Origin of the sequence: Rathayibacter sp. AY1B8, from assembly GCF_002932775.1 — a bacterium.
Classification (GTDB): Bacteria; Actinomycetota; Actinomycetes; order Actinomycetales; family Microbacteriaceae; genus Rathayibacter.
In genome coordinates this window covers 1-54424 of record NZ_PSWJ01000017.1, presented here as the reverse complement: position 1 = coordinate 54424, position 54424 = coordinate 1, and the positions used below count along the sequence as shown (strand labels likewise).

Sequence of the window (54424 nt, the reverse complement as noted above, 5' to 3'; positions counted from 1 at the left end):
CGACAGGCTCGTCCTCCGCCGTCTCAGACGACGGCCCCGCGCACCCCTCGGCCGGTGAGCCACCAGACCGCCGCGACGGCGACCGCGGCCGCCGCGCCGCCGCCCACGAGCAGGATCGCCGCCCGCACCACGTGGGCCCGGTAGGCGGCGTCGAGCGGATCGATGCCCGCCCCCGCCAGCACGATCCCGGCGGGCACCACCGCGGCCGCGAGCACCACGGCCGCGGCCGCGATGCGCACCGGCTGCCGGCCGTCGGAGCGGAGCTTCCGGGGACGGCGGCCGACGTACCAGACCACCGCGCCGATCCCGAGCCCGAGCAGCCCGAGCACGCCGCTCGCGTACTGCGCCCATCGGAAGCCGGGGAAGGGCCCGAGCTCCTGCTGCAGCAGCGGGATCGCCGAGACGAAGAGGCCGCCCCGGTGGGTGAAGCCGTCCCACATCACGTGGCTGGCGGCTCCGATGGCGATGCCGGCGGCCGCGAAGACGAGCACGCGGATCCATGCGGCGGCCCCGTGGGGCGGCGAGCGCCGGGGACGCAGGCGCGAGCGGACCAGCGCGGGCGCGAGGTCGCGCCAGGCCGGAGCGACGACCGCGCTCCACAGCGCGAGGCCGAGCATCCCGAGCAGCAGGTCGACGGTGACGACGCCGAGGAGGGAGTGGGTGGACTCGCGGGCGACGGCGATCGGGAGGTACATGCCGATGTCCGGGACCATCGCGCCGATGGCCACGGCCGCGGCGGGGATCCGGCCGTTCGAGAACGCGAGCGCGACGACGGCGTGGCTCGGCGTGAAGGGCATGACACGCACGCTATCCCGGCGACGCGACCGGCGAGTGTCCGCGTCGCGAAGCGCGCGTCACCGATCGCGGTCCGGCTCCTGGGCTCCGCTCCGGCGCGTCGGCCTCCCGGGGCCGGCGGTCAGCCCGAGGAACGTGATCCCCAGGACGAGGAACACCGGCCAGACCGGATTCCCGAGGACCGCGAAGACCGCTCCCGCCGCGAGGAACAGCGGACCCGTGACCGCGTTCCAGCGCCGGGACGCCTCCTCCGACGACATCCGACCCGAACCCTTCCCGTCCTGTGCGCGCGCCATCCCTCCACGCTAGATCGCCTCCGCGGAGCCCGCCTCCCCCGTCCGGCGGAGCCGCGCGCTCGGGGAGCTCCGAGCGCGGCGACCGTAGAATCGTCCGGAAGTCCGGCCCTCCGGGCCCAGCGGCGACGGATCGGAGCGGGTGTGCGGAAGGCGTTCGCGATCCTCCGCCTGGCCCTCGCCGGGCTGGGCGCGGTCGGACTCGTCGGCGACTTCTTCTACACCCTGGGCTTCCGCGCGTTCCAGATCGACAACTTCTTCGCCTACTTCACGACGCAGTCGAACATGGCCGGGGTCGTGGTGCTGGGCCTGTCCGGCCTGGTCGCCCTTGCGCGCGAGCGGGAGCCGCGCTGGCTCAGCACCGTGCGGGCGCTCGTGCTCACCTACATGGTCGTGTCGGGGATCGTCTTCGGGCTGATCGCGGTCGAGGCCAACAACCGAGGCGTGCGGGTCGACGTGCCCTGGTCGAGCGCGCTCCTGCACTTCGTGATCCCCACGCTCGCGATCCTCGACTGGATCCTCGGAGCCGGCCGCCGCCCGGTCGCCTGGCGCGGGGCGCTGACCGTGCTCGGCTTCCCGATCGTCTGGGGCGTCATCACCCTGGTCCGCGGGGCCCTCATCGGCTGGTACCCGTACTTCTTCCTCGACCCCGGCCAGGTCGACGGACCCGTGATGTTCGTGCTCTACGACGTGATCGTGCTGAGCCTGATCTCCGGCATCGCGGCGTTCGTCCTCGCGCTCAGCCGGGTGCGGCCACTCGGGGCGGCGCACGCGTCGGAGTGGCGGGGGCCGCTGGCGCGGCTCCGCGAGCTCGTCAGCCGGGGACGACGGCGAACGGCTCGAGCGCCGTCTGCGCGAGGGTGACCAGCTCGTCGTCGCTGAGGTCCTGCAGCGAGAGGGCCTGATCCGCTCCGACCAGCCCGACGAGCACCGCCTCGCCGGTCGACGGCTGAAGATTGAGCCACTCGGTGATGCCCGCCTCGGAGCCGACGAGCGACCAGCGCGCGGGGGCGTCGGCCTCCCAGAACGCCTCGTCGAAGCGCAGCCACAGCGTCTCGACGACGCCGGAGCCGAGGGCCGCGACGGCCGCGCGCTGCGCGAACGGGAGCGGCGGGTCGAAGGCGATCGCGTCCGTCTGGAGCACCCCGATCGGCACGGTGACCAGCACCCGGTCGGCTGTGAACGACTCGCCGGTGCCCAGGCGGATGCTGACGCCGGTCTCCGTGTAGCCGATGCCGCTCACCACGGCGCGCAGCGAGACCTCGACGTCGGCGAGCAAGGTGTCGACCAGCGGCGCGAGCCCGTCGGTCAGCAGCGCGTCGCCGGAGTCGTCGCTCAGCTCCTCCGCGGTCGTGGCGGCGGAGGCGTCGCCCAGTCCGTACCAGGAGGAGAGCTCCTCGGGAGCGGCGCCGGTGCGCAGCGCGGTCGTCCCGGCGAGGTGCGCCGCCACGCGGGCGGCGTCGCCGTCGCCGGAGCCCGGCTCGGCCTCGGCGGGATCGGGCGCTCCGGAGCCGGCGAACGACTCGGCGAGCGCCAGGTCCTCCGGCTGCTCCGCTCCCCACTCGAGAGCACGGGTCAGGGCGTCGGCACCCGTGGTGCCGGTGTCGAGAGCCGCGCCGTCGGCGTCGCTCGAGCGGACGTCGGCGAGGTCGACCGCGGTCGTGACCACGCCCGCGTCCGCGATGCTCTCGCGCAGGGCGGCTCCTGCGCCGGTAAGGGCCCATGCGCCGGTCTCGACGGCGATCGGCCAGCCGTCCGGAGTCGCGGTGGCGATGCGGCCGCCGGTGCGCTCGCGCGCCTCGACCACGGTGACGTCGAAGCCCGCGTCGGACAGGCGCCGCGCGGCGACCGCTCCGGCGAGACCGGCCCCGATGATCGCGATCCGCTCGCCCTCGTCGGCGACGGCGCTGATCTCGGCGGCCGCGCGGACCCCGGAGCTCCAGGCGCCCTGGAGCGTGCCGGGCGCCTCCGTGTCGGTGGCCTCGCCCGCGAGGAAGACGCGGTCGAGGACCGCGGTGCCCAGGTCGGTGCGGTGCTGCGGCGTCGCGCCGACGGGCAGGTAGGAGACGGAGCCGAGCGCGTACGGATCCTCGGCCCAGGCGGAGCGCACGAAGGCGGCCGGCGCGGGGACGGCGGTGGTGCTCGGCGTGGGCACGGGGGCCTTCGTGACCGAGCGGGTCGGCGTCGGACGCGACGGCGTGCAGCCCGCGAGGGCCAGGAGCCCGACTCCCGTGGCGGCTCCCGAGAGGAAGAGGCGGCGTCCGATCGTCATCCCGGACATCCTACGTTCTCGGCGTTCGGCCGGGGCGGCGCGGGCGGCGCGGTGCTGACGCCACCCGGGCACGCGGCCCGCTCGGAGGTGCGGGGTGACGGCGGGACGGCGAGCGGATAGCGTCGGGGCAGCGCGGACCGGTCCGCGGTGACGGGGGACGCGGCATGGACACGACACGGACGCGGACCGTGACGACGACGGCCGGGGCCCCTCCCCGCAGTCACCTCCACGCGGTACTGCTCGGCGCGCTGGGCATGATCGTGGTCCCGCTGCTCATCGTCCTCGCGACCACGGCCTGGTCCTCCCCCGGACCGGAGGAGTACGTCCGCATGGCGCTCGGCTCGGTGGTCGCGGCGGGCGTCTCGGTGGTCGGCGCCTGGTGGCTCGCCTTCGAGCGGCGCAGCGCCGGGGCACCCGGTCGCACCTGGTTCTGGGGCGTCGCCTGCCTCGTCACGGTCAACGCGGTCTCGACCGTCGGAGCCGCCGCCGACCGCCTCACCGGCCTGATCACGGGCTGAGCGGGTGGACGTCCAGGCGCGGTCACCGCGCTCGCCTCACTCCTCGGCGACCGCCCCGATGGTCCCGAATCCCTCCTCGAGTGAGCGGCAGCAGCATCGGCGCCGGTGATCGCCCCGACGAGACGACCGAGCGGCTCCGGCTGTTCCGTCCCGCCGAGAGCGATCTGGACGAGCTGTGGCGGCTGTACTCCGACGAGCGGATCGCGGCGGGCGACCCCCTCCTCCGGCACGACTCCGTCGAGCAGACCCGGGCGGTGCTCGCCCGCCGGACGGCGCAGTGGGAACGGGACGACCTCAGCAGCTGGGTCGTCCGGCTGCGGAGTCCCGAGGGCGGCGCGATCGGGATCGGCGGCTGCACCCTCCTCGCCGACACGGCCTGGAACGTCGCGTTCACCGTCCATCCGGACCACTGGGGCAGGGGGTACGCCCAGGAGGTCGCCTCCGCAGGCATCGCGCGGGCGCGGCGGCTCCGGCCGGAGCTCCCCGTGACCGCGGTCGTCGCGGAACGGAACGAGCGATCGCACCGGACGGTCGCTCGACTCGGGCTCGACCGGAGGTGGGCGGGCCCCGACGCGCACAGCCCCGACCCCGCGGCTCGCATCGTGCTCTACTCCGACCGCCTCCTCTCCGACGACGAGATCGGCCGCCTCACGAGCTGAGGGGCGCCGCGTGGCGCGGATTTCCGCCGGCAGCAGCAGAGCCGAGACGCCTGCGCGAGACCGCGACGTCACGTTCCGATGCGCATCCCGTCCCATCTTTCTTCCCGGCGGGCGGCGCTGCGCGCGAGTGGGTGGGTGGGCGGCGCGGCACTCGCGCTGACCCCTCTCGCGATCGCGCTCGGCTGGCGAGTCGGGGCAGGAAGGGCGCGGAGGTACTCGCCGGACCGGGCATTCGAAGCCCGTCTCCGCGAGGGGCGTTAGCGTCGTCGGATGGCGAGCATCACGTACCCCGCGCCCCTTCGCGTCGGAGGCCGGGTGGAGGTGCCCGCGCCCTCGATGGGAGTCCCCGCGCACCTGCACGACCGGCTGCAGGACGCCGCGCGCCGACTCGGCTCGGCGGGATACGACGTCCGGGTCCGGCCGCACGCCCTCCTCGGCGGACTCGCTCCGGCGTCCGCCGCGGATCGGGCGGCCGACCTGCACGACGCCTTCCGGAGCGGGGACGCGGTCCTTCCTCCATGGGGCGGCGAGCTCGCCGTCGAGCTGCTGGAGAGGCTCGACTGGCACGCCCTCGCGGAGGCCCGGCCCTGGTTCGTCGGCTGGTCGGACGTCTCGACGCTGCTCCTGCCCCTGACGACGACGACCGGGCTCGCGACGATCCACGGCGCCAATCTGATGGACGAGCCGTGGGAGCTGCCGGTCGGGTTCCACCGCTGGACGGAGGTCGCCGGCCTCGAGCCCGGAGCCGCGTTCACGCAGCACGCCGCGCCGCGACGCCGGAGCCGTCCGTGGGGTGCGTGGGCGGACGAGCCGCTCGACCGCGATCGGGCCTACGAGGAGCCGACCCGCTGGCGCTCGCTCGACGGGTCAGCGGACGCGGCGATGTCCGGCCGCTTGATCGGCGGATGCCTCGAGACGGTGTCCCTGCTCGCGGGCACGCCCTACGGCGACGTTCCGGGCTTCGCTCGCCGGCACGCGCCGGAGGGCACCGTCGTCTACCTGGAGGCGGCCGGGTCCGACTCCGTCTCGGTGCTCCGGATGCTCACCTCCCTCCGCCTCGCGGGCTGGTTCGAGCAGGCGACCGGCGTCCTGATCGGCCGGACCGCGGGCGCGTCCCTGCCCGAGCTGAGCCAGGAGGACGCGGTGCGGCGCGCACTCGGCGATCTCAGCGTGCCGGTGATCCTCGACGTCGACACCGGGCACCAGCCGCCGCAGATGCCCCTGGTCAACGGCGCGCTCGCCGAGATCGCGCTGAGCGGGCCGACGGCCTCGATCACGCAGAGGCTCGTGCCCTGACGGCGCGTGCGGAGAGATCCCGTCGAGCAGTGCCGCCGCCTCGAGGCAAGGCCGCCGCCGCCCCGGCCCTCCTCCGCCCGCCGAGCGCAAGGCCGAGCGGCGGGGAGGCGCCGAGTGGTAGACCTGGGGGCATGAGCAACGACATCCGCGCACTCGCCGAGGGCGAGAGCTACCTCGCCTTCTTCCAGGGCGGGCCGTTCGACGGCCAGACCGAGAACCGCGTCAGCACCGAGGGAGGCTACGAGAAGGAGGTCGACGTCTACGCCGCCGTCGACGGCCAGGAGACGCACCTCGTCTACAACGCCGTCTCCGCGAAGGAGGTCGGCGAGGCGGTCCACGTGACCTACTCGATCGACACTCCCGACTCCGACCCGATCGAGGACCCGGAGGACCGTGGCGGCGGATTCCAGTAGTCCGCACCACTCTTCGGATGCCGCTCCGGCGTCGCGCTCAGCGCGGCCGGGGCGGCATCGGCATGTGAGGACGCGCCACTCCGGGGACGACGCCTCCCGCCGCTCCTAGGATGATGGTTCCTCACTGTCTCGGCCGATTCAGGTCCGCGTTCCTCGGGAGCCGCCGTGTCCGATCCGCTGATCCACCCGATGCCCCTCCGCGGCGACTCCGCCCGGCACTGGCTGCGGGCCCGCCACGCCGAGGCCGGGCCCGACCCCGCCCTCGCCGTCACTGGGCAGGAAGCGGCCGCCGAGGGCGTGCTCCTTCGCCGGATCTGGCACACGGCCGGCACGATCGACTTCCGCCCGAGCCCCCGCGCCGACCCGGGGTCGGTGGTGCTCCTGCTCCCGCTCGAGGGCGCGTTCACCGTCGCCAGTCGGGAGGAGCGCGAGTTCGTCGGCCGCGGCACCCTCGCGGTGCTGCCCGCCCGATCGGGAGCGACGATCAGCACGAGCGCTCCCAGCTCCCGGCTCGTCCTGGTCGTGCGGCCCTCGGGCGACGCGGATCCGCCCGCCGGCCTCACCGTGGTCTCCTCCCCCGCGGCACCGGTGCTGGTCGCCGCCGCGAACGCCGTGCTCGACGCCGGGCTGCCCCTGAGCGCTGGGCTGCACGCGGCGCTGCAGGGGCTCGCCGCGGCCGTCGTTGCGGACTGACGGGAGCTGTCAACCCTCCCCGCCCCGGCCATCCGCTCGCAGGGACGTCCTCGAACATCGAGTGACGCCGATCGTCGGCGCCGGAAGGAGCACTCGCCATGGCCGAGATCACCGCCCACCACGGACTCTTCAAGGACACGGACCTGCACGTCGACGACACCGGCGGATCGGGCCGCCCCGTGGTCCTCATCCACGGCTGGCCCCTCTCGGGCGAGTCGTGGAAGGAGCAGGTCCCCGCGTTCGCCGAGGCCGGCTACCGCGTCGTCACCTACGACCGCCGCGGCTTCGGGCGCAGCGACAAGCCGCTCACCGGCTACAGCTACGACACGCTCACCGAGGACCTGCACACCCTCCTCACCGAGCTCGACCTGCAGGACGTCACCCTGGTCGGCTTCTCGATGGGCGGCGGCGAGGTCGCCCGCTACTTCACGAAGTACGGCGCCGATCGCCTGCACAGCGTCGTCTTCGCCTCGGCCGTCCCGCCGTACCTGATGAAGACGGACGACAACCCGGACGGCCCGCTCGAGAAGGCGCAGGCCGCGCAGATGACCGCGGGCCTCACGAAGAGCGAGGACGACTTCTACGACCAGTTCACCACCGACTTCTTCTCGGTCGACGGCGTGCTGAAGGTGACGGAGGAGCAGCGCCAGGAGGCGATCGCTCTGGCGAAGCAGTCGGCCAAGCACGCCGCCCTCGCCTGCATGACGGCGTTCGCGACCACCGACTTCCGCGAGGACCTGCCCAACGTGTCGGTGCCCGCGCTCGTCATCCACGGCGACGGCGACGGCACGGTTCCGTTCGAGGGCTCCGGCGCCCGCACCCACGCGGCGATCCCCGGCTCCGAGCTGCACGTCGTCCACGGCGCCCCGCACGGAGTGACCGTGAGCCACCCGGAGGAGTGGAACCGCGTCGTCCTGGAGTTCCTCGCGAAGTAGCGGCGGCACTCCCGCATGCTGGTCGAGCAGCCCCGCAGGGGCGTATCGAGACCCGTCGCACGGACACGGATCTCGATACGCGCCCTGTGCGCTGCTCGATCAGCAGGAACCGGTCACCCACGCGTGATGCTCGCTCAGCAGGAGCCGGAGCCCCCGCGTCAGCCCTTCTCCGCGCCCTCGGTCGTGTTCATGATCCGCCGCTGGAAGACGAAGAACAGCACGGCCACCGGGATCGACATCAGCACCGCGGCCGCGAGCTGCAGCGGGTACTGGTTGCCGGTGCCCAGCTGCTGCCCGCTCTGGAGGCGGCGCTGCGCTGGCTCCGCGACGACGGCGACCCGGACGGCGACGGGTTCCTCGAGTACGTCGACACCACGGGGCACGGGCTCGCCAACCAGGGCTGGAAGGACTCGGGCGACTCGATCCAGTGGCGCGACGGCACGCTCGCCGAGGGTCCGATCGCGCTCTGCGAGGTGCAGGCCTACGCCCACGAGGCCATGGCAGGCGGAGCGGCGCTGCTCGAGCACCTCGGCCGCGACGGCTCGGAGTGGCGCGAGGCGGCGTCGACGCTGAAGGCGCGCTTCGCGGAGGCGTTCTGGATCGACGACGCCGACGGCGGCTACCCGGCGATCGCGCTCGACGCGGCCGGGCGCCCGGTCGACACGATCACCAGCAACCTCGGCCACCTCCTCGGCACCGGCATCCTCTCCCCCGAGCACGCCGCCCGGGTCGCCGAGCTGCTGGTCTCCCCCGGGCTCGACTCGGGCTTCGGCCTGCGCACCCTGGACACCGGCTCGGGCGGCTACTGGCCGCTGTCGTACCACGGCGGCTCCGTCTGGGCCCACGACACCGCGATCGCCGTCACCGGGCTCGCCCGGGAGGGCTTCGGGGCGGAGGCGACGACCCTCTCGCGCGGACTGATCGCCGCGGCCGAGAGCTTCGGCTACCGGATGCCCGAGCTGCACTCGGGCGACCCCGCCGCCGAGGTGCACGCGCCGGTGCCGTACCCGGCGGCCTGCCGACCGCAGGCCTGGTCGGCGGCCGCCTCCGTCGCCGTGCTGTCGGTGGCGCTGGGGCTCGCTCCCGGAGGCGACACCCTGGTCGTCGCGCCGCTCTCGCCCGCGCTCGCCGGGCGGATCCGCGTGGACGGGATCCGCTACCGCGGCTCGGTAGTGCCGGTGGACTGGGACGGCAGGATCTGAGGCGCCGCGCCGCTCAGGGCGGACCGGCTCAGATCAGGCCGGCTCAGGGCAGGCGCGCTCAGGGCAGACGCGCCACGACCGCGCGCGCGATGCGCCGGCCCGAGCGGTTCGCCCCGATGGTGGAGGCCGTCGGGCCGTAGCCGGCGAAGAAGACGCGCGGATCCGTCAGCGAGGCGCCGTCGGCGACCGCGATGCCGCCCTCGCGCTCGCGCAGCCCGAGTGGAGCGAGGTGGCGCAGCTCCGGCCGGAAGCCCGTCGCCCAGATGATCGCGTCGGCGCGCGTGAAGGAGCCGTCCGGCCAGCGCACGCCCTCCTCCTCGATCGACGAGAACATCCCCCGCTCGTGCAGGAGCCCGCGCTCGATCCCGGCGACCACCCGGCGGGTGCGCTGCACGCCCGTGCCGCCGACGATGCTCGGGAGGGGCAGCCCGGCGCGGGCGGCGCGGTCCTGCTCGGCCACCGCCTCCACCGCCGACTCCATCGCCAGCTGCTCGCCGTCGTGGTAGACCACCGGTCGCCGCGTCGCCCACGTCAGCGAGCGCGCCACCCGCTCGAGCTCCAGCAGGAAGCCGATCGCCGAGGTGCCGCCGCCGACCACGAGCACCTGCTTCCCGGCGAAGTCCTCGGCGCGGACGTACTCGGTCGGGTCGATCTGCACGCCGCGGAAGCGGTCGCGCCCGGGGTAGTGCGGGACGAAGGGCGATCCCCAGGTGCCGGTCGCGTTGACGAGCAGGCTCGCGCGCTCGACCGCGCGGTCGGACTCGACGACGAGCGGCGACCCCGTGTCGTGCGGCGTCGCACTCGTGACGCGCCGCACCGACTCCGGACGGCGGATCTCGAGACCGAGCTCCTCCTCGTAGCGACCGTAGTACTCGCGGACCACGTCCCGTGCCGGTCGCCGGTGATCGGCCGTGCGGAACGAGAACCCCATCCGCTCCATGCCCGGGAGATCGTGCACGCGGTGCGCGGAGCCGAGCCGCAGGGCCTCCCAGCGGAACTGCCAGGCCCCGCCGGGCTCCGGACCGCGGTCGAGGACGATCAGGTCGCGCCCGGGGACGAGGCCGAGACGGCGCAGGTAGTAGGCCACGGACAGACCCGCCTGGCCCGCGCCGATCACCACGACGGGACGCGGTGGGGCGACGCTGTCCACGGTGCTCCTGACGCGGTCGAGGATGGGCGGCCGTCCGGCAGATCGAGGCCCGGGGTGGCGTGTCCCCCGTCTGCTAAACTACCGCGTAGATTTCAACTTTCCCTGTCTGCTCTTTTCCCCAGCCGGCTCACTGCCCGTCTGGCCTGTCATCGTGAGGGGGTCACCCATGGGGCGCGGCCGTCAGAAGGCGAAGAACACCAAGATCGCCCGTGAGCTGAAGTCGTTCAGCCCGGCGGTCGATTACAGCGCGCTCGAGCGCGAGCTCAGCCACCCGGACGAGCCGGACTACTCGAAGTGGATCGACGCCGAGGACGACGGCGACGACACGGACCTCGTCGAGGAGCCGCACCAGAAGCGTGCGTGACTCCTCCCGTGAATCGGGGCCGCTCCCTCGGGGCGGCCCCGTTTCGCGTGCGGACGGGATCCGGCGGGTGAGGAACCCGACCTGGAGTGCAGGTCGCTCGGCTGAACACGTTCTCCCGCTTTCCGCCACTGAGTGCAGAATGTCGGTGCCCCCTGGGACACTGACCGGATGAGCACTTCCCCGCCCGCACGGCTGCCCGTGTGGCAGTCGGAGCGTCGCGGGAACGACCTCGACGAGGCGCGCGACTTCTACGCCGGCTCGTACAACGGCTCCGGCTTCCGGGCCGAGCGCTCGGTCGTGCCGTTCGCGTTCCGCTACACGACGACCGGGCCCGGGCCCGTGAGCCTCCACTCCGCCTCCTTCCTCGGCCGGGTGCGCGGCACGGTGGCCCCGAGCGACGTCTACGTCGCCCTCTGGCTGACCGCGGGGCGCGCCTCCCTCGACCTGGGGCGCGACGAGCACCGCCTCGTCGTCGGACGCCCGGCCATGTTCCCGAGCGGCCGGCCCTTCGGCTTCGAGGCCCTCGAGTACCGCGACGCGCTCGTGCACTTCGAGGCCGCCCACCTCGAGGCGATCGCCGCCGAGCTGCACGGCACCGAGCCCGGCCCGCTGCGGTTCGCCCCCGTGGCGCGCGACACGACCGCCTGGTGGGCCGCGATCCGGCTCCTGCGCGACACCCTCGCCTCCCCGCACACGCCCACCGTGCTGCAGCGCGACGGCGTCGCCCGCATCGCCGCGCTCGCCGCCCTGCAGACCTTCGCCCACCGCATCGCCCCGCTGCCGGCCGTGCCGCCCTCGGTCAGCGCGCGGCGCCTCCGCCGGGCCGTGGAGTTCGTGCAGGCCAACGCCGACCTGCCCCTCGGAGTGGCCGACATCGCCGACGCGGCCGGGCTCACGGTCCGCGGCGTGCAGCTGGCGTTCCAGCGCGCCTTCGGCGAGACCCCGCGGCACTACCTGCGCGACGTCCGCCTCGAGCGCGCGCACGAGGAGCTCTCGGCCGGATCGATCGGCTCGCTGGTGGTCGGCGACGTCGCCGCACGCTGGGGGTTCATCAGCGGCGGCCGCTTCGCCCAGCACTACGCGACGCGGTTCGGCGAGCTCCCGAGCGAGACCCTCCGGCGCTAGTCCCGCCGATCCCCGACGGCGGTTCCGCCGAGGGGCGTTCGGGCGTACTGTCCGAGGACCGCCCGCTGCCCCGCGGGCCGCGTCGATGGAGCCGCGAATGTTCGAACCCGGAGGATCCGCGCGGCCTGTCGCGCGGGTCGGCTACGTCACCGCCGCCCTGCTGGTCGGCGCGATCCTGGTGGGCGGCGCGGTCGGCGCCGCCGTCGCCCTGGTCCTCTACCTGCCCGGCGTCCTCGCCGCCGACGGACCGCCCGGGCTGGTGAGCTTCGGCCTGCTCATGGGAGCGGCCTCCGGCGCGGGCATCGGAGTCGTCGGAGGCGCGGGAGCGGTCGCCGGCATGGTCGCGGTGCGCGTCGCGAGCCGCCGCGACGGCCCGTTCGTGCTCGGCACCAGCGCGGGCGCCGGCCTCGGCGTGCTGGTCGCCTCCGCGAACCTGCTCGTCAGCCGCGACGCCCCGACCTGGGCGACCGCCCTGCTCGCCACCGCGGCCGCCTGCGCGCTCTGCGCGGCGGGCTCGTGGCTGCTGACCCGGCACGAGCACTCCTGGGAGCGCGCGCACGCCGTACCGCGCTGATCCGCGGCGCCTCCGGGGATCAGCCCGCGTAGGACCCGACCAGGCGGACCGCTCCGCCGTCGACGCCCTTCGCGCCCTGCTCGAAGCCCTCGAACCCGCGCGCGGCCGTCGAGACGCGGCCCGCGACCCACGACGGGACGCCCGAGCGCTCGAGGCGCGCGATCATGCCGTCGGCCGCCTCCGCCGCGACCACGGCGAACATGCCGATGCCGAGGTTCCAGGTGCCCTCGGTGCTCTCGAGCGTCGCGCCGGACATCCCGGCGAGCGCGCGGAACACGTCGGACGGGCTCCAGCTCGCCCGCTCGACCTCGACCCAGGAGCCGCGCGGCAGCACCCGGGCGAGGTTCGCCGCGATCCCGCCGCCGGTGACGTGGCTGATGGAGTGGACGGCCGGGCCGAGCTCGGCGTCGTCGAGCAGGTCGAGGAGGGGCCGGGTGTAGAGGCGGGTCGGCTCCAGCAGCACCTCGCCGACCACGCCGCCCAGCTCCTCGGAGCGGTCGGTGAAGCCGATGCCGCGCTCGGCGAGGATGTGGCGCACGAGCGAGTAGCCGTTCGAGTGCAGTCCGGAGGAGGCCATCGCCACCACGACGTCGCCGTCGCGCACGCGGTCGGCGCCGCGCACCTGGTCCGCCTCGATCGCGCCGACCGCCGCGCCCGCCACGTCGTAGTCGTCGGGTCCGAGCAGGCCCGGGTGCTCGGCCGTCTCGCCGCCGACGAGCGCGGTGCCCGTCTCGGAGCAGGCGCGCGCGATGCCGGCGACGATGTCGGCGATGCGGGCCGGGACCACCTTGCCGCACGCGATGTAGTCGGTCATGAAGAACGGGCGGGCGCCGACCACGACGATGTCGTCGACGACCATGCCGACGAGGTCCTGCCCGATGGTGTCGTGCTTGTCGATCGCCTGGGCGAGCGCGACCTTGGTGCCGACGCCGTCGGTCGAGGTGGCAAGGAGGGGGGCACGGAAGTCGCGGAGGAAGGAGACGTCGTACAGGCCCGCGAAGCCGCCGACCCCGCCGAGGACCCGGCTGTCGTGCGTCGCCGACACCGCCGACTTCATCAGCTCGACGGCGAGGTCCCCCGCCGCCGTGTCGACTCCTGCGCGGGCGTAGCTGCTCGTCTCATCACTCACGCGACGACCCTACCGACTGCCCTCTCCCGCCGCGGCGCGGATCCGGGTCCGCCTCGCCGGCAGCTCCCGCTCCGCGCCCGCGGTCACGCGTCCCAGGCCACGTAGTGCAGCTCGGCGCGGTCGCGGCTGCGGTGGAGGTCGAGGTAGGACCGGGCGATGACCTCGGCCGCCGCGTCCGGGTGGCCGCCGTCGATGAGGGCGGTGATCGCCACGTGGGCGGCGTAGACGCCCCGGGGCTCGAGCGCGGAGTGGAGGTTGAGGACCCAGTTCCGCAGGCCCGCGGCGGCGATGTTGATGTTCGCCAGCGCCGCGTGCGGGGAGACGGAGCCGCCGCCGGTGGTGACGAGGATCGTCCCGCTGCCGGCGGCGATCATGTCCGGAACCACCTCGCCGACGGCGCGGAGCGCGCCGCCGAGGTAGAAGTCGATCTGCGGCTGCAGGTTCTCGGGCGTGACGTCCAGGACGCCGACCGGGGTGAGAGCGGAGTCGGCGGGGGAGAACTCGAGGACGTCGATCGGACCGAGGTCGGCACGGATCGCCCGCAGCGCGGCGGTCAGGGTCTCGGGCTGCGCGATGTCGGCGGCGAACCCCGTCGCCTCGATGCCCTCCTCGGCGAGGCGGGCGGCCAGGCCGTCCAGCTTCTCCTGGTTCCGCGAGACGAGGGCGACGGTGAAGCCGGCCCGGCCGAAGACGCGGGCGATCTCGAGGCCGAGGCCGGGGCCCGCGCCGATGACGGTGAGAAGGGGCATGGGAGGTCCTGTCGTCGTGCGCCCCGGGGCGCGATGAGCGGGGCTGCTAAGTTGAGGTCAGCCTCAAGACTCATTGGACCATAAGTTGAGTGGCACCTCAAGATCATCGGGAGGATCGCGTGGACGAGCAGAAGGTCCTGCGCCGGGACGCGCAGCGGAACGTCGAGAAGCTGCACGCCGCCGCCCTCGAGGTCTTCGGCTCCCGCGGCCTCGCCGCCCCCCTCGAGGACATCGCCCGTCACGCCGGCGTGAGCATCGGCACCCTCTACAACCGCGTCGGCTCCCGTGAGGAGCTCATCGACGCCGTCGTCCCGGCCGTCGCCGGCGAGAAGCTGAAGGGCCTGACCGAGCGCGCTCTCGCCGAGCGGTCCTCCCGCGGACGCCTGGAGCGCTTCGTCTCCGGGATGATCGACCTCCAGCTGGAGGACCCCGCCCTCAACGACGCGATGCTGCGCCGCTTCCCCGACGCAGTCGCCCTCATCGAGGCCTGCGACCGCTCGATCGAGCTCGGCCGGGATCTCGTCGAGGCCGCCCACCGCGACGGATCCCTCTCCCCCGACTTCACCCACGACGACCTGATGGCCCTGCTCTGGATGGCGGGCACGACCAGCCGCGAGTCCGCGGCTCCGCAGGGCTGGCGCCGCGTCCTGGACCGCAGCCTCGCCGGAGCCTGGACGGCTCCGAGCAGCTGAGCGGCCGCGCGGCTCCCCGACCGACCGCCCGGCCGATCCGCCGGTCGACGCCGCCCTGAGCACCCCCACGACCACGGATCCGCCCACGGCGAACCATTAGGGGATGAGTCCCCCGCGTGCCAGGATGGACCGTCAAACCCCCCTGCTATCCCCTTGGGAGCCCCTCCGGCATGTGCGGAATCGTTGGGATCGTGTCCTCCGGACCGGTCAACCAGTCCATCTACGACAGCCTCTCCCTCCTGCAGCACCGCGGCCAGGACTCGACCGGCATCGCGACCGCCGACGGCAGCACCCTGCACATCAAGAAGGCCGCGGGACAGGTCCGCGAGGCGTTCCGCACCCGCGACATGCGCTCGCTGCTCGGATCCATGGGCCTCGGCCACGTGCGCTACGCGACGAAGGGCAACGCCGAGCGCGAGGAGGAGGCCCAGCCGTTCTACGTGAACGCGCCGTACGGCATCATCCTCGTTCACAACGGCAACCTCACGAACACGCGCGAGCTCACCGAGGAGCTCTTCCGCATCGACCGCCGCCACCTCAACACCACCTCCGACACGGAGCTGCTGGTCAACGTGCTGGCGAACGAGCTGCAGGCCTCGATGTCGGGCCGCGACCTCGACGCCGACGAGGTGTTCGACGCCGTCGCCCGCGTGCACGAGCGCGTCGAGGGCTCCTACGCCACCATCGCGCTGATCGCCGGCGTCGGGCTGCTGGCCTTCCGCGACCCCTTCGGCATCCGCCCGCTCATCGTCGGCCGCCGCAGCAACACCGGCGCGCCGGACGACTGGGTCGTCGCCTCCGAGTCGCTCGTGCTCGAGGCGCAGGGCTTCGAGATCGTCCGCGACGTCGCTCCCGGCGAGGCGGTCTTCATCACCCCCGACGGCCGGATGGCCAGCCGCCAGTGCGCGAAGGATCCGCGACTCATCCCGTGCTCGTTCGAGTACGTCTACCTCGCCCGCCCCGACTCCGTGATGTCCGGCATCTCGGTCTACGAGGCGCGCCTGCGCCTGGGCGACCGGCTCGCCGACACGATCGCGCAGTACACCCCGGGCGGAGCTATCGACGTCGTCATGCCGATCCCCGACTCCTCCCGCCCCGCCGCGATGCAGGTCGCGCAGAAGCTCGGGATCGAGTACCGCGAGGGCTTCTACAAGAACCGCTACGTCGGCCGGACGTTCATCATGCCCGGGCAGGCGGTCCGCAAGAAGTCGGTGCGTCAGAAGCTCAACGCGATGTCGAGCGAGTTCACGGGCAAGAACGTCCTGATCGTCGACGACTCGATCGTCCGCGGCACCACCTCCAAGGAGATCGTCGACATGGCCCGCGCGGCCGGCGCGAACACGGTCACCTTCGCGTCCGCCGCGCCTCCCGTGCGCTACCCGCACGTGTACGGGATCAACATGCCCTCGCGCCAGGAGCTCGTGGCCCACAACCGCCGCATCCCCGAGATCTCGGAGGCGATCGGCGCCGACCAGCTGATCTACCAGGAGGTCGCCGACATGAAGGCGGCGATCCTCGAGGGCTCGGACGTCACCGACCTCGAGACCAGCTGCTTCACCGGCGAGTACGTCACGGGCACCGTCACCCCGGAGTACCTCGACTGGGTGGAGCGCACGCAGCTGAGCTGAGCTCTGCACAGCGCCGGGCGCGGCGCAACGGGTGCCGCGGATCCGTGCGCCGCTCCATGATCGGAGGGTGCGCGGCCCCGCGCGCATGCACCCGAGGAGTCCCCCGTGATCTACCGAATCCTTCCGTTCCTGCTCACCTTCGTGGCCAAGAAGATCTCGAAGTCGCAGAAGGCCAAGCGCGCCGCCGCCAAGCGCCCGACGTCCAGCGCGAGCAGCAGCCGCCGCTCCTCGTCGCGCCGGGGACGCTGACGCCGCGGTCCCGTCCGCGAGCGCGAGCCGCGGGCGGGACCCTCAGCGCAGGGCGGAGTGCAGCGGCCGCAGGGCGGCCCGCCTCCGCCGGCTAGACCCGGTCGGACCCCGTCTGCGGGTGGTCCTCGTCGGACGTCGTCCGCGCGTCGGGCAGGGCCTCCTCGGCCACGGGCTCCTCGGCCGCGTCCTCGCGCTCGACGATCCGCTCGGCGGTGGTCCGGACGACCTTCCGGCCGACGACCCGGTCGAGCAGCACCACGACGAGCCCCGCGAGAGCGCCGAACAGCGTCACGAAGAGCAGCAGGCTGAAGCCGAAGACCTGCCCGCGGGAGAAGCCCTGCGTCTCGGGCAGCGCGAAGGTCAGCACGAAGGCCGCGATCGCTCCGAGCCCGACGCCGAGGGTCAGGATGCGCCAGACGCGCGGGGAGCGGCGGACGTCGACCTCTTCGCGGGTGACCTCGGGGCGGGCGGGATCGCTCATGCCTCCATTCTCCCCCGTGCGGGCGAGGGCACGGCACCGTGATCGCTCAGAGCGCGTGCACCAGCCGGCCCGCCTGCGCGCGCAGCTCGCGGACGACGGTGCGGACCGAGAGCCGCTCCGCCCGGTCCGGCCGCATCAGCGCGACGATGTGCCGCACGGAGCTCACCCCGCGGAGCGGCTTCACCACCACTCCCGCGCCGCCCGCCGTGTAACGCGGGAGCACCGCGATGCCCAGGCCCGCCGCGACGAACGCCTCCGTCACGCGGGTCGACGCGAAGCGCTGCTCCACCCGCACCGCCTCGCCGGACGCGGTCTCGATGTCCTGCATCACGCGCTCGAACGGGAACCCGTCCGGGACGCCGATCCAGGTCTCGCCGACCAGATCCGCCGCCGAGACCGTCGCCCGGTCCGCGAGGCGGTGCCCGGCCGGCAGGCCGATGTCGAGAGGCTCGATCATCAGCTCCGCCATCGCGAGGCCGCGGCCGGCCCAGGCGCTTCTGCCGGTGGGCGAGTGGGCGAGCACGATGTCGAAGTCGGCGGTCAGGTCGGCGAACTCGTCGGTGCCGGGGTCCGCGTCCTCGCACTGCACGACGAGTCCTTCGACGCTGCGGAGCGCGACCAGCGCGTTCGGGAGGAGCATCTGGCCCGCAGTGGGGAAGGTCGCGATGGTGACCTCGCCGATCGGGTTGTTCTTGAACGTCTGCCAGACGGCGTCGGCCCGCTCGAGCGCGATCGCGATCTCGGTGGCGCTCCGGGCGAGCTCGCGTCCCGCCGCCGTGAGCACCACGCCGCGGCCGGAGCGCTCGATCAGCGGCACGCCGGCCTCGCGCTCGAGCACCTTGAGCTGCTGCGAGACCGCGGAGGGCGTGCGGTGCGTCGCCTCCGCCACGGCCGTGATCGAGCGGCGCATCGAGAGCTCGCGGAGCAGTTCCAGCCGTCGCACGTCCATGTAGAGAAACTACACGTCAGGGCAAGAACAGTTCGATTGTCCTACGGAACACGGGGCCGGACACTGGACGTTGTACACAGCATCCCGGCGGATGGATCAGAAGCCGCCGCAACGAAAGGCAGAACACTCATGAGCATCGCAATCCTCGTCGTCCTCAGTGGCCTCGCCGCGTGGGGCACGGTGTCGACGGTGCTCGTCGCCAGCCGCGACGGCTACCGTCAGGTCCCCGCGCAGCACTGAGCCCCGCCGCTCCGCGACAGCACCTCATCGCGTTCCGACGCCGTCTCCCGACCGGGAGGCGGCGTTCTCGCGTCTCCGGGGGCTGCTGCCGCTCCTCGGGGAGCGCCCCCCCGCCACGGCTCCCGGGGGTCGACCATCGGCTCGCCCGCACACGACGACGGGCCCCCGACCGGAGTCGAGGGCCCGTCGTGCGCGCGGTGCGGCTACTTCGCGGCGGTGCGGCGGCGCAGGCGCGCGACCGTCATGCCCAGACCGAGCAGCAGAGCGGCGATCCCGGCGGCGAACGCGGGGGTCGCGTCCACTCCGGTCTCGGCGAGGTGGTGCGAGCCGGCGACCGGAGCAGTGGTCGGCGTCGGCGCGGGGCCCGTGGTGGGCGGCGTGGTCGGCTCCGTGGTCGGTCCGGGAGTCGGGGTGCCCGCTCCGGCGCCGGCCGCGACGGCGAAGCCGACGCTGATCTCGGTGCCGGTGGTGTCGAGCACGAACGTCGCGGTGTGCGCGCCGCCCGCCAGACTCTCGTCGATCGGGACCGAGAACGAGGCGCGACCGGTCGAGTCGTCGGTGACGGCCCGGGTCGGGTCGATCGTCGCGGTGCCGACGACGGTGCCGTCGACGCTCGCGGTCACGGTGGTGTCGGCCGCGGCTCCGGTGCTGAACAGGAGCGAGGAGAGGTCGACGGTCATCGTGTCGCCGACCGCGTACTCGCCCGAGTCCGGGACGTTGTCGGTCAGGCCGATCGTGCGCTGCACGGGGTCGGGGCTGACGGTGCCGAGGTCCTGGATGTAGCCGACGAAGGCGTCCAGGTCGATGCGGCCGGAGTCGGCCGTGCCGGTGCCCTCGGTGAAGGTGCTGAAGCCGTCGCCGCCGCTCGCGAGGAAGCTGCTGGTCACGACGGTGAAGGTCGCGGCCGGGTCGATCGGCTCGTTCTGGAAGAACACCTGCGAGATGCGCGAGCCCTCGGGCGCCGTGGCGTCGAAGACGTAGGTGAGGTCCTTCGAGGTGGAGAGGTTCAGCTGCGGGTGGCTGGAGCTGCCCACCCACTGCTCCTCGAGCAGGTCGGAGATCTGCTCGCCGGTCAGCTGCAGGGTAACCAGTGTGTTCGCGAAGGGCTGGGCGTCGGAGGCCTCGGCGTAGGTGACCACGCCGTCCGCGTCGCCGGGCTGGTCCGGAGTCGCGGTGTAGGAGAGGTCGTCGCGCAGGCCGCCCGCGTTCGAGAAGGCGATCTGCGTGCCGAGCTCACGGGTGGCCCACAGCTGGGCGTCCGAGACGAGGTTGCCGAGGGTCGACTCCGAGCCGCGGTTGGTCGTGGTGCCGTCCGGGCGGTAGGCGCGCGAGATGTCCTCGGTGATGGTGCCGACCTTCACGCTGCCCTCGCGGACGGCGACGGCCTGGGCGTCGGCGACGATGGTCTCGACCTCGGGGTCGGGCTCGAAGGCGCCGACGACGATCGTCTTGGCCGGGTCGTCGGAGGTCGGGTCGTCGACGACCTTCGTCAGCGGCACGACCTCGCTGGTGAGCGACGTGAGCTGCTTGGTCGCCGGGTCGACGGTCAGGGACATGCGGCCGATGTTCTCGGCGTAGCTGCCGGTCTGCGACACGACGGTCGGGAAGGCCCGGCCCGCGTCGATGCCCGCGTCGTACTCCTGGTGGCTGTGGCCCGAGACGATCGCGTCGACGTTCGGGGCGACCGCGTCGACGATCGCGCCGAACTTGGGGTCCGCCTCCGGAGTGTTCAGCTCGGCCGCGTCGGCGTCGGCTCCCTCGTGCAGGAGCAGGACGACCACGTCGGCCTCGTCGTTGGCGGCGTCGCCGTCCTGGAGCTGCGCGGCGACCTCGTTGACGTTCTCGGCGATCGGCTCGACGGAGAGCGTCGAGATCGTGGCGGGGCTGACGAGCTTGCCGAGGTCCTCGGTGATCGCGCCGATGAAGGCGACGGAGACGCCGTCCTGCTCGGTGATCACGTACGGGGAGTAGGCGCGCTCGCCGGTCGCGGTGTCGTAGAGGTTCGCGTTCACGTAGGGGAACGCCGAGGCGTCCACGACGCGGCCGTCGACATCGGCGCGGCCCTGGTCGAACTCGTGGTTGCCCAGCGTGCTGACGTCGAGGCCCATCGCGTTGAGCGAGTCGAGCGTGGGGATGTCGCCCTGCACCTTCGACACGAAGGTCGAGGCGCCGATGTTGTCGCCGGCCGAGACGAACAGCGTGTTCGGGTTGGCGGCGCGGTAGGAGTCGACGGCACCGGCGAGCACTGCGGCTCCGGCGACGGCGCGGTCGGCGGCGAGCCGCCCGTGGAAGTCGTTGATCGAGAGGATGTCGATGGCGACATCGCCCTCGGCCGCCGCGGCGGGCGTGGCGCCGAGGAGGGCCGCTCCGGCGACGGCGCCGACGGCGGTCGCGGAGAGGAGTCGGGTGAGGCCGCGTCGGCCCGGGGAAGTACTGCGCATCGTGAAGGGGACTCCAAGCATCGAGCGGTGGATCCGGAGAGGATTCATGCCGCGTGAGGGGGTTATTCCCAGACAACCCGACGGCGGAGCCCAGGTCAAACGTTCTGACGACGGCTCGCCGCCGCGTTTACGAGAAGTTAACTCGCCGACGCTCAGCCGACGCGCAGGATGGGGAGGAACGGCGTGAGGTCCGCGCGCACTCCGGAGGCGTGGATCCGCCCGCTCGCGAGGCCCTCGCTCCACGGCAGGGAGCCGGTCGCGAGCGGCAGCCAGGTCGCCGCGTCCATCTCGATCACGTTCGGCGGAGTCCCGCGGGTGTGGCCCGGGCCCTCGACGCACTGGGCCGCGCCGAACGGCGGAACGCGCACCTCGACGCTGCGTCCGGGGACGTTCGTCTCGATGATCTGCAGGAGGAACCGCACCGCCGTCGCCGTCGTGTTCCGGTCCGCTCCTCCGGCGAGCGCCGCCCGCACCGCGGACTGCCCGCTCGCCTCGTCGATCCTGCCCTTGGCCATCCACCCATCCTGCCGCCGCCGCTCGCTCCCGGAGGCCTCCGCGGGGCTCCGCCCGGCGTGTCGGCGTCCGCAGCGCCGCCCTGCGGAGGAGGACGTCACAGGGACCAGCCCCGGCGCGGGGCGCCCTATCCTGTCAGGGTGAAGATCCTCGTCCTCGGTTCGGGTGCCCGTGAGCACGCCATCATCACGGCTCTCCTCGCGGAGGAGGAGCACCACGAGATCATCGCGGCGCCCGGCAACGCCGGCATCGCGCGCGACGTCGAGGTCATCCACTTCGACACGAACAGCCCCCGGCTGGTCAGCGACTTCGCGGTGGAGCAGGGCATCGAGCTCGTCGTCATCGGCCCCGAGGCGCCCCTGGTCGCCGGAGTCGCCGACGCGCTGCGCAAGCGCCGCATCCCCACCTTCGGCCCCGACCGGGCCGCCGCCGCACTCGAGGGCTCGAAGACCTTCGCGAAGCGCGTGATGGACATGGCCCGCGTGCCCACCGGCCGCGCGACCCGCGTCTCCACCCTGGTCGACGCCACCCGCGCCATCGACGAGTACGGACTCCCCTCGGTCGTCAAGGCCGACGGCCTCGCCGCGGGCAAGGGCGTCCTGGTGACGGAGTCGCGCAGCGCCGCGATCGCGCACGCCGAGTTCTGGCTGCAGTCCGGCGACGTCCTCATCGAGGAGTTCCTCGCCGGCCAGGAGGTCTCCCTCTTCCTCCTCTCCGACGGCCACGACGTCGTCCCCCTCTCCCCCGCGCAGGACTTCAAGCGCCTGAGCGACGGCGACGAGGGGCCGAACACCGGCGGCATGGGCGCCTACTCCCCGCTCCCCTGGCTCGCCGACCGCTGGGAGAGCGAGCGCGCCTTCGTCGACGAGGTGATCGACACGGTCGCCATCCCGACCATCCGCCAGCTCGAGCGCGAGCGCACCCCCTTCGTCGGACTCCTCTACTGCGGCCTCATCGTGACCGACGCGGGCCTGCGCGTGATCGAGTTCAACGCCCGCTTCGGAGACCCCGAGACCCAGGTCGTCCTCCCCCGCCTCGCCTCCCCGCTGTCCGCGCTGCTGCACGCGGCGGCCACCGGCGCGCTCGCCTCCGTCCCGTGGCCCGCGTTCACGGACGAGGTCGCCGTCACCGTCGTCCTCGCGAGCGAGGGCTACCCCGAGAACGCCGTCACCGGACGGACCATCACCGGACTCGACGCGGCAGCGGACGTCCCCGGCGTCACCATCGCCCACGCGGCGACCCAGCTGGTCGACGGGAGCTTCGTCGCCACCGGCGGCCGCGTGCTCAACGTCGTCGCGCGCGGCGCCGACTTCGCCGAGGCGCGGGAGCGGGCGTACCGCGCGCTCGACCTGATCCACCTCGACGGCGGGCTGTATCGGAGCGACATCGCGGCGAAGGTCGCGCAGTAGCGCGACCTCAGCGTGATGTCGGCCACGCCGCTCCCCGCGCGGCGTGGCGCAGTCGGCTGGGAGAGTGGCCGGGTCTCGGGGAGCGATCGGCGCGTCCGACACGCTCGGCACGCGTTCCGGTCGACGCCTCGAGGGTGGCCGGGGGTGGAGTGGACCCGCGCTCGGACTCGGACCTCCGCGACACGGGCTCGCGGCGGAGGTCGGTCGCCTCGCGGGGGGCGGGTCAGGCCAGGGTGCGGAGGGCCTCGGCGAGGTGGGGGTGCGCGAAGGTGAAGCCGGCGTCCTCGAGGCGGGCGGGCACGACCCAGCGGGACTTGAGCAGGAGCTCGGATTCGGTGCGGAGCAGGAGCGTCGCGGGCTCGAGGACGAAGCGCGGAGCCGGCACGCCGATCCGGCGGCCGACGGCGGCGCGGAGCAGCCGGGAGAGCTCGGTGTTGTCGCTCGGATTCGGCGACGCGAGGTTCACCGGCCCGTCGAGGGTCGACTCCTCGAGGAAGCGGATCGACCGGTGGACGTCCTCCACGTGGATCCAGCTGAAGTGCTGACGGCCGCGGGTGCGCCGGTGCTCGTGGTGCACGCCGGCCTCGCGGCGCGCGCGCGTCGAGGGCCACGGCCCGTCGAACTGCGGACCGCCGAGGCCGAGCCGCGCCAGCCGCAGCAGGATCGCCGTCGCCGGACCGTCTCCGAGCACGATGGACATCCGCAGCGCCACGCGCCGCACGCCGGGCGTCTCCCCGGCGAAGAACTCCGACTCCCACGCCCGCGCCACATCGACCGAGAAGCCCTCGCCGAGCACGCCCTCGTCCTCGGTGTTCGCCCGCTCCTCCTCGTGCCGGTAGATCGTGGCCGTGCTCGCGTTCATCCAGACCGGCGGAGGAGTCGCGGCCGCCGCGACCGCCCGGTGCAGCTCCGCGGTGGTCGCCACGCGCGAGCGGAGGATCTCGGCGCGGTTCGCCGCGGTGTACCGGCAGTCGACGCTCTTGCCGGCCAGGTTCACCAGGAGGCGCGCACCGTCGAGCACGCGGGTGATGCCGACGGTGTCGCCCCAGCGCGCGTCCGGCCCGGAGCGGCCGATCCTCCGCACCGTCCAGCCGTCGGCGGTGAAGCGGCGGGCGAGGTCCGTCCCGAGGAATCCGCTCGCACCGGCGAGGACGACGACGGGGTCAGCGGTGCTGCTCATCGCCCCATCGTGCCGCACGGCGCCGGAGTCACGGGGAGGACTCGTCGCAGGCGCGCTGCCGGGACGCGGAGTGGGTGGAGGCGGGCCTCGGTCAGCCGCCGAGCGACCCCGCACCGCGGAGCAGCCGCGCCGCGGCGAGCGCCCCGGCCAGCCGCTCGGCGAACCCCGGCGGCACCTCGGCGGGCAGCGCGTCGACCGGCCACCAGGCCACGTCGTCGCTCTCGTCGCTGACCGTCACGGGAGCGTCCGGATCGGCGATCGCGCCGTAGCCCACGTCCCAGTGTCGGGAGCAGCGGCCGAAGCCGTCGCCGAGCGCGTGCCGGTCGAGGTCGAGGGGCAGGACGCCGAGCGGCTGCAGCCGTGCCGCTCCGCTCTCCTCCCGCGCCTCGCGGAGGGCCGCGTCGGCCGTGGAGTCGTCGCCGGGCTCGACATGACCGCCGAGCTGCACCCAGAACCGGCCCTTGCGGTGGAAGCAGAGCAGCACCTGCGCCAGATTCGGCGAGAGCACGAAGCAGCTCGCCGTGACGTGCTCGGATCCGCCGTCGCGCTCGAGCGCCGACCCGCCGCGCTGCTCGAGGAACGCCAGGTACTCGTCCCGCAGGTCCGCGAGCGCGCCCGCGTCCCACTCCCGCAGCTCGCCCGCCAGCCGCGTCCCTCGCTCCCCCGTCACGCGAAGGACCCTACCTCCCCTCCGCGAGCTGCGACTCCGGTGCGCGGCACGGCGTGCGTGGCGTACCGGAGCGGCGTCTCGCGGAGGGAGGAGGGACGGGAGCGTCAGACGGCGAGGCCGGAGAGGCCCTCGCGGTCGACGCGGCGGTGGAAGCGCATGCCGGCGAGACCGCCGAGCACGGCGCCGACCAGCGCGACGACCAGGGCGGCGAGCGCCGTCACGACCGCCGCGGCCGTGGCGTCGCCGGCGTCCAGGGGGATCGTCGGGAAGCCGCTCACCGCGGAGAGCGCCTGGCTGCCGCCGGTGATCGCCGAGACGATGCCCACGACGATCGCGACGACGACCGCCCAGGCCCACACTCCGACGCCCTGCTTCGCTCCGCTGAAGCGGGCCATGCGGCCTGCCACGTAGCCGCCGCAGTAGTAGGCGACGAGGAGGATGACCAGCAGGGCGATCGCGCCCGCCCAGCCGAACGCGGCGGGGTCGGCCGCGAGGTCGCCGGTGACGTCCTGGGTGCCGATGACGGCGGCCCCGATCGCGGTGACGAGGGCGGTCAGGAGGACGGCGAGTCCGGTGGCGGCGAGCCAGCCGAAGAAGGCGCAGCCGATCTTGAAGCCGCCGAAGCGGTCGCGCTCGCGCTGGTGGATGTCCTTGCGCGCGGCCGCACGGGCCTGCTTCGCCTCGGCGGAGTCGGGGTCGACGGGCGCGCGGTGCTCGGGGACCGAGTGCGCGGAGTCGGAGCGGTCCGTCGAGGCGGAACGGTCCGAGGAGGCGGAACGGTCCGGAGTCGCGGAGCGGTCCGTCGCCGCAGCCGCTCCCGTATCCCCCGCGGAGTCGATGCGCGCCGTGCCGCCCGCCGCCGAGCCCTCTGCCCGTCGCGGCAGTCCGCCGTCAGCCGGATCCCTGTCTGTCGTGCTCATGTCGAACCTCCTGGCCGAGCGCCCCGAAGAAGGGCGACACGCTCAGTCAAGACCCAGGGAGCCCTCGGTGTCGCGGGCTTGACGACACGACGGAGCGGTCCGGGCGTCAACCCCCTGCGCCCCCTCCCTCCCACCCGCTTGCATGGAGGGACCGACCGACGACACGAGAGGGAGAGTCATGACTCCGGAATCCCCCGAGCAGACACCGCCCGGCACCGAGGCCGAGCTGACGCCGAAGGCCGACCACGGCGAGACCACCTACCGCGGCACCGGCCGCCTCAGCGGCAAGGTCGCCCTCATCACGGGCGGCGACAGCGGCATCGGCAAGGCCGTCGCGATCGCGTTCGCGCGCGAGGGCGCCGACGTGGCGATCTCGTACCTCGACGAGCACGACGACGCCGAGGACACCGCCAAGTGGGTCCGGGAGGCCGGCCGCGAGGCGCTGCTCCTCCCCGGCGACCTGCAGGACCCGGCGCACTGCCGCGCCGTCGTCACCGAGACCGTCGAGCGCTTCGGCCACCTCGAGGTGCTCGTCAGCAACGCCGCCTTCCAGATGAGCCGCGAGAGCGTCACCGACATCCCGGACGAGGAGTGGGACCGCACGATCGCGACGAACATCAGCGCCTACTTCCACCTCGTGAAGTCGGCGCTGCCCCACCTGAAGGAGGGCGCATCGATCATCGCGACGAGCTCGGTGCAGTCCGACCAGCCGTCGTACCAGCTGCTCCCCTACGCCGCCACGAAGTCGGCGATCCTCAGCCTCACCGCCTCGTTCGCGCAGGCGCTCGGCGAGAAGGGCATCCGCGCCAATTCCGTCGCGCCCGGCCCGATCTGGACGCCGCTCATCCCCTCGACCATGCCGGAGGAGGCCGTCGCCGAGTTCGGCGAGCAGGTCCCGCTGGGCCGCCCCGGGCAGCCGGCCGAGGTGGCCCCCGCCTACGTCCTCCTCGCCTCCGACGAGGCGAGCTACATCAGCGGGTCGACGATCGCCGTCACCGGCGGGAAGCCGATCCTCTGATCACGCTCCAGGGCACCGCTCACCCGCAGGATTCCGCGATAGGTTCCTGCGGGTGAGTGTGCACATCCGCAGCATCGAGACGGCGGTGCCGACCACGGTCCTGCGCCAGTCCGAGGTGCGCGACCTCTTCGCGTCCCAGCCCGCGATGACCCGGCTCGGGTCCCGCCTGATCGGCGCGGCCTTCGACGCGTCCGGCATCGACACCCGCAGCACGGTGGTCGACGAGCTCGACCGGGTCGAGCGGGAGGGCGCGAGCGTCTTCTACGACGCGGGGAGCGGCCTGGTGCTCGATCCGGGGACCGCCGCGCGCAACGCCGTCTACACCGAGCGCGCTCCCGAGCTCTTCACAGAGGCGGCCCGCCGCGCCCTCGCATCCGCGTCGATGACGGCCGAGGACGTCACCCACGTGGTGACCGTCTCCTGCACCGGCTTCTACGCTCCGGGGCCCGACTACCAGCTGGTCCGCCGCCTCGGCCTCGCGCCCTCGACGCAGCGCTTCCACCTCGGCTTCATGGGCTGCTACGGCGCCTTCCCCGGTCTGCGCGCCGCCCGCCAGTTCTGCGAGGCCGACCCGGAGGCGGTCGTCCTCGTCGTCGCGGTCGAGCTGTGCACCATCCACCTCACGAGCTCCAACGACCCGGAGCAGATCGTCGCGACCTCCGTCTTCGCCGACGGCGGTGCGGCGGCCGTCGTCACCGCCCGCGAGGCCGCGCCCGGCACCCCGGTGCTCGAGCTCGACGCGCTCGCCACGACGCTCACCGACGAGGGTGAGACCGAGATGGCGTGGACGATCGGCGACCACGGCTTCTCGATGCGGCTGAGCACCTACGTGCCCTCGATCATCGGAGCGAACATCGAGGCGGCCGTCGCCCCGCTGCTGGCCGGCGCCGAGGTCGAGCGGAGCGACGTGCGGCGCTGGGCGATCCACCCCGGCGGCCGCAGCATCCTCGACAAGGTGCAGGCCTCGCTCGCCCTCAGCGACGAGCAGCTGGCCCCGTCGCGCGAGGTGCTGCGGACCAACGGCAACATGTCGAGCGCGACCGTCCTCTTCATCCTGCGGCGCCTGCTGCACGGCGAGGCGGCCGACGGCGAGCGGATCGGCGCGATGGCGTTCGGGCCCGGCCTCACCGTCGAGCTCGCGCTGCTCACCAAGCGGGGCGGGGAGTGACTCCGCGAGCCCCTCTCGCGCCGGACCTGCGCCACCGCGAGGTCTCCGAGCAGGAGCTGATGGACGACCCGGACTGCGACCGCACCCTGCTCGACGCCACCTACGCCCGCTTCGGCACCGTGAACCGGCTGGTCTCGGGGTGGCGCGGCCTCTACCGCTCGCGCCTGCGTCCGCTGCTGCGGCCCGACGAGCCGTTCCGCCTGCTCGACATCGGCTCCGGAGGCGGCGACGTCGCCCGCTCCCTCGCCGGCTGGGCCCGCGAGGACGGCCTCCGCCTGGCGATCACCGCCGTCGATCCGGACGAGCGCGCCTCCACCTTCGCCACGTCGACGCCCGCGCCGCCCGGAGTCGAGTTCCGCCGCGCGAGCAGCGCCGACCTGGTCGCCGAGGGCGAGCACTTCGACCTGGTGACCTCCAACCACGTGCTGCACCACCTGTCGCCGGAATCACTCGCCGACCTGCTCGCCGACAGCGAGCGCCTGGCCCCGCGCGCACTGCACAACGACATCGAGCGCTCGCGGCTGGCCTACACGGCCTACCTGCTGGCCACGCGACCGATCGCGGCCGGCTCGTTCCTCCACTACGACGGGTCGCTGTCGGTGCGGCGCAGCTTCACCGCCGCCGAGCTGCGGGCTGTGGCGCCCGAGGGGTGGCGGGTCGAGCGCGCGGCGCCCTACCGGCTGCTGCTCGCGCGGGGCGAGGTGTGAGGACGCGGCGGAGGGTGAGCGCTTCCGGTCCGCTCTGGCTGCGCGCCGCCGCTGTCAGCTACTCCGCCAACTGCGCCCTCGGCACCGCCGTCGCCACCGGCGCTCTCCGCACGGGCCGCTGGCACTGGATCCATCACGCGCTCTACATCTGCACGTCGACGCTCACCGCTCTGGCCTGGGCGACGCTGCGACGGTCGGACACCCGCGCCGCGTCCGCGCTGGCTCCCGCCGCCGTCCCGCTGGCGGTGATCCCCTTCGCGGGGACGCACGGACGCCGGCACCCGGCGATCGCGCTGGCGGCGGCTCCGTTCGTGCTCGCCGCTCTCGGGCGGACGCGGCGACCGCAGCGGCGCCGAAGCGTGCTCCAGCGTCTGAGGGCCGGGTCAGCCCTGCGCTGACGCGCCCCGGCTTCTAGCGCGGGGGCTCGACGTCGCGGTCGGGGTCGGAGCGGTAGGAGCGCAGCGCCTGCCAGCCCGCGATCGCGAGGATCAGCGCGCCGCAGAGCATCGTCAGCAGGTTCGGCACCGAGAAGCCGCTGCCCACGACCGAGTTGATGCCCGCGCCGAGCACGAACACACCTCCGAGGAGGTAGAAGATGACCCTCGTCTTCACCGTTCCACCGCTTCCCTCGAGCCTGCACAGGACCCTCGATGGTACCGCGCGCGCCCCGGGCCGCCGCCGCTCCCCCTCTGCGCGATCGATCGGGGCAGGATCGAGGCATGGAGTTCCTCGATGTCGTCCGGCGCCGGAAGACCACCAACGGCGCGTTCCTGCCCGACCCCGTCTCCGAGGAGCACCAGCGGCTCCTGATGGAGGTGGCCGGCCGGGCGCCCTCGCAGCTCAACAGCCAGCCGTGGCGGTTCGTGCTCGTCGAGGAGCGCGAGACGATCGACCGGATCGCCGCGATCAGCGGCGAGAGCATGACCACCGCGATGTCGAACGGCACGTTCTTCGAGCGCTACAAGCCCTACTTCCGCTTCAGCAGCGAGGAGATGGAGCGGCGGCGCGACGGGATGCTGTTCGACAAGCTGCCGGCTCCGCTCCGCCCCTTCACGAAGCAGGTCTTCACGAAGCGCGGGCAGTTCCTGATGAACTCCCTCCGCGTCCCGCAGACGCTCGGCGAGGAGAACCGCCGGCTCGTCGCGGGATCGCCGCTGCTGCTCGGGGTGATGCTCGACCGCTCCGAGTACCGGCCGGGCGAGCTCTCCTCCTTCTACTCGGTGTTCAGCATGGGCGCCGCGATGGAGAACGTCTGGCTGAGCACGGTCGAGCTGGGGATGGGCATCCAGTTCGTGTCGTTCCCGATGGAGGTGCCGGGAGCATGGGCGCGGATCGAGTCGCTGCTCGCCGTGCCCGACGAGCTCGAGCTGATGGCGGTGTACCGGCTCGGCTACCTGCCTCCGGAGCAGCGGCGGCCGGCGATCGACTGGTCCTCGCACCAGCGGAAGCTTCCGTCGCAGTACGTCTTCCGCGGCACCTGCGCGACTCCGCAGGAGGGGTGGGACGCGCCGGCCTGGCCGTGACGGGATCCTGAGCGGCGCGGCCGGCAGCCGGAGGTGCCCGCGCTCGCTCCCGGGCCGGCCCCGGCCGACGGGAGATCCGCGACGGAGCATCGACTCTCGCTACATGCGTCGGCTAACGTGGCGCCCAGCACGCCCGGCAGTGCTACGTCCCGCCCGCGGGACTGTCAATGGGGGTCCGGCGTGTCTCCCGCCCGATTCCCCGCACCGGGGTCCGAGCGGATACCGTCCCCCGAGGAGCCGTCCGCCAGGGCCGGCCCGATGAACGAAGGGGGCCCGTGGCCACGCTCATCTACGGACCGCAGAACCTCGAGATCGAATTCGAGGAGCGCGTCCTCGCGCACCTGAAGGTCGCCGTCCTCTCGAAGCTGCGCCGCAACGAAGCCTTCTCGCTCTCGTGGATGGAGGACGCCTCCACCGGACACGGCCGGAGCTCCGTCTGGCTGCACCCGTCGGTGCCGCTGCACTTCCGCTTCACCGAGGCGCACCAGCCCAAGCTCAACCGCGCGTGGATCGAGCAGATGCTCAGCGTCGCCAGCATGCACGGCGAGCTCTCGGTCCTGCCGGAGCCCGAGGAGCAGCGCCAGGGCTCCTGAGCTCCGCTGCTCCTGGGCCCCGCTGCCCCCTGATCGCGCGGCCGTCAACCCCGTCCCCTCTGCGGGGGACGCGAAGTACCGTCGAGAAGACGTCCCCGGAACCATCGGCGGACGTCGACGGACGGAGACGACCATGACGGACACCGCGCGAGCAACCGGCCTGCCCACCCTCACCCCGGTGCGGACGCTCCGCAAGGAGCAGCCGATCGAGCCGCGCCGCGTGCCGGACTCCGTCTCCGTCGGCTCCCAGCCGGTCATCGGCTGCCGGATCGACGTGAGCGGCCGCTCCTTCGTCGTCGAGCTCGACATGGCCGGCATCTTCCTGCGCCAGGTGCGCCGGAGCCTGCGCGAGGGCGAGGGCGGCCTCGTGCTGCTGCGCCACGTCGACGGGATCGAGATGATCCCGTTCTCGCGCGCAACGCCGTTCGACGTCTCGGACATCGTCTGCCCCGAGGGCGTCGACCCCGCGGACGCCCGCTCTGCCCTGGGGCTCCGCGACCGCTGATCCGCGACGGGCGGGGTGCTCCGCCCCGCGCCCGCCGCTGAGCGGGGTCAGACGGGCAGCGACGCCTCGATCAGGTCGACGATCCGCGGGTCGTCGGGCTCGACCGTCGGGCGGAACCGGTGGACCGTGCCGTCGGCCGTGATCAGGAACTTCTCGAAGTTCCACTTCACCCGGCCGGCCTTGCCGTTCTCGTCCTCCGCCTTGGTGAGCTCCGCGTAGAGCGGGTGCGCCGAGCGGCCGTTGACGCGGACCTTCTCGAACATCGGGAAGGTGACCCCCCAGGTCGTCGAGCAGTACGCCTTGATCTTGTCCTCGTCGCTCAGCTCCTGGAGGAACTGGTTGCTCGGGAAGCCGAGGACTGTGAATCCGCGCTCCCCGTAGCTCTTCTGCAGGGCCTCGAGCTTCTCGTACTGCGGGGCGAGGCCGCAGCGGGAGGCGACGTTGACGATCAGCCGCACCGGCGGGTAGTCGGCGAGGGTCGACGTGGCGCCGTCGATCGTGGTGAGGGGGATGTCGGCGATCGTGTCGGGCACGGAGGGCTCCTTCGGACGTGGTGCGTCGACGCTACTCCCCGCCGCCGAGGGAACCCCGAGTCGTCGAGGGAGCCCGCTGCTGCGGGTTCCCGCGATGGTCCGGGGTTCCCTCGGCGCGCGCCTGCCTCCACCATGGGGGGATGGCCGCCTCGCAGCAGATCGTCTCGGTCGGCGGGCGGAGGCTGCGGCTGACGAACCTCGACAAGGTCGTCTACCCGGAGACGGGCTTCACCAAGGCCGACGTGCTCTCCTACTACGCCTCCGTCGCCTCCGCGATGCTGCCCCATCTCGCGCGCCGCCCGGTCACCCGGAAGCGCTGGGTCGACGGAGTGGGCACCGCCGAGCATCCGGGCGAGGTCTTCTTCGAGAAGAACCTCCCCTCCTCCGCCCCCTACTGGCTGAGCCGGACCCGGCTCGCGCACTCGTCGCGCGACGTCGAGTACCCGCTGGTCGACGACGTCGCCGGGCTCACCTGGCTGGCGCAGCAGGCGGCGCTCGAGCTGCACGTCCCCCAGTGGCGGGTGGGCTCCGACGGCGAGCGCCGTCCGCCCGACCGCCTCGTGCTCGACCTCGACCCGGGCGAGGGTGCCGGACTCGCCGAGTGCGCCGAGGTCGCGTTCCTCGCCCGCGACCTGCTGGAGGGGATGGGGCTGGCTCCGCTGCCGGTGACCAGCGGGAGCAAGGGGATCCACCTCTACTGCCCGCTGGACGCCTCCGCCTCCAGCGACCAGATCTCGGCGGTCGCGCACGAGCTGGCGCGCGCGCTCGAGTCGGACCACCGCGACCTCGTCGTCTCGGACATGAAGAAGACCCTGCGCGAGGGCAAGGTCCTCGTCGACTGGAGCCAGAACAGCGCGGCGAAGACGACCATCGCCCCCTACTCCCTCCGCGGGCGCCTCAGGCCGGCGGCCGCCGCGCCCCGCACGTGGGAGGAGCTGGGTGCCGACAACCTGCGCCACCTGTCGCCCGACGAGGTGGTGGAGCGGCTGCGGAGCGACGGCGACCTCCTCCGCCCGCTGCTCGCCGCCCGGGGTGCCGGGCTCGAGCCGACCCCGGAGCGGATGGCGGGCTTCGCCGCGACGGACGCCTCCTCCGACCGCCTGGCGACCTACCGCAGCATGCGCGACGCGTCGAGGACGCCGGAGCCGGTGCCCGAGGCGGGGTCCGCGGGCTCCTCCTCGGGCGACTCCTTCGTCATCCAGGAGCACCACGCGCGGCGCCTGCACTACGACTTCCGGCTCGAGCACGACGGCGTCCTGGTCAGCTGGGCGGTGCCGAAGGGCCCGCCGCTGGAGGGCGACCCCAACCGGCTCGCGGTGCAGACCGAGGACCACCCCCTCGAGTACGCGACCTTCGAGGGGACGATCCCGGCCGGCGAGTACGGCGGCGGCGAGGTGCGCATCTGGGACGAGGGCACCTACGCGCTCGAGAAGTGGCGCGAGGGGAAGGAGGTGATCGCGGTGCTGACCGGCCGCCCCGACGGCGGGCTCGGCGGCGAGCCCCGTCGCTACGCCCTGCTGCACACGGGCTCGAGGGAGGACGCCGAGAAGAACTGGCTCCTGCACCTGATGGCGCCGGGTCCCGCTCACGAGCACGGGACGCAGCGACGGGGCCGGGCGGCCGCGTCCGCCGCGTCGCCCGCTCCCCGCCCCGCACCCTCCGCAGACCGCCCGGCCGAGGACTCCGCTCCGCGCCGCCACCGCCCCATGCTCGCCACGGCCGGACGCCGCGGCGACGTGGACCCCGGGGCCGCGATCGAGATGAAGTGGGACGGCTACCGCGCTCTCGTGCGGGTGCAGGGCGGCACCGCGACCCTCACGAGCCGCAACGGCAACGACCTGACCGCGGCGTTCCCCGACCTGCTCGCCCCGCTCGCCGAGGCCGCCGCCGACGCCGTGCTCGACGGCGAGATCGTCGCCCTCGACGCTCGCGGGCGCCCCGACTTCGGCGCCCTGCAGACCCGCGGCGGGCTGACGAAGCCGCGCGAGATCGAGGCGGCCGCCCGGTCCACTCCGGTGCACCTGATGGTCTTCGACCTGCTCGAGCGCGCAGGAGAGGACCTGACCGGGAGCGACTACGACACCCGTCGCTCGGCACTGGTCGAGCTCGTCGACGAGAACGAGCGCGTGCACGTCCCGTCCGTGTTCGACGGCGACCTGGAGGAGGCGATGGCCACCAGCCGCACCCTCGGCCTCGAGGGCGTGGTCGCCAAGCGCCGCGACTCGCGCTACCAGGAGGGCAGCCGCTCGCGCGACTGGATCAAGCTCACCCACCACCGGCTGCAGGAGGTCGTGATCGTGGGCTGGCGCGAGGGCGAGGGCGGCCTCCAGGGGTCGGTCGGGGCGCTGCTGACCGCGATCCCCGGCGAGGACGGGCTCGCGTACTCGGGCCGTGTGGGCACCGGCTTCAGCGACCGCGAGCGCCGCGGACTGGTCGACCGCCTGGCCGAGCACGCCACCGAGGAGCCCGCCGTCTCCGTCCCTCCGCTCGAGTCGCGCGGCGTGCACTGGGTGTCGCCCGTCCTGGTCGGCGAGGTCCGCTACCGCGAGCGCACCGCCTCCGGCACCCTCCGCCAGCCGGTCTGGCGCGGCTGGCGCGCCGACAAGGCCGCCGAGGACGTCCGCGTGGAGGAGCCGGGCAGCTGACCCTCCGGTCTTCCGACTGCGAGGCCCGGCATCGCCGCTCGCGCCGCCGATCCGCTGCGGCCCCGGGTACCTCAGTCCAGGCGCACCCCGCGCAGCAGGAGGAGGGTCGCGCCGACCGCGGCACCGGTGCCGATGAGGACACCGCCCGCTCCGGCCGCTGCCGCGAGGACGCCGAGGAGGCTGGGCAGGGCGATCAGCCCGAGGCGGTTCCCGGCCAGGCGCAGCGCGAGGGCGCGGCCGTGGCGGTCGGCGGGGGTCCGCTCGATCAGCCACGACATCGTGATGGGCTGGCCGATCCCGAGGCCCAGGCCGAGGGCGGCGACCGCGACGAAGAGGAGCACGGTCGGCGCGGGCAGGGCGATCAGCACCAGGCAGAGCGCCGAGATCAGGATGCCGCCCACCATCACCCGGGTGCGCCCGAGCCGGGCGGTGGCCGCGCCGAGGAGGAGCCGCGAGGCCATCGACGCGAGCGCGCGCACGGTGAGCAGGGCTCCGACGACGCCGGCCGGGAGCCCGCGCTCGGCGCCGAGGGCGGGGAGGTAGACGACGGTCAGGTCGACGGCGGCGACGACGGTCGCGCTGGTCAGCAGGGCGCGCGCGAGGCCCGGCACCCGGAGGAGACCGAGCGTCGAGCCCGGAGCCGCCGCCCCTTCCGCCGCGGGTCCGCGCGGGGACGGGCTGCGGATCCCCGCCGTCGAGACGAGCAGCAGCACCGCGAGGATCCCGCCCACGAGGAACAGCGGCGCCGGGTCGGGCCGCACCGAGCCGCCCGCGAGCACCGGGATGAATGCGGGCCCGATCGCCTGCCCGAGCGACGCGGCGAACGTGTAGTAGCCGAAGCGGCTGTCGAGCCGCGTCCCTCCGGTGCCGCCCGCGACGACGGTCTGCTGCCCGACCACGCAGCCCAGGTGCCCCGCGCCGAGCAGGGCGATGCCGAGGAGCAGCCCCGCGACGCTCCCGCCCGCCAGGAGCAGCACCGCGGCCGCTCCCACCGCGACGAGCGAGCCGACGGCCATCACGGCCCGGGCGCCGACCCGGTCGACCAGCCCGCCCACCGGCAGCGCGATCAGCAGCGGCACCAGCGCGAACGAGGCGCCGAGCGCCCCGAGCGCCCAGGCCGGCACGTCGAGCCGGATCGCCTGGTAGACGGCGGCCGGCCGGAGCAGGAACGCGACGGCCTGGATGAGCACGGCGTGCGCGAGCAGGGACGGAGTCGCCAGGCGGTTCCGCACGCGCGCTCCTTCCCGCGGCGCTCGGCCGAGCACCCGCTCCCCCATCCTCCTCCCGGTGCCGCCGCCGAGTCGCCCGGAAAGGATCGTCCTGCCCCCTCGAGAACGGGCCTTCTCGTGCGACTCAGCCCCGCGGCGGCGGCGAGGGGAGCGCGTGCGCGGGCAGGGTGCCGAGGCGGTGCCGGCCGCGGAGGAGGAACCAGGCCAGGCCGATCCCGACGACCGCGGCGATCACGACGACCGCGCTCCAGCGCAGCTCCTCCCCGTAGACCTCGACGCGCGGCCACGCGAGGTCGACCGTCATCGCCGCGCCCCAGAGCACCGCGACGACGTTCACCGGCAGGCCCGCGCGGCCGAGCGAGAAGCGCCCGGGCGCGGCTGCGGGCCACCGGCCGCGGAGCCGGGCGACCAGCAGCGGCACCGTCACCAGCAGGTAGGCGAGGTAGATCAGGATGACCGCCACGCTCGTCACGGCCGTGAAGATCGCCGGCGTCCCGATGTTCACGACCAGGATCAGCACCGCGAGCACCCCCACGACCAGCGCCGGCGCCACCGGTGTCGCGCGCCGCGGGTCGACGCGGGCGAGCACGCGGCTGCCGGGCAGGGCGTTGTCGCGGGCCATCGCGAAGATCAGTCGGATGGCCGCGGTGTGGACCGCCAGCGCGCACACCGTGATCGCGACGACCACGCAGAGCAGGAGGACCGTTCCGAGGGGGCCCCCGAGCACCTGCAGTACGATCCGCTGCAGCCCGCCCGACGCCTGCCCGAGCGCCGGGTCGGCGAGGTCGGGCGCCGAGAGGATGCCCAGGAGCAGGATGAGGCCGCCGAGGACGAAGGAGGCGGTCACCGCCCGCAGGATCGCCGTCGGCGCGGTCCGGCGCGGGTCGACCGTCTCCTCGCCGAGCGAGCCCGCGGTGTCGAACCCGTACATGACGTACGCCGACGCGATCGCGGCGATGAGGAACGCGCCGGCGTACCCGCCCGGCGTGCTCCCGCCGTAGCCGCTGGTGTCGAGGAGCACGGTCGGCGGATGCACCACGTTCACCGCGAGCACCGCCACCAGCAGCACCGCCGCGACGAGCTCGATCAGCACGCCGACGCTGTTGATCCGGGCCATCAGGCGCACGCCGCGCGCGTTGACCGCGGTGGTGAACGCGATCAACAGCGCTCCCCAGACCACCGCGCTCACCCCCGCGGAGCCGCCGAGCTGGAACCCGCTCCAGATCTGCGGGAGCGTCGCCTGGTACGCCAGCACGACGGCCGCGAGCGTGACCACGGACGCGGTGGCCATCAGCCAGCCCGCCAGCCAGCTCACCGTCGGCCCGGCCACGCGCTTGCTCCAGTTGTAGACGGAGCCGGCGACCGGGTAGCGGGCGGCGAGCTCGGCGAAGCACAGGGCCACCATGAGCTGCCCGGCGAACACGATCGGCCAGGACCACCAGTAGGCGGGACCGCCGAGAGCGAAGCCGAAGGAGAAGAGCTGGAACGTGCCGGTCAGGATCGAGATGTAGCTCACGCCCGCGGCGAAGCTGCCGAAGCGGCCGATCCCGCGGGTGAGGGAGGGGCGGTACCCGAACTCAGCGGTCCCGTCGTCGACGTCCTCGGTGGTGCTCATCGGGCTCCCCCTCGCGGGCGCGCTCGTCGCACCGAGGTCAGGATGCCAGCCGCCGCCCGGCCGCACGACTCCCCCGTCCCGGGCGTCCGCCGGCGGGTGCTCAGCGCTCGCCCCGCTCCCGGTGCACAGGACCCGGGCGGCCCACGTGGACGGGAATGGCGTCAGCCGTGCGCCGCGAGCCGGGTGCGCTGGGGCACCAGGAGCTCGAGCAGCTCCTCGACCCCGTCGACCCGCTGCGGCTCGACCGGGTGCCCGGGTCCGCACGGCTTGTAGGCGGGCGGATCCACGTTCAGGACGTGCCCGACGGGCCGCCCCTTCTCCCAGACCGTGAGGAGGAAGGCGCCGTCCCGCTCGTCGGGGGCGCCGATCTCGAAGACCCGGCCGCGCACGATGGCGCACTGCGGCTCCTTGCGCGCGAGGCGCACCCAGAAGGGATGGTCTCCGGTCATCGTGCCCGTCCTCCCCGGCCGACCCGCGGCCGTGCCCGTAGCGGTCGACCGGTGATCGTGTCGTCGGCGACCCGCAGGGCCACGGTACGTCCGCCTCCCCTCAGCCGATCAGGGGGTTCACTGCGGAGCCTCGCAGTGGTAGCGGACGCCGGTCGCATCCGGGTCCGCACCACGGGGAACCACTCACTGCTCGTAGGAGTCCTCGTAGTCGGCACCACTGGTCAGCTCGCCGTCGCCGGGCTGCACGGGATGCTCGCCGGTGAGCGCGTCGATCCGCTCGCGCAGCCGTGCCACCTCCGCCGCGTTGTCCGGCTCGGGCAGGTCGCTCGGCGTGGTCTCGACGATGAGGGCGGCCGCGGCGTTCACGAGGAAAGTGGCGTCGACCGTCCCGCCGTCCGCGCCGATCCCCGTGTACTCGACGGTGTCGGCCGCGCCCTTCGAGGCGAGGGCGACGGCGTACTCGACGAGTGCGTCGGCCGCCTCGTCCCCCACCAGGATCGTCTTGTCGGCGAAGAGGATGTGCTTCATGCCGCCCATGCTCGGCAGCGCCGGCTGCGTGGAGGGAGGAGGTTGACAGAGGACCGCCGCTGACGGAAGACCTGGACAGATCGAGCAGAGAATGGCAGACCGGGTTGTCGGATCCGTCCGGTCTGCGGAAGGGTGGAGGCAACGGCGGGCGTCTGCCGGCCGGAGATCAGGGGCTGGAGACGCCGATGGGGAAGCTGCACTACGACGGGACCGTCGAGATCGACTTCGAGGACCGCGTGCTCGCGCACCTGCAGATCGTCATCACCGCGAAGCTGCGCCGCAACGAGTCGTTCCTGCTCAGCTGGCGCGACGACCACAGCATGGGCGACGGCCGCAGCGCGATCTGGATCCACCCCTCCCACTCGCTCCGCTACAAGTACTTCGGCGGCCGGATGCCCCGCATCAACCCCGCCTGGATCTCCGCGCTCACCGACCTCGCGAACTCCGCAGGCGGGCTGTACGTGATCTCGGAACCCGCCGAACCGGTGCGTCCCCCGGCGAAGGGCGACCAGCTGTGAAGCGCATCGACCTGATCTACAACGGCACCGCCTACACCGTCAACAACAGGAGCCTCGACGAGTTCCGCGCCGCGGTCGAGGCCGCCCTGGCCTCCCCGACCCCGCAGTGGCTGACCGTCAACTACGGCGAGGGTCGCGCGAACCCGGCGCTCCTCCTCATCACGCCGTACACCCCGCTGTCGATCATCACGAACGACTTCGACGAGCTCAACGCAGAGTACGAGTAGCGGCGGACCTCGGGGAGGTCAACCACGTCGTCCGGTCGATCCGCGCCCCGTACCGTCGGGCAGGACCTCGTCGACGTCGTGCGCGGACCCCGCACGGCGACACCCGATCGACACCGCCCGCGCCCCGGCGCGCAGAACAACGGCCGCGGACACCCGGCCAGGAGCCGTGATGACAGATCCCGCCTTCGCCGTCCTCGACGACCTCATCGCCGCCCTCGAGCGTCCCGGCTCGATCGACCCCGGCCTGAGCCGCTCCGTCGCCGTGCAGGCCGCCGTCCTCCGGCTCCCGTCGCCCCGCACCGCGCACCGTCCGCGCCCGACGAGCCGCTTCACGGGCCGTCGGCTTTTGCGCCCGGGCAGCGCAGCCAGGCGGACTCCCGCGCGTCACCGCGTCGTGGTCCCCGCCGGTCCGGCGGAGCGTCGCTCCGAGCGGAGCCGACGGCTGAAATGGGCGCGGTGACCGACTCCGACGCTCTCTGCGACCCGTATCTGCGCGGGTATCCGATCGACGGCGTCGCGATCTCCACGCTCGGCAGCCCCTTCGGCGGCGAGACCGTCGCCGCGAGCGACAGCACCGCGAGCCGGCTGGACGAGATCCAGATCGACCTCGGCGAGGGCCCGTGCTGGGAGGCGATCCGCGCTGCCGGCCCCGTCTCGGTGCCGGACACCGGCGCGGAGGAGCGCTGGCCGCTCTTCACCGAGGCGATCGGCCCCACGGCGGTGCGCGCGGTCTTCGCCTTCCCGCTCTCGATCGCGGGGCTCTCGATCGGCGCGGTCGACCTCTACTCCCGCCGCCCCACGTCGCTCAGCGACTCCCTCCTCGGCCGGATCAGCGCCTCGACCACCGCGACGGCGCTGCTGGTGCTGGCCGCGGTGCTGCGCGACAACGAGGTCGAGGAGAGCACGAATCCGCGCTCGCGACGCGTGGTGCACCAGGCGACCGGCATGATCATCGCGCGCTACGGCAGCACGGCCGAGGAGGCGCAGCTGCTGCTGCGCGCCCACGCCTTCGCCCAGCAGCGCTCCGTCGTCGATGTCGCCTCCGGCATCGTGGCCCGGCACGACGGGTTCCCCGACCGCCCTCTCACCGCCCAGGACGACACATGGTGACGAACTCCCGCGAGCGCAGCGTCATCCAGACGTTCGTCGCCCTCTCCGACACACTGGTCGACGACTACGACGTCGTCGACTTCACCCAGACCCTCGTGGAGAGCAGCGCGACCCTCTTCGACGCCGTCTCGGCGGGGCTCGTCCTCGCCGACTCCACCGGCTCCCTCGAGGTGCTCGCCTCCACGGACGAGGACACCCGGCTGATCGAGCTGCTTCAGCTCGACAGCGGGTCGGGCCCGTGCATCCAGTGCTTCGAGACCGGGCGGCCGGTGATCGTCGAGGACGCCCGCGCCGTGGGCGAGGAGTGGGCGGAGTTCCGGACGCTGGCGGTCGAGCTCGACGTGCTCTCGGCGCACTGCGTGCCGATGCGGTCGGCGGGGACGACGATCGGCTCCCTCAACCTCTTCCAGGCCCGGCCGGGGCGGCTCGATCCTGACGACATCGCGGTCGTGCAGGCGTTCGCCGACGTCGCGACGATCGGGATCCTGCACCAGCGCGCGCTCCAGCAGAGCACGGTCACCCAGGAGCAGCTGCAGCACGCCCTCGACAGCCGGGTGCTGATCGAGCAGGCGAAGGGGATCCTCGCCTACGCCCACCGCACCACGGTCGAGCAGGCCTTCGAGGTGCTGCGGGTCCGCGCGCGAGCGACGTCGACCCCGATCACGACGCTCGCCCAGGAGATCATCCGCGACTACCGGCGCTGACGCTCCGCGCCAGCGGAGCAGGAGCGAGGCGGATCCGCGCCGGCGGCGCCGCGGCTCGGAGCTCAGTACTCGTTCTCGAGCTCCCACGTCGCGCGGGGGTCGACGTCCGAGGCGGGCACCGGACCGCCGGCGCCGTCGAGCGCGTCGAGGCGCTCGAGGATCTCGTCGCTCGACTCCGCCGCTGCGCTGCCGCTGCCCGCGACCACCAGGGGGACGCCGAGCCCGACGGTGAGCGTCACGACGGAGGAGGGGGCCGAGTCGTCGGCGACGCTGACCGTGCTCATCCGATGCTGCTGCGCGAGCGCGAGCGAGTAGCGGACGACGGCGTCGGCGGTCGCGTCGTCGAGGGAGAGGGAGCCACCGGTGTGGAAGAGCGTCGTCATGGTCAAGTCCTCGCAGGGCAGGCGGATGGGCATGGTTCCGTCACCGGGGGCCAGGATGCGGTGCGCTCACGCTACGCCCCGGGCGCTCGCGGGTGCAGGTCTTGCGCCGAGGCGCGCCCCTGTCGCATGGTTCGCTCCCGACGCCGGAGCAATTCCGCCATGGCTCTGAGGCGGCTCACATGTTAACGTGAACACACGCGTCGGTCCCCTCGGCTCGACGCATCCCTCCCCCGAAGGAAAGGTCTCGACGATGAGACGACGCTCCCCGGAGCCCCCTGCCGCCGCGCCTCGGCGCCGCGTGCGATCCCTCTTCCTCTCCGCTCTCGCCTGCACGAGCGTCGCCCTCACCGGCGCTCTCGTCCCCGTCTCGGCGCAGGCCGTCGACGTCCCGGCGCCCACCGCGCACTACGACATGTCGCACGCCGGCTCGGCCCTGCTCGACATCTCGGGCAACGGACGCAACGCCACCCTGACCGGCCTCACCGACGCGTCCTTCGCGAACGCCGGCGGCGACCAGGTCGCCCGGTTCAAGAACGACGGCTACGCGAGCCTCCCCCAGGGCCTGGTCACCGGAGCCGACAACGCCTTCGCCGTCGAGTACACGGTGAAGACGCAGACCACCGCCAACCAGTTCGGCTGGGTCATCGGCGACGGCGTCGGCCCGTGGAACACCACGCAGCTCGGCAACCACGTCTTCGTGAACCCGCGCAACCCCGACGGCTCGCCCAGCGGACAGGTCCTCGCGGGCATCCGCGTCAAGGAGCCCACCAGCAACGGCGAGACCCGCATGCCGTTCGGCGGCACGCTCAACCCCGGATTCACGACGCTCACGCTCGTCGGCACCGGCACCGGCTCGAACACCGTCCTCACGCTCTACCGCGACGGCACGCAGATCTCGACGGCGAACACGGCGAAGTCGATGGCGAGCATCGTCCCGACCGGATCCACGCTCGGCTACCTCGGGCGCTCGCTCTACACCGGAGACGCCCTGGTGACCGCCGACGTCACCGACGTGAAGTTCTGGGACACCTCCCTCACCGCCGAGCAGGTCGCCTCGAGCATGCCGACCGCCGACGCGAAGGCGTCCGCGACCTCCGCCCTGCTGCGCTCGGACATCCAGCCCGTCCTGCTGGCCGGCAACCCGTCGCTGACCCAGGTCTCCTCGAACCTGACGCTGCCCGCCTCCAGCAGCGGCGTCCCGCTCACCTGGACCTCCTCGAACAGCGCGGTCGTCTCGACCACCGGCGTCGTCTCGCGCACGATCGCGCAGAACACCCCGGTGACTCTGACGGCGACCACCGCTCAGGGCGCGACGATCGCCTTCGACGTCGTCGTGCTCGCCCCGAGCATCAACGACGACCTCGACGCGCTGAAGCTCGCCACGCGCACGACCGAGAACCTCCCCCTCGCGGTGAAGGGCGCCAAGAACGGCACCGACATCACCTGGACCTCGTCCGACCCGGCGCTCGTCACCCCGACGAACACGTCCTACGCCGCTCCGGCGGTCGGCGCGGCCGACCCGTACCGCGGCGGCGGCGTCGTCACCCGGCCGGCCTACGGCTCCGGCGACAGGACCGTCACCCTCACCGCGAAGGCGACGCTCAACGGAGTCACCGAGACGCGCGCCTTCACCCTGACCGTCGCCGAGCTCGGCCGCACCGCTCCCGACGCGGGCTACGCCTCGGCGTACTTCAAGTCGGACGGCGACGAGAAGATCTACCAGGCCGCGACCTCGGGCAACGACTTCTTCACCTTCTCGCCGGTCAACGGCGGCAAGGCGGTCATCACCTCGACGACCGACACGAAGGGCCTGCGCGACCCGTTCATCCTCCGCTCGCACAACGGCGACAAGTACTACATGGTCGCCACCGATCTCTGCATCTCCTGCGGCACGAACTGGGGCGACGCCCAGTCCACGGGCAGCCTGAAGATCGAGGTCTGGGAGTCGACCGACCTGGTGCAGTGGACCCGCACCAACGGCGCCGACACCGGCATCACGGTCAACCAGCCGGCCGCCGGCATGACCTGGGCGCCCGAGGCGTACTGGGACGACGCGCTGCAGTCCTACGTCGTGTTCTTCTCCTCGCGCCTCTACTCCGACGCGACGAAGACCAACAACGACAAGCTCTACTCCCGTGTCTTCTCGGTGATCACCCGCGACTTCCGCACCTTCACCGCTCCCCCCGCCACCTGGCAGGACACGGGCTACGCGCGGATCGACTCCACGATCACGAAGATCGGCGACTACTACTACCGCTTCACCAAGAACGAGGAGGGCGGCGCCGCCGGCATCCTGGAGGCCGGGAAGGACATCTTCCTCGAGAAGTCGAAGGTCCTGACCGCCGGGACGACCTCCTCGAACTGGAGCGCCGACCCGAACACCACCTGGCAGCTCACCGACACCCGGATGACCTCGCTCGAGACCGGCCAGGCCGGCGAGGGACCCGAGATCATCAAGCTGAACGCGGGCGACCCGAACGACACCACCGGCACGGGCGACGGCTACGCCTTCCTCGTCGACAACTACGGCGACGGCGGCTACAAGGCCTTCCTCACCTCCGGAGCGGCGATCGCCGGCAGCTCGCAGACGAACCGCCTCTCGCAGTCGGCCGACTGGAACGTCTCGCCCAAGAGCCGCGCCGGCCTCCCGACCAGCCCGCGGCACGGCGCGTTCGTGAGCGTCCCGCAGACGGTCCTCACCGCCATGAAGAACTGGACCGGCGTCACCGCCGTCGACTCCACCACGACCCTCACCGCCGACGGCCGCACCGTCACGGCGACGGTCGTAGCGGCCGACAAGGGCGACGTCGTCGGCTCGGTCACCTTCACCGGCGGCTCGTGGACCTCGACCGTCCCGCTCTCCGGCGGCTCCGCGAGCGTCTCGGTCCCGGCGGGCGTGACCGGTGTCACGGCCTCCTACACCGGGTACGCGGACAAGCTGGTGCGCACGTCGGTCTCGGCCGCCGTCCCGCTGGACACCCTCGAGCTCGCCCCCGCCGCCACGACGCGCTGCGTCGCCGGCAAGGTCGTGCTCACGGTGACCGTGAAGAACACCGACACCGCTGCCGCGGACGTCACGATCACCTCGGCCTACGGCTCGAAGTCGTTCACCGCGATCGCACCCGGATCGTCCGCCTCCGCCGCCTTCACCACCCGCCTGGCCTCGATGCCGGCCGGCACGGTGACGGTGACCGGATCGGCGACCGGCCAGCCCGCGTTCACCGCGACGGTCCCCGTGGCCGCCGCGCGCTGCTGAGGCACTGACGACGAAGGGCCCCCTCCTGCGCTCGCGCGGAAGGGGGCCCTTCGTCGTTCCCGGGTCAGACGGTGGGAGCGAGGAGGTCCGCGTGGTGGACGGCCGCCACGTTCGGGTGGGCCCGGAGCCGGTAGCGCAGCGCGTTCTCGCCGTAGGTCTCGAGGATCGGCGCGTTCGTCGGATCGACCGAGAGACCGGACTTGAGCTCCTCGGGCAGCGGGAGCGAGGGCATGGTCGCCGAGAGCGCGGGATTGAAGAAGAACGGGATCGAGATCCGGTCCGTCCCGATCAGCGGCGAGATGACGCGGTGCAGCGTGGCCTTGAGGTAGCCGCCGGTGGCGAGCTCCAGCATCTCGCCGATGTTGACGACGAACGCGCCCTCCATGGCCGGCGCCTCGATCCACGAGCCGTCGTGCTCGACCTGCAGGCCGCCCTTGCCGGGCTCCACCAGCAGCAGCGTCAGCACGCCGCCGTCGCGGTGCGCGCCCACGCCCTGCTTGGGCTCCGGGTCGGAGGTGCCCGGGTAGCGGACGACCTTCACCAGCGAGAACGGCCGCTCGGCGAACGCCTCGTCGAACACGTCCTCCGGGGCGTCGAGCGCGACGGCCCAGGTGCGCAGCAGCCGGATCGCGACCGCGGCGAGCTCCGCGTGCCAGCGCTCGAAGACCTCGCGGAACTCCGGCAGCGCCTCGGGCCAGAGGTTCGGCCCCTCGAGGCGCTCGTAGTCGGCGACGCCGGGCCCGGCGGGAACGGCCGGTCGGTCGATGCCGATGTCGACCTGCTCGCGGTAGTCGACGTCGCCGTTGGTGAGCTCGGCGCCGAAGCGGGTGTAGCCGCGGAACTGCGGGCTGAGGGTGTTCTCGATCGCGAGCTTCTCCTCCTCCGGCAGGTCGAAGAAGCGGCGGGAGACGGCGACGACGTCGTCGAGGAGGTCCTGGGGCACGCCGTGGCCGATGAGGTAGAAGAAGCCCACGTCGTGCGTGGTCTCCCGGAGGTCGCGGCGGAAGGCGGCGGCCTCCGCCTCCCCCCGGTCGAGGCGGGACAGGTCGAGGATCGGCAGGGAATCGGTCATGCACCGACTCTCGCGCACGGACCTGCACAGCAGTCGATTGTTACGACAACCAAAACGGCGGGCCCCGCCACGGCGCGGAAGAGGTTCCTCCGCTCCGCGACCGGGCCCGCCGTGAGCGCCGAGTGTTACGGCGTGGGCATGCCGCCGTTGACGTGCAGCGTCTCGCCGACGACGTAGCTCGACTCCGGGGAGGCGAGGAACACGTAGGCGGGAGCGAGCTCGGCCGGCTGGCCCCAGCGTCCGAGCGGCGTCTGCGAGCCGACCTCGGGCAGCTTGTCGGACGGCTGGCCGCCCGCGGTCTGCAGCGGCGTCCAGATCGGGCCCGGGGCGACGACGTTCACGCGGATCCCCTTGGGCGCGAGCTGCTGCGCGAGCGCCTTCGAGAACGTGTTGATCGTGGCCTTCGTGCTGGCGTAGTCGACCAGCATCGGCGACGGCTGGTAGGCCTGGATCGACGAGGTGCTGATGATCGCGGAGCCCGGGGCGAGGTGCGGCACGGCCGCCTTCGTCATCCAGAACATCGCGTAGACGTTGGTCTTGAAGGTCTCGTCGAACTGCTCGTCCGAGAGCTCGAGGAAGTCCTCGACGTGCTGCTGCTTGCCCGCGTTGTTGACGAGGATGTCGAGTCCGCCCAGGCCCTCGACGGCCTTCGCGACGGCGCCCACCGCGAAGTCGTGGTCGGTGATGTCACCGGGGATGGCGACGGCGGTGCGTCCGGCCTCCTCGATCAGCGCGACGACCTTCTTCGCGTCCGACTCCTCCTCGGGGAGGTAGACGATCGCGACGTCGGCGCCCTCGCGGGCGTAGGCGATGGCGACGGCCGCGCCGATGCCCGAGTCGCCTCCGGTGACGAGCGCCCTGCGCCCGGTCAGGCGGCCGGAGCCGCGGTAGCTCGACTCGCCGCGGTCGGCGGGGTCGTCCATCTTCGAGTCGAGGCCGGAGCCCTCCTGGTACTGGGCCTCCGTGTCGATGTCGGCGAACATCGCGGTCGGGTCTTGGAACGTGTACTGGTCGTTCTGCGGAGTCTGGTCGTTCTGCGAAGTCATGTCTCGACGCTAGGCGCGCGGGATCGGCGGCCGCGCGTGCTTGACAGCCTCGATCCGCCAGGACACAGGAGGTCTTCAGGAGCCGCGGAGCCCCCCGGATCGGGGAGAATGGTGCGGTGACCCGCGACGACTCCCTGTCCTTCGACACCACGGCGCCGCTGCCCGGCTGGCAGCACGCCTACTCCGGCAAGGTGCGCGACCTCTACACCCCCGACGACGCCGACCCCGTGCTCGGCGCCGACCGCATGCTCGTCGTCGCCAGCGACCGGGTCAGCGCGTACGACGCCGTCCTCGAGCCCGGGATCCCCGGCAAGGGCGAGCTGCTGACCACGCTCTCCCTCTGGTGGTTCGCGCAGCTCTCCGACGTCCCCAACCATCTGATCCCGGGCGCGATCCCCGAGGCGGTCCGCGGCCGGTCGATGCTGGTGAAGACGCTCGACATGTTCCCGATCGAGTGCGTCGTGCGCGGCTACCTCTCCGGCAGCGGCTGGAAGGAGTACCGGGAGACGGGCTCCGTCTGCGGCGTCCCGCTCCCCGAGGGCCTCCAGGACGGCGACGCGCTCCCCGAGCCGATCTACACCCCCGCGTGGAAGGCCCCGCAGGGCGAGCACGACGAGAACATCACCTTCGAGCGCACGGTCGAGATCGTCGGGGAGGAGGCCGCGGAGGCGCTGCGCACCCTCTCGCTCGCGGTCTTCCGCGAGGCGTCCACCATCGCCCTGGCCCGCGGCGTGCTGCTGGCCGATACGAAGTTCGAGTTCGGGGTCGACCGCGGGACCGGAGTCGTCACCCTCGGCGATGAGGTCCTCACGAGCGACTCCTCCCGCTACTGGGACGCCGACGACTACGACGCCGGCATCCGCGGCCGCTCGTTCGACAAGCAGATCGTGCGCGACTGGCTCTCCGACAACTGGGACGGCCAGGGCCTCCCGCCGACCCTCCCGTCCGAGATCGTCGAGCGCACGGCCGCGCGCTACCGCGAGCTCATCGAGCGCCTCACGCGCTGAGGCACCGGAACGACCTGTGGACGATCACCACCCTCGCGTCCGGCTGGAGGCCCGCGGCGAGGATCCGGACGAGGCGCGGCACAGCCTCGCGCGGCTCTACAACGGCGACGAGTGGCGCGCCGCCACCACCGCGGCCGACTTCAGCTACCGCTACGCCGCCATCGGCGACGGCGGGATGACCCTCCGCACCTCGCGGATGTCCGGGCGCCTCGCGGGCGGCGTGGGCGACTCGGACGACGTCGTCGTGCAGTGGATCGTGGGCGGCTCCGGCCGGATCGACGTCGGCCGCGCCTCGATCGCGATGGAGGAGAACCGTCCCGTCCTCTTCCCCGTCGGCCGGCCGTTCGCCTTCGACTACGTCGACTTCGACCAGCGCCTGGTGCACCTCGACCGGGGAGTGGTCGACCGGGTCGCCGCCGAGCGCGGCCTCGTCGGGTCCCTCGTCTTCGACTCCGAGCACCGCCCCGACGCCGCGGCGATCCGCCGCTGGCGCACGGCCGTCGCCGACTCCGCCCGCGCGCTGCGCAGCGAGCGCGTCGAGCCGCTGCTCTGGGACGAGCTCACCCGCGCCACGGCCTCCGCGCTGCTCGACCTCTACCCTCCGGAGTCCGCTCCGGTCCCGCCCGAGCTCCTCGCCCCCCGGAACGCACGGATCCGCACGGCCGTCGAGTACGTGCACGCCCACTGCAGCGAGCCGATCGGCCCCGCCGAGATGGCGGCGGCGTCGGGCCTGACCGTCCGGGGCCTGCAGTCCGCGTTCCAGCGGGTGCTCGGGATGCGCCCGATCGCCTACCTGCGCCTGGTGCGGCTCGACCGCGCCCGAGTGGAGCTGGCGGCGAGCCCGCCCCACGGGACGACGGTCGCCGCCGTCGCCCGGCACTGGGGCTTCGGGAACGCGGGCCGCTTCAGCGCGGCCTACGCGGAGCGGTTCGGCGAGTCGCCGAGCGCCACCCTGCAGAGCTGATCAGTCGACGAGCTCGGGCGGCGGCTGCCCCTCGAGGATGCGGCTGAGGCCGTCGAGCAGCACCGCGACGGTCGCGGCCTCCGACTCGGGCACCTTCGCGACCATCGCGCGGATCTGCTCGTAGGTCGGGTCGTCGGTGCCGACGATGGCCTTCTGCGCGCGTTCCGTCAGGCAGAGGATGCGGCCGCGGCCGTCGGACGGGTCGGGAGTGCGGTCCACGTAGCCGGCGCGGGCGAGGCGGTCGACGAGGAGGGAGACGGCCGCCGTCGTGATCGACAGGGCCGCGGACAGGTCGACGGCGCGGACGATCTCGTCGCGCCGCTCCCCAACCCCGATCAGCCGCAGGGCCGCGAGATCCGTGGCGCCGATGCCCAGGCGCCGCTCCACGCGGCCGTCGTAGTCGCGCTCCGCCGTGCGCAATCGCGCGAGCAGAGCGAACAGGTCTGGCCGAGCGTCCATCGAGGTGCACCTTCCGAGCGGCAGGCGCCCCGGACGGGAACTCGCTGCCCCTATCGAACCACTTCTCCGGCGATCGGACGGCGTGTGTCCCGAAAGCGCAGTCGGCGCCGAGACTGTTAGTCAACCGACTTAGCAATACCTAGTGTCGACGGTGCGGCACGCCTTCCGTGCGCCGCCGACGGTGAGGAGGTGCGCGCGATGGGACGACTGCTCTACGGCGCACCCGCCAGCTCGCACTCCTTCGAGGACCGCGCCCTGGCCCACCTCCAGACCGTGATCACCTCGCGGTTCCGCCGCGGCGAGGGCTTCCTCCTGACGATCGAGGACGCCGAGGGCCGCCGGTCCGAACTGTGGCTCCACCCCGGCATCCCCACCCGCTACGAGTACGACGGCACCGCCGCGATCGAGCTGAACCCGCACTGGCTGCGCGAGCTCTCGAACGCCTCGAACGGCCGCCTCGGCCTCCACCTCCTCCCCGAAACCTCGTCGCCCGACGACCTCTCCGTGAAGAAGATCCCCGCATGAGCGACCACAACGGCACACTGTTCCGGCGCGGAGGCACCGTCCGCTTCGTCCGCTGGATCTCCTCCCGCGACGGCGGCTGGGCCCCCGAGATCGTCCAGGGGCGCTACCTCGAGCGCGACGACCGCGGCTGGCTGGTCGAGATCGAGGGCACCCCGACGGTGCTCGCGAAGGACGACTGGGCCGTCTACCGCTGACCGGCTCTGCGCTCGGCGTACTGTTGAGCAGGTGCGTTCTCGTGATCGCCGCGGCATCACCTCGGCTCCCCTCCTCCTGACGACCATCGGAACGACGAGCCTCGTCTTCCTCTGCGCGTTCGAGTCGCTCGCCGTGACGACGATCATGCCGATCGTCAGCGCCGACCTCGACGGTCGCGCCCTCTACCCCCTGGCCTTCGCGGCGACGCTCGCCGCCGCCGTGGTCGGGATGGTCGCGGCCGGATCCTCCGCCGACCGCCGCGGCCCGACGCCGTCGCTCGTGGTCGCGATCCTGCTCTTCACCCTGGGTCTCGTCGCCGCGGGCGCCGCGCAGGCGATGCCGGTCTTCGTGGCGGCCCGCCTGCTGCAGGGGCTGGGCAGCGGAGGGATCACCGTCACCCTCTACGTGCTCGTCGCGCGGGTCTACCCGAGCGAGCTGCATCCGAGGATCTTCGGCGCCTTCGCCGCGGCCTGGGTCGTGCCGTCGCTGGTGGGGCCGCTGGTGGCCGGAGTCGTCGCCGAGCTCGTGAGCTGGCACTGGGTCTTCTTCGGAGTCGTCGCCCTGGTGGCCCTCGCGAGCGCTGCGATCGCGCCGACGCTCCGCTCGCTGGAGCCGCGCGAGCGCCTCCCCTTCGACCGCCGGGCAGTGGGCCGCATCGCCCGCGCCGTGGTCGTCTCGGCCGGAGTCGTCGTGCTGAGCACGAGCGCCGAGCTCGCGCCCGATCTCGCCGGGCTCCTGGCCGCGGCCGCCGTGGTGGTCGTGGTCGTGGCGGTTCGCGCGCTCCTGCCCGCCGGCACGCTGCGCGCCCGGGGCGTCCTGCCGTCGGTGATCCTCCTCCGCGCCCTCGTCGCCGCGGCGTTCTTCGGCACCGAGGTCTACCTGCCGCTGCTGCTCTCGGAGCAGTACGGCCTGCCGCCCTGGCTCTCGGGCGCCATGCTCACCGCGGGCGCCGTCTCCTGGGCTCTCGGCTCGAACATCCAGGGACGCCCGGGCACCCGCCTCAGCCACGGCGGAGCGATGCGGCTCGGCACGTCGCTCGTGCTCGCCGGCATCGGAGTCGTGCTGCTCGTCACGGTGCTCGCCCTCAGCCCGATCGTCGCGGGCGTGGGCTGGTTCCTGGCCGGCGGCGGCATGGGCACGATGTTCCCGCGGATGGGGACGATGACGCTCGCGCTCTCCGCTCCGGGCCGGGAGGGCTTCAACAGCTCGGCCCTGCAGATCGCCGACTCGACCGGCGCCTCGGTCTCCCTCGCGCTGACGGGCCTTCTCGCGGCGGCGGTCACCGGGCTGATCGGGGCCGGGACCGGGGTCTTCGCCGCGACCTTCTCGTACGCCGCGCTGATCGCGATCGTCGCGGTCGGTCTGGCCGGCCGGCTCGACGGGCTCCTGCGCCGCGAGGGACGCCGGGAGCCCGCCGAGCAGGCTCAGCTGTAGAGCGACTCCGGCACGTCGAGGCCGTAGATCGCGCGGCCGGACGACCAGATCACCGAGCAGGCGGCCCGGAGCAGATCGGTCGCGTCGTCGCCGGCGTCCACGATCACCACGGAGTCGCCGTCGAGGCGGACCTTGGCGCCGCGGACGGCGTGCGTGCCGTTCCGCGAGACCGTCGTCGCCGGGTAGGGCAGGTGCAGCTCGCGCAGGTCGCCGAGGATGTACGTCGGCCGGAGCTTGGGCTCCGCGGCGAGGAGCTGCTTGGCCCGGTCGATCCCGGTGAGCACGTGGGCGCTCTCCATGTCGGCGCGGTTCGCGCCGGCGATGTCGGTGTCGAGCCGGTCGCCGAGGAACAGCGGGTTCGTCGAGCCGAAGCGCGCGGTCGCCGCGTCGAAGATGGCCCGCTCGGGCTTGCCCGCGACGACCGGGAGCCGGCCGACCGCGGTGTGCACGGCCGAGACGAGGGTCCCGTTGCCCGGGGCGATGCCGCGCGCGACGGGGATCGTCCAGTCGGTGTTCGTCGCGACCCACGGGATCCCCGTGTGGAGCGCGAACGAGGCCTCGGCCAGCTGCTCCCAGCCGACCGTGGGCGCGAAGCCCTGGATGACCGCCGCCGGCGAGTCCTCCGCGCTGCGCGTCACGGTGAACCCGGCGCGCTCGACCTCGGAGGTGAGGCCCTCCGCCCCGACGACGAGGATCGTCGAGCCGGCCGGCACCAGGTCGGCGAGCAGCACGACCGCTGCCTGCGGGGAGGTGACGACGTCCTCGGGCCGGACGCTCAGCCCCAGCTCGGAGAGGTGCCCGGCGACGGAGGCGTCCGTGCGGGAGGCGTTGTTGGTGATGTAGCCGACCCGCAGCGTCTCGGCCGCGCGGTTGAGGCTCTCCACCGCGAAGGGGATCGCGTCAGCGCCCTTGTAGACGACCCCGTCGAGGTCGGCCAGGACGGAGTCGCGGCCGTCGAGCGGAGTGGGCTCAGTCCTGCTGCTGCGGAACATCGGCGTCCTCCTCGGTGGTGTCGGCGGATTCGACCGACTCGTCGGCGGTCGGGTCAGCCGAGTCGAGAGCTTCATCCGGGTCCGTCTCGGCGAGATCGTCCGACTCGAGGGACTCGTCCGCGAAGGTCGGCTCGTCCGTGTCGACGACGTCGGCCTCGGCGTCAGCGGTCGCATCGGCGTCGTCCGCGTCCGCGTCGTCGTCGTCGGCGATCTCCTCGGAGACGGTCCGGTGGACCTCGTCCTCGTCCGCGTCGTCGACGGCGGTCGGGCCGTCCTCGTCGTCCAGGTAGTCGTCCGCGTCGTCGACCGCGGTCCCTTCCTCAACGCGATCGGGAGCGGACTCGGCCTCCGCCGACTCGTGCTCCTCCTCGATCACCTCGATCGTCTCGTCGTCACCGCCGCCCTCGGCCGCGAAGACGGCCTGCGCCGCGATGTCAGCGCGACGCTGCCACTCGGCCGCCTCCTCGGAGCGGCCGACCTCCTCGAGGACGAGCGAGTAGGCGGCGAAGAGATCCGGGCTGTACGAGAACGCGCGGTCCGGGTCCAGCTGCGGGATCTCGAGCTCCATGAGAGCGAGCTCCGCCTGCCCGAGGTCGAGGCGGGCGCCGGACATGGCGATGGCCAGCGACACCTGCGCGCCGGGGCTCAGCGTGGTGCGGTCGATCGACCGACCCAGCTCGAGCGCCTTGTCGGGCCGGCCCACGCCGCGCTCGGAGTCGACCATCAGCGGCACCTGCTCGTCCGAGCCGGAGATCCGACGGAAGGTCCGCAGCTCGCGCAGCGCCAGGGCGAAGTCGCCCGTCGCGTACGCCGAGATGGCCAGCGACTCGCGGACAACGGCGATGCGTCCCGCGCGGCGGGCCGCCGAGAGCACGTGGCGGTGCGCCAGCTCGGGGTCCTCCTCGAGGAGGCGGCCGGCCATCACCAGGTGACGGGCGACCCATTCGGCGTTGTCCTTCGAGAGCGTGCGCAGCTCGTTGCGGGCGACCTTGTCGAGGTCCTTGGCCTGCACGTCGTCCGGAAGGTCCGGGTCGTCGTGGCGCGGACGCACCGACTGGAGGGAGCGCCGCTCGCGCTCCTCCTCGGTGAGCTCCGGCTCCTCGCGGGGGCCGCCGCGTCCGCCGCCGAAGCCCTCGCGTCCGCGTCCGCCGCCCTGGCGGTCTCCGCCGCCCCGACGATCGTCCGACCACGGCCTGCTTCCCCCATCGCGCGATCCACCGCGGAACGGCGGACGCGAGTCCCCGTCACGCTGCGGACGAGAGTCGCCACCACCAGGGTAGGAAGGGCGGGAGTCACCATCACGCTGCGGACGCGAATCTCCACCGCCACGGTAAGGAGGACGGGAGTCCCCGTCACGCTGGGGACGCGACTCGCCACCGCGATAGGGAGGCCGAGAGTCACCGTCCCGCTGCGGACGCGAGTCGCCACCGCGATAGGGAGGACGCGAGTCCCCATCGCGCTGTGGACGGGAATCCCCACCCCCGCGGTAAGGAGGACGAGAGCCGCTGTCACGCTGCGGACGCGAGTCGCCGCCACCGCGGTACGGAGGACGCGAGTCACCATCACGCTGCGGACGCGAGTCGCCGTCACCGCGATAGGGAGAACGAGACTCACCATCGCGCTGTGGACGGGAATCCCCACCACCACGGTAAGGAGGACGAGAGTCGCCGTCTCGCTGCGGACGAGAGTCGCCACCGCGATAAGGAGGACGAGAGTCCCCATCGCGCTGCGGACGGGAATCCCCACCACCACGGTAAGGAGGACGCGAGTCACCATCACGCTGCGGACGAGAGTCCCCACCGCCACGGTAAGGAGGACGGGAGTCCCCGTCGCGCTGCGGACGGGAATCGCCACCACCACGGTAAGGAGGACGCGAGTCACCACCACGCTGCGGACGCGAATCCCCACCTCCACGGTAAGGAGGACGGGAGTCCCCATCACGCTGCGAACGGGAGTCCCCATCACGCTGCGGACGCGAGTCCCCACCACCACGGTACGAAGGACGAGAGTCCCCGTCGCGCTGCGGACGGGAATCGCCACCGCCACGGTACGGAGGACGCGAGTCACCATCACGCTGCGAACGGGAGTCGCCACCGCCACGATAGGGAGGACGAGCATCACCGTCGCGGCGGGGGCGGGAGTCGCCCGAGCCGCCGCGATCGTTCGAGGAGCGGCCGGGGCCGCCGGCGCGAGGCGGCCGCTCGTCACGACGTCCGGAGTCCCGGTCGTTGCGGTCGGATCCTGAGTCGTCCATGCGTTCCTCGCCTGTCGTGGTGATGCTCTGTGGAGTTGACCCGCCCGAGGGCGGGGAGGACGGCCGTAACCGTCGCACCACCCTAACCCGCACCGCGCTCCAGTGAGCAGCGGGGATCCGAGGTGCTGGTTAAACAGCGATGGCCACCCATTTCTGGGTGGCCATCGTGAATGGTGTCCGGCGGTGTCCTACTCTCCCACAGGGTCCCCCCTGCAGTACCATCGGC

At 73.1% G+C, this 54424-nt stretch carries 59 protein-coding genes and 2 pseudogenes; 35 read left to right on the top strand and 26 right to left on the bottom strand.

Features of this window, described 5'->3' with window-relative positions:
• Nucleotides 1-23 precede the first annotated feature (23 nt).
• Together C5C63_RS11305 and C5C63_RS11300 are read right to left on the bottom strand one after the other, a co-directional pair.
• Nucleotides 24-797: a DUF4184 family protein gene (locus tag C5C63_RS11305; RefSeq protein ID WP_104326069.1), complete on the bottom strand. Its 774-nt coding sequence runs from the start codon at nucleotides 795-797 to the stop codon at nucleotides 24-26.
• A gap of 57 nt (nucleotides 798-854) precedes the next feature.
• Nucleotides 855-1091: a hypothetical protein gene (locus tag C5C63_RS11300; RefSeq protein WP_146080930.1), complete on the bottom strand. Its 237-nt coding sequence runs from the start codon at nucleotides 1089-1091 to the stop codon at nucleotides 855-857.
• A gap of 141 nt (nucleotides 1092-1232) precedes the next feature.
• On the opposite strand from C5C63_RS11300, the gene C5C63_RS11295 reads away from it, so the two are divergent.
• Entirely contained in the window at nucleotides 1233-1952 is a 720-nt protein-coding gene (locus tag C5C63_RS11295) for a Pr6Pr family membrane protein (RefSeq protein ID WP_104326068.1), read from the top strand.
• Here the strand turns inward: C5C63_RS11295 and C5C63_RS11290 are convergent.
• Complete coding sequence (locus tag C5C63_RS11290; RefSeq protein WP_181110606.1) at nucleotides 1903-3360, bottom strand: NAD(P)/FAD-dependent oxidoreductase; 1458 nt, start codon at nucleotides 3358-3360, stop codon at nucleotides 1903-1905. The genes C5C63_RS11295 and C5C63_RS11290 overlap by 50 nt on opposite strands.
• Before the next feature lie 164 nt (nucleotides 3361-3524).
• Here C5C63_RS11290 and C5C63_RS17070 point away from each other — a divergent pair, with 164 nt between their 5' ends.
• The 6 genes from C5C63_RS17070 to C5C63_RS11265 all read left to right on the top strand — a co-directional run bounded on the left by C5C63_RS17070 (nucleotide 3525) and on the right by C5C63_RS11265 (nucleotide 7874).
• A complete protein-coding gene (locus C5C63_RS17070; protein ID WP_181110605.1) occupies nucleotides 3525-3878 on the top strand; it encodes a hypothetical protein in 354 nt (117 codons plus the stop codon).
• An 80-nt stretch (nucleotides 3879-3958) separates the two neighbouring features.
• Nucleotides 3959-4537 (top strand): GNAT family N-acetyltransferase, encoded by a 579-nt coding sequence (locus tag C5C63_RS11285; RefSeq protein ID WP_181110604.1) that lies wholly within the window; start codon nucleotides 3959-3961, stop codon nucleotides 4535-4537.
• Between the two features lie 270 nt (nucleotides 4538-4807).
• Nucleotides 4808-5833: a S66 peptidase family protein gene (locus tag C5C63_RS11280; protein ID WP_104326066.1), complete on the top strand. Its 1026-nt coding sequence runs from the start codon at nucleotides 4808-4810 to the stop codon at nucleotides 5831-5833.
• A gap of 131 nt (nucleotides 5834-5964) precedes the next feature.
• Entirely contained in the window at nucleotides 5965-6246 is a 282-nt protein-coding gene (locus tag C5C63_RS11275; protein ID WP_104223758.1) for an oligoribonuclease, read from the top strand.
• Between the two features lie 165 nt (nucleotides 6247-6411).
• Nucleotides 6412-6939 (top strand): hypothetical protein, encoded by a 528-nt coding sequence (locus tag C5C63_RS11270; protein WP_104267867.1) that lies wholly within the window; start codon nucleotides 6412-6414, stop codon nucleotides 6937-6939.
• A 98-nt stretch (nucleotides 6940-7037) separates the two neighbouring features.
• A complete protein-coding gene (locus C5C63_RS11265; RefSeq protein ID WP_104223760.1) occupies nucleotides 7038-7874 on the top strand; it encodes an alpha/beta fold hydrolase in 837 nt (278 codons plus the stop codon).
• Between the two features lie 158 nt (nucleotides 7875-8032).
• Here C5C63_RS11265 and C5C63_RS11260 read toward each other — a convergent pair.
• Nucleotides 8033-8179 (bottom strand): annotated as a pseudogene (locus C5C63_RS11260) (carbohydrate ABC transporter permease); the annotation flags it as partial.
• Here C5C63_RS11260 and C5C63_RS11255 point away from each other — a divergent pair.
• Nucleotides 8162-9076 (top strand): annotated as a pseudogene (locus C5C63_RS11255) (amylo-alpha-1,6-glucosidase); the annotation flags it as partial. The pseudogenes C5C63_RS11260 and C5C63_RS11255 overlap by 18 nt on opposite strands.
• 58 nt (nucleotides 9077-9134) lie before the next feature.
• Here C5C63_RS11255 and C5C63_RS11250 read toward each other — a convergent pair.
• Nucleotides 9135-10226: an FAD-dependent oxidoreductase gene (locus C5C63_RS11250; protein WP_104233838.1), complete on the bottom strand. Its 1092-nt coding sequence runs from the start codon at nucleotides 10224-10226 to the stop codon at nucleotides 9135-9137.
• A gap of 166 nt (nucleotides 10227-10392) precedes the next feature.
• On the opposite strand from C5C63_RS11250, the gene C5C63_RS11245 reads away from it, so the two are divergent.
• From C5C63_RS11245 to C5C63_RS11235, 3 genes are all read left to right on the top strand, one after another.
• A complete protein-coding gene (locus C5C63_RS11245; RefSeq protein ID WP_097167615.1) occupies nucleotides 10393-10590 on the top strand; it encodes a DUF3073 domain-containing protein in 198 nt (65 codons plus the stop codon).
• Nucleotides 10591-10758: 168 nt separating this feature from the next.
• Nucleotides 10759-11715, top strand: a complete 957-nt coding sequence (locus C5C63_RS11240) for an AraC family transcriptional regulator (RefSeq protein ID WP_104328995.1) — start codon at nucleotides 10759-10761, stop codon at nucleotides 11713-11715.
• A gap of 97 nt (nucleotides 11716-11812) precedes the next feature.
• Nucleotides 11813-12289, top strand: coding sequence for a hypothetical protein (locus C5C63_RS11235; RefSeq protein ID WP_104257887.1), 477 nt, complete (start codon nucleotides 11813-11815; stop codon nucleotides 12287-12289).
• Nucleotides 12290-12308: 19 nt separating this feature from the next.
• Here the strand turns inward: C5C63_RS11235 and purM are convergent, their stop codons facing one another.
• On the bottom strand, nucleotides 12309-13418 hold the full coding sequence (purM, locus tag C5C63_RS11230; RefSeq protein ID WP_104292525.1) for a phosphoribosylformylglycinamidine cyclo-ligase: 1110 nt from the start codon (nucleotides 13416-13418) through the stop codon (nucleotides 12309-12311).
• 83 nt (nucleotides 13419-13501) lie between these two features.
• Nucleotides 13502-14167 (bottom strand): SDR family NAD(P)-dependent oxidoreductase, encoded by a 666-nt coding sequence (locus C5C63_RS11225; protein ID WP_104256047.1) that lies wholly within the window; start codon nucleotides 14165-14167, stop codon nucleotides 13502-13504.
• Nucleotides 14168-14286: 119 nt separating this feature from the next.
• Between C5C63_RS11225 and C5C63_RS11220 the strand changes: the two genes are divergently transcribed.
• The 3 genes from C5C63_RS11220 to C5C63_RS17065 all read left to right on the top strand — a co-directional run bounded on the left by C5C63_RS11220 (nucleotide 14287) and on the right by C5C63_RS17065 (nucleotide 16736).
• Complete coding sequence (locus tag C5C63_RS11220) at nucleotides 14287-14859, top strand: TetR/AcrR family transcriptional regulator (protein WP_104233833.1); 573 nt, start codon at nucleotides 14287-14289, stop codon at nucleotides 14857-14859.
• Between the two features lie 170 nt (nucleotides 14860-15029).
• Entirely contained in the window at nucleotides 15030-16487 is a 1458-nt protein-coding gene (gene purF, locus C5C63_RS11215; RefSeq protein ID WP_104292524.1) for an amidophosphoribosyltransferase, read from the top strand.
• A gap of 105 nt (nucleotides 16488-16592) precedes the next feature.
• Entirely contained in the window at nucleotides 16593-16736 is a 144-nt protein-coding gene (locus C5C63_RS17065; protein ID WP_181028791.1) for a hypothetical protein, read from the top strand.
• A gap of 91 nt (nucleotides 16737-16827) precedes the next feature.
• Here the strand turns inward: C5C63_RS17065 and C5C63_RS11210 are convergent, their stop codons facing one another.
• The 4 genes from C5C63_RS11210 to C5C63_RS11195 form a co-directional block, all read right to left on the bottom strand.
• Entirely contained in the window at nucleotides 16828-17217 is a 390-nt protein-coding gene (locus C5C63_RS11210) for a hypothetical protein (RefSeq protein ID WP_104267871.1), read from the bottom strand.
• A gap of 46 nt (nucleotides 17218-17263) precedes the next feature.
• Nucleotides 17264-18166, bottom strand: coding sequence for a LysR family transcriptional regulator (locus tag C5C63_RS11205; protein ID WP_104292523.1), 903 nt, complete (start codon nucleotides 18164-18166; stop codon nucleotides 17264-17266).
• 443 nt (nucleotides 18167-18609) lie between these two features.
• Nucleotides 18610-20895, bottom strand: a complete 2286-nt coding sequence (locus tag C5C63_RS11200) for a bifunctional UDP-sugar hydrolase/5'-nucleotidase (RefSeq protein WP_104292522.1) — start codon at nucleotides 20893-20895, stop codon at nucleotides 18610-18612.
• A gap of 104 nt (nucleotides 20896-20999) precedes the next feature.
• The gene (locus C5C63_RS11195; protein WP_104223770.1) at nucleotides 21000-21362 is read right to left on the bottom strand and encodes a sterol carrier family protein; all 363 of its coding nucleotides are present in this window, start codon (nucleotides 21360-21362) and stop codon (nucleotides 21000-21002) included.
• 138 nt (nucleotides 21363-21500) lie between these two features.
• On the opposite strand from C5C63_RS11195, the gene purD reads away from it, so the two are divergent.
• A complete protein-coding gene (purD, locus tag C5C63_RS11190; RefSeq protein ID WP_104223771.1) occupies nucleotides 21501-22769 on the top strand; it encodes a phosphoribosylamine--glycine ligase in 1269 nt (422 codons plus the stop codon).
• Nucleotides 22770-22992: 223 nt separating this feature from the next.
• Here purD and C5C63_RS11185 read toward each other — a convergent pair whose 3' ends face one another.
• The 3 genes from C5C63_RS11185 to C5C63_RS11175 all read right to left on the bottom strand — a co-directional run bounded on the left by C5C63_RS11185 (nucleotide 22993) and on the right by C5C63_RS11175 (nucleotide 25539).
• Nucleotides 22993-23949 carry an epimerase gene (locus C5C63_RS11185; protein ID WP_104226810.1) on the bottom strand — a complete coding sequence of 319 codons (957 nt, stop codon included), beginning with the start codon at nucleotides 23947-23949 and terminating at the stop codon, nucleotides 22993-22995.
• A gap of 91 nt (nucleotides 23950-24040) precedes the next feature.
• Nucleotides 24041-24619, bottom strand: coding sequence for an NUDIX hydrolase (locus tag C5C63_RS11180; RefSeq protein WP_258065442.1), 579 nt, complete (start codon nucleotides 24617-24619; stop codon nucleotides 24041-24043).
• A 104-nt stretch (nucleotides 24620-24723) separates the two neighbouring features.
• Entirely contained in the window at nucleotides 24724-25539 is an 816-nt protein-coding gene (locus C5C63_RS11175) for a hypothetical protein (protein ID WP_258065441.1), read from the bottom strand.
• Nucleotides 25540-25717: 178 nt separating this feature from the next.
• Here C5C63_RS11175 and C5C63_RS11170 point away from each other — a divergent pair, with 178 nt between their 5' ends.
• The 4 genes from C5C63_RS11170 to C5C63_RS11155 are packed head-to-tail and all read left to right on the top strand — an operon-like array spanning nucleotide 25718 to nucleotide 28830.
• Nucleotides 25718-26557: an SDR family oxidoreductase gene (locus C5C63_RS11170; protein WP_104233826.1), complete on the top strand. Its 840-nt coding sequence runs from the start codon at nucleotides 25718-25720 to the stop codon at nucleotides 26555-26557.
• A gap of 52 nt (nucleotides 26558-26609) precedes the next feature.
• Nucleotides 26610-27725, top strand: a complete 1116-nt coding sequence (locus C5C63_RS11165) for a type III polyketide synthase (protein WP_104326065.1) — start codon at nucleotides 26610-26612, stop codon at nucleotides 27723-27725.
• A complete protein-coding gene (locus C5C63_RS11160; protein ID WP_258065440.1) occupies nucleotides 27722-28432 on the top strand; it encodes a class I SAM-dependent methyltransferase in 711 nt (236 codons plus the stop codon). Before C5C63_RS11165 ends, C5C63_RS11160 begins: the two co-directional genes overlap by 4 nt.
• Nucleotides 28433-28446: 14 nt before the next feature.
• A complete protein-coding gene (locus tag C5C63_RS11155; RefSeq protein ID WP_104326064.1) occupies nucleotides 28447-28830 on the top strand; it encodes a hypothetical protein in 384 nt (127 codons plus the stop codon).
• A gap of 13 nt (nucleotides 28831-28843) precedes the next feature.
• On the opposite strand, the gene C5C63_RS11150 is transcribed toward C5C63_RS11155, so the two are convergent.
• A complete protein-coding gene (locus tag C5C63_RS11150) occupies nucleotides 28844-29044 on the bottom strand; it encodes a hypothetical protein (RefSeq protein ID WP_104223776.1) in 201 nt (66 codons plus the stop codon).
• Nucleotides 29045-29151: 107 nt separating this feature from the next.
• Here C5C63_RS11150 and C5C63_RS11145 point away from each other — a divergent pair, with 107 nt between their 5' ends.
• The 3 genes from C5C63_RS11145 to C5C63_RS11135 all read left to right on the top strand — a co-directional run bounded on the left by C5C63_RS11145 (nucleotide 29152) and on the right by C5C63_RS11135 (nucleotide 31053).
• A complete protein-coding gene (locus C5C63_RS11145) occupies nucleotides 29152-29955 on the top strand; it encodes a nitroreductase family protein (protein ID WP_104326063.1) in 804 nt (267 codons plus the stop codon).
• Nucleotides 29956-30230: 275 nt separating this feature from the next.
• Complete coding sequence (locus C5C63_RS11140) at nucleotides 30231-30548, top strand: hypothetical protein (RefSeq protein ID WP_244229547.1); 318 nt, start codon at nucleotides 30231-30233, stop codon at nucleotides 30546-30548.
• Nucleotides 30549-30681: 133 nt separating this feature from the next.
• The gene (locus C5C63_RS11135) at nucleotides 30682-31053 is read left to right on the top strand and encodes a hypothetical protein (RefSeq protein WP_104326062.1); all 372 of its coding nucleotides are present in this window, start codon (nucleotides 30682-30684) and stop codon (nucleotides 31051-31053) included.
• A 47-nt stretch (nucleotides 31054-31100) separates the two neighbouring features.
• Here C5C63_RS11135 and C5C63_RS11130 read toward each other — a convergent pair whose 3' ends face one another.
• Nucleotides 31101-31586, bottom strand: coding sequence for a glutathione peroxidase (locus C5C63_RS11130; protein WP_258065439.1), 486 nt, complete (start codon nucleotides 31584-31586; stop codon nucleotides 31101-31103).
• Nucleotides 31587-31726: 140 nt separating this feature from the next.
• Here C5C63_RS11130 and C5C63_RS11125 point away from each other — a divergent pair, with 140 nt between their 5' ends.
• The gene (locus C5C63_RS11125; protein WP_104326061.1) at nucleotides 31727-34231 is read left to right on the top strand and encodes an ATP-dependent DNA ligase; all 2505 of its coding nucleotides are present in this window, start codon (nucleotides 31727-31729) and stop codon (nucleotides 34229-34231) included.
• Between the two features lie 71 nt (nucleotides 34232-34302).
• Here C5C63_RS11125 and C5C63_RS11120 read toward each other — a convergent pair whose 3' ends face one another.
• The 4 genes from C5C63_RS11120 to C5C63_RS11105 all read right to left on the bottom strand — a co-directional run bounded on the left by C5C63_RS11120 (nucleotide 34303) and on the right by C5C63_RS11105 (nucleotide 38052).
• Entirely contained in the window at nucleotides 34303-35463 is a 1161-nt protein-coding gene (locus C5C63_RS11120; RefSeq protein ID WP_258065438.1) for an MFS transporter, read from the bottom strand.
• Nucleotides 35464-35584: 121 nt separating this feature from the next.
• Nucleotides 35585-37075 (bottom strand): APC family permease, encoded by a 1491-nt coding sequence (locus tag C5C63_RS11115; protein WP_104326060.1) that lies wholly within the window; start codon nucleotides 37073-37075, stop codon nucleotides 35585-35587.
• A gap of 161 nt (nucleotides 37076-37236) precedes the next feature.
• Nucleotides 37237-37524: a hypothetical protein gene (locus tag C5C63_RS11110; RefSeq protein WP_104223782.1), complete on the bottom strand. Its 288-nt coding sequence runs from the start codon at nucleotides 37522-37524 to the stop codon at nucleotides 37237-37239.
• 183 nt (nucleotides 37525-37707) lie between these two features.
• Nucleotides 37708-38052, bottom strand: a complete 345-nt coding sequence (locus C5C63_RS11105) for a hypothetical protein (protein ID WP_104326059.1) — start codon at nucleotides 38050-38052, stop codon at nucleotides 37708-37710.
• Nucleotides 38053-38237: 185 nt separating this feature from the next.
• On the opposite strand from C5C63_RS11105, the gene C5C63_RS11100 reads away from it, so the two are divergent.
• The 5 genes from C5C63_RS11100 (at nucleotide 38238) to C5C63_RS11080 (ending at nucleotide 40611) form a co-directional block, all read left to right on the top strand.
• A complete protein-coding gene (locus C5C63_RS11100) occupies nucleotides 38238-38570 on the top strand; it encodes an ATP-dependent DNA ligase (protein ID WP_104233818.1) in 333 nt (110 codons plus the stop codon).
• On the top strand, nucleotides 38567-38797 hold the full coding sequence (locus C5C63_RS11095) for a hypothetical protein (protein WP_104326058.1): 231 nt from the start codon (nucleotides 38567-38569) through the stop codon (nucleotides 38795-38797). Before C5C63_RS11100 ends, C5C63_RS11095 begins: the two co-directional genes overlap by 4 nt.
• 169 nt (nucleotides 38798-38966) lie before the next feature.
• On the top strand, nucleotides 38967-39257 hold the full coding sequence (locus C5C63_RS11090; RefSeq protein WP_104326057.1) for a hypothetical protein: 291 nt from the start codon (nucleotides 38967-38969) through the stop codon (nucleotides 39255-39257).
• Complete coding sequence (locus tag C5C63_RS11085) at nucleotides 39245-39907, top strand: GAF and ANTAR domain-containing protein (protein ID WP_104223787.1); 663 nt, start codon at nucleotides 39245-39247, stop codon at nucleotides 39905-39907. The genes C5C63_RS11090 and C5C63_RS11085 overlap by 13 nt, the downstream gene beginning before the upstream one ends.
• Entirely contained in the window at nucleotides 39901-40611 is a 711-nt protein-coding gene (locus C5C63_RS11080) for a GAF and ANTAR domain-containing protein (RefSeq protein WP_104239019.1), read from the top strand. Before C5C63_RS11085 ends, C5C63_RS11080 begins: the two co-directional genes overlap by 7 nt.
• Before the next feature lie 62 nt (nucleotides 40612-40673).
• On the opposite strand, the gene C5C63_RS11075 is transcribed toward C5C63_RS11080, so the two are convergent.
• Complete coding sequence (locus tag C5C63_RS11075; RefSeq protein ID WP_104282669.1) at nucleotides 40674-40994, bottom strand: hypothetical protein; 321 nt, start codon at nucleotides 40992-40994, stop codon at nucleotides 40674-40676.
• Nucleotides 40995-41292: 298 nt separating this feature from the next.
• Between C5C63_RS11075 and C5C63_RS11070 the strand changes: the two genes are divergently transcribed.
• The gene (locus C5C63_RS11070) at nucleotides 41293-44250 is read left to right on the top strand and encodes a glycoside hydrolase family 43 protein (RefSeq protein ID WP_258065437.1); all 2958 of its coding nucleotides are present in this window, start codon (nucleotides 41293-41295) and stop codon (nucleotides 44248-44250) included.
• 64 nt (nucleotides 44251-44314) lie between these two features.
• Here C5C63_RS11070 and C5C63_RS11065 read toward each other — a convergent pair whose 3' ends face one another.
• A complete protein-coding gene (locus C5C63_RS11065) occupies nucleotides 44315-45322 on the bottom strand; it encodes an isopenicillin N synthase family oxygenase (RefSeq protein WP_104267921.1) in 1008 nt (335 codons plus the stop codon).
• Nucleotides 45323-45447: 125 nt separating this feature from the next.
• On the bottom strand, nucleotides 45448-46368 hold the full coding sequence (locus C5C63_RS11060; protein WP_104326056.1) for a glucose 1-dehydrogenase: 921 nt from the start codon (nucleotides 46366-46368) through the stop codon (nucleotides 45448-45450).
• 116 nt (nucleotides 46369-46484) lie between these two features.
• Between C5C63_RS11060 and C5C63_RS11055 the strand changes: the two genes are divergently transcribed.
• Both C5C63_RS11055 and C5C63_RS11050 read left to right on the top strand, forming a co-directional pair.
• A complete protein-coding gene (locus C5C63_RS11055) occupies nucleotides 46485-47375 on the top strand; it encodes a phosphoribosylaminoimidazolesuccinocarboxamide synthase (RefSeq protein WP_258059453.1) in 891 nt (296 codons plus the stop codon).
• A gap of 16 nt (nucleotides 47376-47391) precedes the next feature.
• A complete protein-coding gene (locus C5C63_RS11050) occupies nucleotides 47392-48339 on the top strand; it encodes a helix-turn-helix transcriptional regulator (RefSeq protein ID WP_104263082.1) in 948 nt (315 codons plus the stop codon).
• Here the strand turns inward: C5C63_RS11050 and C5C63_RS11045 are convergent, their stop codons facing one another.
• Nucleotides 48340-48798 carry a MarR family winged helix-turn-helix transcriptional regulator gene (locus C5C63_RS11045; protein ID WP_104326055.1) on the bottom strand — a complete coding sequence of 153 codons (459 nt, stop codon included), beginning with the start codon at nucleotides 48796-48798 and terminating at the stop codon, nucleotides 48340-48342.
• Nucleotides 48799-48996: 198 nt separating this feature from the next.
• On the opposite strand from C5C63_RS11045, the gene C5C63_RS11040 reads away from it, so the two are divergent.
• Genes C5C63_RS11040 through C5C63_RS11030 form a run of 3 tightly spaced genes read left to right on the top strand, consistent with a single transcriptional unit; the run spans nucleotide 48997 to nucleotide 50952 of the window.
• Nucleotides 48997-49323, top strand: a complete 327-nt coding sequence (locus tag C5C63_RS11040) for a hypothetical protein (RefSeq protein WP_104223794.1) — start codon at nucleotides 48997-48999, stop codon at nucleotides 49321-49323.
• Nucleotides 49320-49517 (top strand): hypothetical protein, encoded by a 198-nt coding sequence (locus tag C5C63_RS11035; protein ID WP_068256013.1) that lies wholly within the window; start codon nucleotides 49320-49322, stop codon nucleotides 49515-49517. The genes C5C63_RS11040 and C5C63_RS11035 overlap by 4 nt, the downstream gene beginning before the upstream one ends.
• A gap of 31 nt (nucleotides 49518-49548) precedes the next feature.
• Nucleotides 49549-50952, top strand: a complete 1404-nt coding sequence (locus C5C63_RS11030; RefSeq protein WP_104326054.1) for an MFS transporter — start codon at nucleotides 49549-49551, stop codon at nucleotides 50950-50952.
• Here C5C63_RS11030 and C5C63_RS11025 read toward each other — a convergent pair.
• Together C5C63_RS11025 and C5C63_RS17060 are read right to left on the bottom strand one after the other, a co-directional pair.
• Nucleotides 50943-51944, bottom strand: a complete 1002-nt coding sequence (locus C5C63_RS11025) for an HAD-IIA family hydrolase (protein WP_104326053.1) — start codon at nucleotides 51942-51944, stop codon at nucleotides 50943-50945. The two genes, C5C63_RS11030 and C5C63_RS11025, sit on opposite strands and share 10 nt — an antisense overlap.
• On the bottom strand, nucleotides 51922-52995 hold the full coding sequence (locus C5C63_RS17060) for a hypothetical protein (protein ID WP_258065436.1): 1074 nt from the start codon (nucleotides 52993-52995) through the stop codon (nucleotides 51922-51924). The genes C5C63_RS11025 and C5C63_RS17060 overlap by 23 nt, the downstream gene beginning before the upstream one ends.
• On the opposite strand from C5C63_RS17060, the gene C5C63_RS16735 reads away from it, so the two are divergent.
• Nucleotides 52981-54189, top strand: a complete 1209-nt coding sequence (locus C5C63_RS16735; protein ID WP_146086386.1) for a hypothetical protein — start codon at nucleotides 52981-52983, stop codon at nucleotides 54187-54189. The two genes, C5C63_RS17060 and C5C63_RS16735, sit on opposite strands and share 15 nt — an antisense overlap.
• Nucleotides 54190-54424 lie beyond the last annotated feature (235 nt).

Bases quoted from the DNA above. Each gene is read 5' to 3' on its own strand.
- C5C63_RS11115 (WP_104326060.1), bottom strand. From the start codon at position 37,075: ATGAGCACCACCGAGGACGTCGACGACGGGACCGCTGAGTTCGGGTAC.
- purF (WP_104292524.1), top strand. From the start codon at position 15,030: ATGTGCGGAATCGTTGGGATCGTGTCCTCCGGACCGGTCAACCAGTCC.
- C5C63_RS11090 (WP_104326057.1), top strand. From the start codon at position 38,967: ATGACAGATCCCGCCTTCGCCGTCCTCGACGACCTCATCGCCGCCCTC.
- C5C63_RS11110 (WP_104223782.1), bottom strand. From the start codon at position 37,524: ATGACCGGAGACCATCCCTTCTGGGTGCGCCTCGCGCGCAAGGAGCCG.
- C5C63_RS11060 (WP_104326056.1), bottom strand. From the start codon at position 46,368: ATGACTTCGCAGAACGACCAGACTCCGCAGAACGACCAGTACACGTTC.
- C5C63_RS11125 (WP_104326061.1), top strand. From the start codon at position 31,727: ATGGCCGCCTCGCAGCAGATCGTCTCGGTCGGCGGGCGGAGGCTGCGG.
- C5C63_RS11280 (WP_104326066.1), top strand. From the start codon at position 4,808: ATGGCGAGCATCACGTACCCCGCGCCCCTTCGCGTCGGAGGCCGGGTG.
- C5C63_RS11245 (WP_097167615.1), top strand. From the start codon at position 10,393: ATGGGGCGCGGCCGTCAGAAGGCGAAGAACACCAAGATCGCCCGTGAG.
- C5C63_RS11105 (WP_104326059.1), bottom strand. From the start codon at position 38,052: ATGAAGCACATCCTCTTCGCCGACAAGACGATCCTGGTGGGGGACGAG.
- C5C63_RS11305 (WP_104326069.1), bottom strand. From the start codon at position 797: ATGCCCTTCACGCCGAGCCACGCCGTCGTCGCGCTCGCGTTCTCGAAC.
- C5C63_RS11195 (WP_104223770.1), bottom strand. From the start codon at position 21,362: ATGGCCAAGGGCAGGATCGACGAGGCGAGCGGGCAGTCCGCGGTGCGG.
- C5C63_RS11075 (WP_104282669.1), bottom strand. From the start codon at position 40,994: ATGACGACGCTCTTCCACACCGGTGGCTCCCTCTCCCTCGACGACGCG.
- C5C63_RS11275 (WP_104223758.1), top strand. From the start codon at position 5,965: ATGAGCAACGACATCCGCGCACTCGCCGAGGGCGAGAGCTACCTCGCC.
- C5C63_RS11170 (WP_104233826.1), top strand. From the start codon at position 25,718: ATGACTCCGGAATCCCCCGAGCAGACACCGCCCGGCACCGAGGCCGAG.
- C5C63_RS11035 (WP_068256013.1), top strand. From the start codon at position 49,320: ATGAGCGACCACAACGGCACACTGTTCCGGCGCGGAGGCACCGTCCGC.
- C5C63_RS11290 (WP_181110606.1), bottom strand. From the start codon at position 3,360: ATGACGATCGGACGCCGCCTCTTCCTCTCGGGAGCCGCCACGGGAGTC.
- C5C63_RS11240 (WP_104328995.1), top strand. From the start codon at position 10,759: ATGAGCACTTCCCCGCCCGCACGGCTGCCCGTGTGGCAGTCGGAGCGT.
- C5C63_RS11210 (WP_104267871.1), bottom strand. From the start codon at position 17,217: ATGAGCGATCCCGCCCGCCCCGAGGTCACCCGCGAAGAGGTCGACGTC.
- C5C63_RS11185 (WP_104226810.1), bottom strand. From the start codon at position 23,949: ATGAGCAGCACCGCTGACCCCGTCGTCGTCCTCGCCGGTGCGAGCGGA.
- C5C63_RS11205 (WP_104292523.1), bottom strand. From the start codon at position 18,166: ATGGACGTGCGACGGCTGGAACTGCTCCGCGAGCTCTCGATGCGCCGC.
- C5C63_RS11300 (WP_146080930.1), bottom strand. From the start codon at position 1,091: ATGGCGCGCGCACAGGACGGGAAGGGTTCGGGTCGGATGTCGTCGGAG.
- C5C63_RS11235 (WP_104257887.1), top strand. From the start codon at position 11,813: ATGTTCGAACCCGGAGGATCCGCGCGGCCTGTCGCGCGGGTCGGCTAC.
- C5C63_RS11045 (WP_104326055.1), bottom strand. From the start codon at position 48,798: ATGGACGCTCGGCCAGACCTGTTCGCTCTGCTCGCGCGATTGCGCACG.
- C5C63_RS11085 (WP_104223787.1), top strand. From the start codon at position 39,245: ATGGGCGCGGTGACCGACTCCGACGCTCTCTGCGACCCGTATCTGCGC.
- C5C63_RS11135 (WP_104326062.1), top strand. From the start codon at position 30,682: ATGACGGACACCGCGCGAGCAACCGGCCTGCCCACCCTCACCCCGGTG.
- C5C63_RS11065 (WP_104267921.1), bottom strand. From the start codon at position 45,322: ATGACCGATTCCCTGCCGATCCTCGACCTGTCCCGCCTCGACCGGGGG.
- C5C63_RS11100 (WP_104233818.1), top strand. From the start codon at position 38,238: ATGGGGAAGCTGCACTACGACGGGACCGTCGAGATCGACTTCGAGGAC.
- C5C63_RS11225 (WP_104256047.1), bottom strand. From the start codon at position 14,167: ATGCCCCTTCTCACCGTCATCGGCGCGGGCCCCGGCCTCGGCCTCGAG.
- C5C63_RS11175 (WP_258065441.1), bottom strand. From the start codon at position 25,539: ATGAGCACGACAGACAGGGATCCGGCTGACGGCGGACTGCCGCGACGG.
- C5C63_RS11025 (WP_104326053.1), bottom strand. From the start codon at position 51,944: ATGTTCCGCAGCAGCAGGACTGAGCCCACTCCGCTCGACGGCCGCGAC.
- C5C63_RS11265 (WP_104223760.1), top strand. From the start codon at position 7,038: ATGGCCGAGATCACCGCCCACCACGGACTCTTCAAGGACACGGACCTG.
- C5C63_RS11145 (WP_104326063.1), top strand. From the start codon at position 29,152: ATGGAGTTCCTCGATGTCGTCCGGCGCCGGAAGACCACCAACGGCGCG.
- C5C63_RS11040 (WP_104223794.1), top strand. From the start codon at position 48,997: ATGGGACGACTGCTCTACGGCGCACCCGCCAGCTCGCACTCCTTCGAG.
- C5C63_RS11080 (WP_104239019.1), top strand. From the start codon at position 39,901: ATGGTGACGAACTCCCGCGAGCGCAGCGTCATCCAGACGTTCGTCGCC.
- C5C63_RS11200 (WP_104292522.1), bottom strand. From the start codon at position 20,895: ATGAATCCTCTCCGGATCCACCGCTCGATGCTTGGAGTCCCCTTCACG.
- C5C63_RS17070 (WP_181110605.1), top strand. From the start codon at position 3,525: ATGGACACGACACGGACGCGGACCGTGACGACGACGGCCGGGGCCCCT.